Source organism: Stenotrophomonas sp. 3(2025) (assembly GCF_052665395.1).
Genome location: NZ_JBQOIF010000012.1, coordinates 1 through 55,032 on the forward strand (window position 1 = coordinate 1; position 55,032 = coordinate 55,032).

Genomic DNA, 55,032 nt, shown 5'->3' on the forward strand with positions numbered 1-55,032 from the left:
GGTGTGGGTTGGCAGGACCGTTGGCGCCATGGAGGGCGCCATCGAGCCCCATGGAGGGGTTTCCGGCGTGTCCCGCCCGCCCATCCCGCCTCACCCAACACGCAACAACACAGAGCCGACCAACCCGCTGTTTCTGTTGCTGTTGATTTCGAAGCAGTCGCGGCCGCAGGCCGCGCGGAGAACCTACAGATGCCGCAATTCCTGCTTCAGCGTCGCCACGCACCGCCGGCTCACTTCCAGCGGCTGCTTGCCATGCCGCAGCACCGCCTGCACCTGGCCACCACTGCCACGCCGCAGCTCCACCAGCTCATGGCGCGCCACCAGGCAGTTGCGATGGATGCGCACGAAGCGGCTGGCGAACTCTTCCTCCAGCGACTTCAACGACTCCTCGATCAGGTCCTCGCCACGGGCGTGATGCACCACCACGTACTTTTCTTCGGCCTGCAGATAGTGGATATCGTCCAGCGGAATCAATCGCAGGCTGCCGCGCAGGCGGGCACACAGCATGCTGCGGGCCTGGCCGCCGGTGTGCTGGGGTTGCCCGTCACGGCCGGCCAGGAAGGTGCGGGCACGCGCGATCGCCGCTGCCAGCCGCTCGGCGCGCACCGGCTTCATCAGGTAATCGATGGCCGCTGCCTCGAACGCCGACAGCGCGTGCGCATCGTAGGCGGTGCAGAACACCACCGCCGGCCTGGGCTCGAAACTGGCCAGGTGGCGGGCCGCTTCCAGCCCGTCCAGGCCGGGCATGGCGATATCCAGCAGCACCAGGTCCGGCTGCAGTTCGGCGCACGCGTGCAGGGCCTGCTCGCCGTTGCCGGCCTCGGCCACTACGTCCACCCCTTCCTGCGCGGCCAACAGGCTGCGCAGGCGCTCGCGCGCCAGCGGTTCGTCATCGGCGATGACTACCCTCACGATCGTCCCCTCACTGGATCGGCACTGTCACCTGGCAGGCATAGTAGCCCTCGCTCCAGCCAGCCGTCATCCGCGCGGCGCGGCCGAAGCGCCAGCTCAGGCGATGGCCGATGCTGTGCTGGGCGTGGCCCGCTCCCTGGGCCAGGGCCAGCCCGGGCACCTGCGGATCCGGTGCAGGATTGCGTACGCGGATCTGCAGCTCGCTGCCCACACAGGCCAGATGCAGCTCGATGGTGCCGCCTTCGGGCAGGCGCGAGATGCCGTGCAGCACCGCGTTTTCCACCAGCGGCTGCAGCACCAGCCGCGGCATCGGCAGGTCCCAGGGCAGCGGTTCATCGCGCTGCCAGTGCACCCGCAGGCGGTCGCCCAGGCGCAGTGATTCAATCGACAGATAGCGTTCGGCCAGTTCGCACTCATCGCGCAGGGTCGAATCGCCCTCGCCTGCCCCCAGTGCGGCGCGGAACAGATCGGACAGGTCGAGCACCGCACGCTCGGCCACCGCTGGGTCGCGATGCAGCAGGCTGGCGATCAGGTTCATGCTGTTGAACAGGAAGTGCGGGCGGATGCGCGCCTGCAGAGCATCAGCCTGCGCACGCGCATTGGCCTGCACCTGCGCCGCCCAGCGGTCGCTGACATAGAAGTAGCGCAGCGCCAACGCGGTGATCAGCGCCGTGGTGGCCGCGCTGCCCAGGGTGAAGCGCCAGAAGCCGATGCCGCGCGCGAAGTTGTCGCCCAGCACGGCATACAGGGCGTGGATGATGCCCGCGCACAGGATGGCGATCAGCGCGGCCAGGCCGACGGCGGCGACGGCACCAAGCGTTTCCGGCAGCTTCGACAGCGCCTGCCGCAGCAGGCACAGGCTGGCGGTGACCGCCAGCGCCAGCCACAGCGCGAAACCGCTGGCCGAGGCCAGTTCCCCCATTGTCCAGTGGCGGCTGCCATCGGGCGCCAGCGCCAGCACCACCACCACCAGTTCGGCCAGGCCGAGCATCGCTGCCAACCGCGGCAAGCGACACAGTTCCGGCATCCACGGGGGGGCAGCGCTCGCGGCCATGGGTCAGGCGACGCCCAGGCGTGCCTGCAGCCAGTCGCCCAGCGCGTCGATTTCCTCGGCGCAGACCTGGTGGGCCATCGGGTAGCTGTGCCACTGCACGTCCAGCCCAAGCGTGCGCAGCGTCTCGGCGCTGTGTGCGGCCACCGCCTGCGGGATCACCGGATCGCTGCTGCCGTGGGCCATGAACACCGGCACATCCACCGCACCATCAACGCGCGACGCGCTTTCGGCCTCCGGCAGGTAGGTCGACAGCGCGATCAGGCCGGCCAAGGGTGCAGTGCGTGCCAGCGCGGCGCTGAGGATCACCGCCCCGCCCTGCGAGAAGCCGGCCAGAAAGATGTGATCAGCGGCGACACCGCGTTCGATCTCGCGGGCGATCAGCGCATCCAGCTGCGCCACCGACTCCTGCACGCCGGCCATGTCGGCGCGCGAGCGGAAGTCCATGCCGACGATGTCGTACCAGCCGCGCATCGGCACGCCGTTGTTGATCGTGATCGGCCGCACCGGTGCGTGCGGGAACACGAAGCGCAGTGCCGGCCAGTGCGGACGCACCAGTTCGGGCACGATCGGCGCGAAATCATGGCCGTCGGCACCGAGGCCGTGCAGCCAGATCACCGACCACTGCGGCGAGGCGCCGGTTTCCTGTTCCACCGTTTGCAGCATGTTGCGGCTCCTGTACGTTCGAGCCGCATTATGCCGCTGGCACGGTGCGATCAGTACAGCGGCGGTTGCTCGGCCGCTTCCCGGCGCAGCTGCGCGGCGCGCACCAGCACCGGCGGCGGGAGGTTCTCTTCGGGAATGTCGAGTAGGCCCAGGCGATGCAGGAAGGCGCCTGGCCCGCGCAGCGAGGTCAGTGCCACCACCGGCACCGCCAGCACCATGCCGATCACCACCGGCGCCATCCAGGCCGCCAGCGACGGCGACACCGCCCACGCCAGCACGCCCATGAAGGCGCCAAACACGCCCATGCCGCCGTAGCCGCGCACCAGCGAAATCCACGAGATGCCACCGTCATCGCGCTGCTGTGCATCCCAGCCCGAGTCGCGGCCGGACAGCACTTCGGCCACCCCGCGCGACTGCACGTACATCACCACCGGCGCCATCAGCGCGGCCAGCACGGTTTCCACCAGCATCGACAGGAACGCCCGGATCGCGCCACCACAGCCACGGCGTTCGACCGGGTCGAGCAGCATCGCAAAGTAACCCAGCACCTTGGGCATCAGCAGCACCGCCATGGTGGCGGCGAACAGGCGCACCACCTGTTCTTCATCCTGCGCACGCCAGTACACGCTGGGCGACAGGTGCAGCAGGGCGTTGAAATCGATGCCTTCCTGGAACAGCGGGATGGCGATGCCGATCAGCATCAGCATCGCCCACATCGGTGCGGTGAAGTAATGGCCGATGCCGATCAGCATGTGCACGCGGCTGATCCAGTGCAGGCCACGGCTGCCCACCACCTTGCCGTGCTGCAGGTTGCCCTGGCACCAGCGGCGGTCGCGCACCAGCAGGTCGGTCAGCGTCGGCGGGCCTTCCTCGTAGCTGCCGCCCAGGTAAGGCACCATGTGCGCGGCCCAGCCACCACGGCGCATCAGCGCCGCTTCCACGAAATCATGGCTGAGCACGTGGCCGCCGAACGGCTTGCGCCCCGGCAGCTCCGGCAGGCCGGCGTGGTCGGCGAAGGCACGGGTGCGGATGATCGCGTTGTGCCCCCAGTAATTGCTTTCGGCACCGTGCCACCAGGCCACGCCACGGGCGATCACCGGCCCGTACACGCGCCCGCCGAACTGCTGCATGCGCGAGAACAGGGTGCGGCCGCCGATCACCGACGGCAGGGTCTGGATCAGGCCGACGTCGGCGTTGTGCTCCATGCCGGCGACCAGGCGCACGATGCTGTCACCGGTCATCAGGCTGTCGGCATCCAGGATCAGCATCTGCGGGTAGGCGCCGCCGAAACGGCGTACCCAGTCGGCGATGTTGCCGGCCTTGCGCGCGCTGTTGTCGCCACGGCGGCGATAGAACAGTCGCGCCTGCCCATCGGGCACCAGCTCGCGCAGCTCGGCGAACACCTGCTCTTCGGCCCGCGCGATGTCCTCGCGACGGGTATCGCTTAGCACGAAGAAATCAAACCGCTGCAGCTGGCCGGTGGCCGCCACCGATTCGTAGATCGCACGCAGGCCGGCCAGCAGCCGGCGCGGGTCTTCGTTGTAGGTGGGCATCAGCAGCGCGGTGCGGCTGTGCACGGTGGGCAGCGGCTTGTCCGGATCGATGCCCAGGCGGTAGCCCCGGTCGAACACGGCCGTCAGGAAGCCGGCCACCGCACTGGCAAAGGACAGCGCGATCCAGGCGAACAGGCCGACGAACAGCACCAGCAGGCAGGCCTCCAGCACGCTGATGCCGTTGCCGGACAGCACCCGCCACATCATCCGGGTGGCCACGGCGGTCATTGCCGCGGTGCCGCCCAGGATGTACAGGCGGCGCAGGCCGATCATGCGCGGCGAGGTGCGATGGCGGCGGACCTTCAGCGAGCCATGCCGCAGCGTCTGTTCGGGCATCACCAGCGGTGCTTCGGCCGGCAGCAGGGCCCAGCCCGCGTCGGGACCGGCCGTGACCGGTTCCGTATCGATGGTTTCACTCCCCATGGCCGCCTACTCCCTGCAGGCCGCAGGACCAGCCGTCCCGGCCGGGCTGCATGCACCAAGGTTCCTGGCCCGCATTCCCGGCGTCCGCACTTGTCCTGTCTGCCACGGCGTCATGCCGCGCAGTCGCTGTCTGTCACTACCAGAACCCACACGATCTCCAACGGGGCGGAATCGAAAAATGCGGCCCAGTCTATGGCCCCGAATGTAAGCCGGGTGCGAAGGTCTACGCCGGAAAATCTCCCCATTCAGCAATCAGCAGGCGAACCACGCCATGCGCCCCGCAGGTGTCGATCCATCCCGGAAAGTACTGGATCGTAACAAACGAGAACGGTTATCATTACGTTAACCAGGCAGGTCGTCGTGCTCCGCGCACCGGACCCACCCAGCTGCGCCGGACCCTCCGCGCGCCCGACGACCCAGGGAAGGGGTTGGCTGCCTGCTGTCTGCGTGCGCCTGCTGCTTCCACCGGGTCTCTCCTCTCCCTTGGAAGCCGTCATGTCCCCTCTCCGTTCCGCGCGCCTGCCGCGTACCCGCTTGGCCAGCGCCCTGGCCGCCGCCTGCCTGCTGGCCCTGCCCGCCCTCGCCGCCGCTGAAGCCAGCGCCGACGCTTCGACCAAGGACCTGGATACCGTTGTGGTCACCGCCTCGGGCAACCAGCAGTGGATCAAGGATGCCCCGGCCAGCATCAGCGTGATCAGCCGCGAAGACATCGAACGCCAGCCGGTGCACGACCTGGCCACCCTGCTCAGCCGTATCCCGGGCGTAACCGGCGGGCTCAGCGCTGTTGGCGAGCAGTCCAAGATCAAGCTGCGCGGCATGCCGTCCAACTACACGCTGGTGCTGGTGGACGGCAAGCGCATGGGCAGCTCGGCCTCGACCAACTATCGCCCCGACCTGGGCCGCCAGGACCTGAACTGGATTTCCCCCGACCAGATCGAACGCATCGAAGTGGTGCGTGGCCCGATGTCCTCTCTGTATGGCTCGGACGCGATGGGCGGGGTGATCAACATCATCACCAAGCGCATCGGTGACAGCTGGAACGGCAGCGCGACCCACAGCTACACCCGGCCGCAGGATGGCGACCGTGGCGACACCCAGCAGATCGGCGCGACCTTCTCCGGCCCGCTGGGCGAGCGCTTCGGCCTGCGCATCGGTGCCAACAGCATGCGCCGCGACTCGGACCGCTCCAACGGCGGCGTGTATGGCAACGCCTACGCCGGCGAGAAGGACCGCAATGTCGACGCGCTGCTGCAGTGGAAGCTGAGCGAGGCACAGGAAGTGTCACTGGAAGCTGGCCACGGTGTGCAGCAGGCCTTCATCGCCCAGGCGCTGGAAAAGCAGGACGAAGGCGCCTGGGGTGCCAGTGAGCTCAAGCGCAGTTCGCTGGCGCTGAACCACGACGGCAAGTGGGATTTCGGTACTTCCAAGCTCAGCGCGTACTGGACCGAGTACAAGAACGACATCGGCGCCACCGGTCGCTCCGAGGCAACCGATACGATCATCGAAGGCAGCCTGAGCACCCCCTTCACCCTGGGTGTGGACCACCAGTTCGCGGTGGGCGGCCAGTGGAAGCGCCAGGAGTTGACCAACACCGACACCATCGGCCAAGCGCCGGTGGACTATGCCGGCAACCCGGTGGTCGGCTCCAGCCTGGAAGTGGACACCTGGGCGCTGTTCGTCGAAGACGAGCTGAAACTGCACCGTACCCTCGCACTGACTCTGGGCGCGCGCCTGGACCACCATGAACAGTTCGGCAGCCACGTCAGTCCGCGTGCTTACCTGGTCTGGCACCCGAGCGAGCAGTGGACGATCCGTGGGGGCGTGTCCAAGGGCTTCCGCGCGCCGAGCCTGACCGAGAATTCGCCCAGCGCGGCGACCCAGTCCGGCGGCCGGGGCTGCACCTCGCTGTACCCGCTGGGCTACGTGCGTGGCGGTTGCTACATGGCCGGTAATCCGGACCTGGACCCGGAAACCAGCACCAACCGCGAGATCGGCGTCAGCTTCGACAACGATCTGGTCGACGCCGGCCTGACCTACTTCCATACCGACTTCAGGAACAAGATCGAGTATGAAGCGCTGGGCTTCTTCAACGGCTACTGGTGGACGCGCATGAGCAACGTGCAGCGCGCGCGCACCAGCGGCATGGAAGGCAACCTCAACTTCCGCTTCGGCGATCATTGGCGCTGGCGCACGTCGGCGACCTGGATGAAGGAAGCCAGGAACCTGACCACCGGCCGCAACCTGATCGACACCCCGGAGTTCTCAGGCTATTCGTCGCTGGACTGGAGCCCGAACACCACGTTCTCCAGCAGCCTGTCGGCTCAGTACACCGGCAAGCAGACCGGCGTGGTCAATACCTTCCTGAAGGCCTACACGCTGTATGACCTGACCGCTGCCTGGAACGTCAACGAGGTGCTGACCCTGCGTGGCGGCGTCAGCAACCTTGCCGACAAGAAGCTGTACGCCGACGGCGCTACCGACTACTTCGTCGCCGGCCGCAGCTACTTCCTCAGCATGACGGCGCGCTTCTGATGCGCACTGCGATCGCGCTGGCAGCAGGCCAGCGCGATCGCGGCTGGTTTCCCAGGCTCAGTCGTTTTCCAGCACGGCCGGCGCAGCGTCGCGGCTGGCCGCGATGCGTGCACGGTCAATCGCCACCGCCAGTTGCTGGCGGGCGAGCAGTTGTTGTGCCTGCACCACTTCGGGTGTCGGCAGGAGCACCGGTCCGGGTGCGTTTTCCGGTGTAGCAGGTGTGGTCATGCAACCTCCATGGACATACCGCTGCTACCCGTGAACAACCGGGGTGGCAGAGGAACTGCGCACCCTATCCTAAAAACAAGGCGGATGGGTGACGGTGCGGCACCGGGACGCAAGCCCTTTGCCGTAGGAACGTCACATTTTTGACGCTCCAAGCTGGTTTGCTGAATGTGACTGACTTATCATGAAAACGTTTTCCTAACAGGGAAGTCCCTATACATGAACACCGTTGACCTGACCCGCTTCAGCCCGAAGTGGCAGTTCCGCTTCAACTTCTTCCAGCAGCACGGCGCTCCCAAGGAGCCCGGCTTCAAGCAGGCCTGGAAGGCGCTGTCCTTCGGCGACCGCCTGAAGATCAACCTGAACTTCTTCGCCTTCTTCTTCGGCGCGATCTATCTGTTCATCCTGGGCATGTGGCGCAAGGCGCTGGTGGTGATCGGCATCAACATCGTGCTGATCGCGGTCAGCCTGGTGCTGCCGGACATCGTGGCCCGCGCACTGTTCATCGCAATGAACTTCCTGGTCGCCTCGAGCACCAACTACAGCTACTACCTGGAACAGGTGAAGGGCAACACCAGCTGGAACCCCTTCGAAGGCATGTTCTAAGCCCAGCGCACCACTCGCGCAGCGGCACATCGACGCCCGGCCTTGGCCGGGCGTCGTCGTTCATGCCCCGGCTCAGGCGGCGCGCAACGCGGCAGCCGGTCGGGTGTCGGCCTGCAGGCGGAAGCGTGACACCGCCACCGCCAGCTGCTCGGCCTGTTCTTCCATCGCCCGCGCCGCAGCGGTGGCTTCTTCCACCAGCGCAGCATTCTGCTGGGTGGTCTCGTCCATCTGCACCACGGTCTGGTTGACCTGCTCGATACCGGCCGACTGCTCGCGCGAGGCGGCCGAAATTTCGGCCATGATCTCGTTGACCCGGCCGACCTGGCCGACGATCTCCTGCATCGTGCGGCCCGCACCGTGCACCAGCTGCGCGCCGGCGCCGACATGGCCGACCGAAGCGTCGATCAGCTCCTTGATCTCCTTGGCCGCGCCCGCCGAGCGCTGTGCCAGCGCGCGCACTTCGCTGGCGACCACCGCAAAGCCACGGCCCTGTTCACCGGCGCGCGCCGCTTCCACGGCCGCGTTCAATGCCAGGATGTTGGTCTGGAAAGCGATGCCATCGATCACCGAGATGATCTCGGCGATGCGCTGCGAAGAGGTCTCGATCTGCTCCATGGTCTGCACCACCTGGCTGACCACCTGCCCGCCTTCGCTGGCAACGCCTGCGGCCGAGGCCGCCAGCTTGTTGGCCTGCAGGGCATGATCGGCGTTCTGGCGCACGGTGGAGGTCAGCTCCTCCATCGACGCGGCGGTCTCTTCCAGGTTGGCCGCCTGCTGCTCGGTACGGCGTGACAGGTCGCTGTTGCCCGACGCGATCTCGCCTGCGGCCAGGCGGATGCTGGCCGCGGACTGCTGGATCTGGCCGACGATCTGGGTCAACTGCTGCACGGTGCTGTTGGCATCGTCGCGCATCACCGCGAACACGCCGTGGAAGTCACCCTCCATCCGTGTACTCAGGTCACCGGCGGCGATGGCGCGCAGCAGCGTCGACAGCGCAGCCAGGTTCTGGTCGCTGACCTGCATCATGGTGTTGAGCGTTTCCACCATGCGGCGGAAGTCATGCTCGAAGCGCTGGGCATCGCCACGCACGGCGAAATCGCCTGCCGCCGCCGCAGCAGCCAGCTGCTGGATCTGTTCGTTGATCGCCGCCAGGTTGGTCTTGGTGGTTGCCATGGCAGCGGTGAATACCGCCTTCTCGCCCGGCAGTGCCTCCATGTCCACGCTCAGGTCGCCCACCGCGTAGCGCTGCATCACCTCGACCAGGCGTTGGGTGACCGCATTGCTGTCGGCCACCAGCTGGTTGCTGTCGGCCACCATGCGGCCATATTCGCCCGGGAACACCGAGGCATCCATGCGGTAGCTGATTTCACCGGCATCATGGCGGCGCGCCATCTCCGCCTGTGCGGCCATCACTGCCTGCAGCTGGCCACGCATGCCCTGCATGGCGTCCAGCAGGCGGCCCACTTCGTCGTTGCCCAGCGCCGGCATGGCGGTATCCAGCTTGCCCGCAGCCACGTCGCCGGCGATGCGCACGGCCTGCGCCAGCGGTCGCACCGCCAAGCGCTGCAGCAGCAGGTAGACACCACCACTGAGCACCAGCGCAGCCACCACACCCACCAGCAGGATGATCCACAGCAGCTCGCGGGCCTGCGCGATGATCACCGCATGCGGCACCACCACGCCCAGCGCGAAACGCTGCGGCGCGTCACCGACCTGCAGCGGCACGTACAGGCGGACATTGCCGGCAGCGTCGGGCTCGAACGCTTCGTAGGTCTTGTCGGCGGCGATCTGCGCCAGCATGCCGAGGGTGGCGGCATCGGTACGCGGCTTGCCGATCTCGGCAGCATCGGCCGAGGCCAGCACCACGCCCTTGGGCGACAGCAGTTCGACGCGGCCGGCGCCCATCGGCGTCAGCGTGGCCAGGTGCTTCTGCAGCGCGTCCAGCGAGAAGTCGACGGTGAAGACACCGAGGAAGGTGCCGTTCTCGACGATCGGCGTGCTCAGCGTGCTCATCAGCACCTGCTTGCCGCCGATGTCGTAGGCATACGGTTCGCTGACCAGCGGCAGCTTGTCGCGGCTGGGCACCATGTACCAGTTGCCCGAGCCGCTGGGCGTCTCGGTGTAGTCGGTCATCGTCGACTGCTGCGGCTTGCCGTCCTGCCAGGCCCAGTAGCTCATGTAGCGGCCGGTGGCGTCGTGCGCCTCGCTGTTGACGAAGTCGGCGTCCTTGCCGTCGAAGGCATTGGCCTCCCACATGGTGCTCTTGCCCAGCCATTCCGGGTGCGCGTGCAGCTGCTCGCCGATGACATTGGCCAGGCTGGCGCGATCAGGGGCATCACCGCGCGCACGCTGGGCCAGCACGGTTTCCACCATCGCATCGTTGCTGGCAAAGGCCGTGCCCAGGTCGGCGGCCACCTGCCGCGCCTCGGCACGGGCTTCGCTGGCCATGGTCTGCCGCGAGGACGACACCAGCGCCGAACTGGCCTGGTGATAGATCAGGAACGCGGTCGCGCCGAAGCACAGCAACGCGATCACCGCGGTGCCCAGCATCAGCTTGTGGGCAATGCTGCCGGGGCGACGGGCAGCGACGGAACGGGAAGAAGACATGGGAGGATCCGCAGGCAGTTCAGGTCGACCGGTGCCACCAGGGCACCGCGCAGATGCGCGATCCGTCGCGCGGGCCGCCTGCCCGCCGGATCGGAATCCGGCGCGGGAAGGCGCGCACCGGGTTAGCGGCCATGGCCGGGCGAGGTTGAGGCTCGCCGCACGCACAAAACCTGAACCCGCTCAGCTGCGGCCGTCGACCCAGGCCTGTGCTGCTCGCCTGTGCTATTCGGCGACGCGGTCGCGGATCCACTCCGCACGGGGCAGGACCTCGATGCTGCCCGCGGCGTACTGCTGAAGCACGTCCTCCGGACCGAAACGGGGCTGCCAGCCCAGCGCTGCGCGCATCCGGCTGCTGTCATAGACCCGATCGATGCTGAGCGGCAGTGGCCAGCCACGGCGCTCGAACTCGGCCAGCAGCTGCGGTGCGCGGCGCGCCAGCACCTGGCGCGGATCGGCGGCCAGCTGCAGGCAGTCCTCGCGCCGGAAGGGCGTCGGTGCACAGGCGAGGTAACGCTGGAAGGCCGCGCCCTCATCGTGCAGCAGCGCGGCATGCGCGCTGGCCACGTCGCGCGCGTCGATACCACGGTGCAGGCGGAACATCGCCATGCGGTCAGGCGGTTCGGGGAAGCAACGTGCCATCCGCAGCACGCGCACGGTGAATGTTGCATTGGCCGCCGCTTCGGCAGCCGCCTCGGCCTGCAGCTTGGTGCGGTGGTAGATCGTGCGCGGCAGCGGCTCGGTGTCCTCGTCGATCCAACGGCAGCCGCCGGACACCACGGCATGGCCGTACAACGCCGTGGTACTGGTCAGCACGAAGCGCTGCACGCCGGCTTCGCGCGCCAGGTGCAGCAGGTTCGTGGTGGCCTCCACGTTGATCTGCTGGAACACCGCGTCAGGTACCAGGCCCACGTGCGGGGCGTGCAGGGCCGCGGTGTGGATCACCGCGTCGACCCCCTGCACGGCGCGTTCCAGCGCCCGGCGATCGGTGACATCGGCAATGACGCGCGTGGTGGCGAACGGACTGCGATCCAGCCCCACCACCTCATTGGCAGCGGCCAGCGCACCGAAGATCGCCCGTCCTATCCGCCCGGAACTTCCGGTCAACAGAATCTTCATTGAATCCATTCACTCGACAGCGCCCGGGACCTACCGGGATGGCTTGATTCTAGGCATGCACGATGGCGTCGGCGATAGCAGACGATGACATTCTGCATGCCATCCACATCCGGCCGACGGCTCGGGCTCTTCCCTGCTGGGACTGCCGTGACGACCGGTTGCAGATCCCGGCACATCCTGCACGGTAACCGGTCGTCAAACGCGTGCGCAGGCCATGTGAGCCTTGTACAGCCCACTTCGACCTGTCTTTAGCCTGCACTGTGCAACATGGGACCGTCACTGATGGCAGCGCCCCATGTTCACACCGGAGATCGGTAATGACCCACTCACGCAATGGCAACAGCAATCGGGGCTTTGCCTCGATGGACGCAGACAAACAGCGCGCGATCGCGGCCAAAGGGGGACGTGCTGCCCACGCATCCGGCAATGCACACCAGTTCAGCCCGGCCGAGGCCCGGGTGGCGGGCCGGAAAGGCGGTGAAGCGATCAGCCAGGACCGCCAACACATGGCCGCGATCGGCCGTGAAGGCGGCCATGCGCGGCACGCCAGCAGCCGCCAGCAACAACAACAACAACAACAACAGGACATGCCCGACAAACCTGACAGCGGTCAACAACGTTGACGTGTTGCGGTCACTGCGCCGCGTACCGGCGGTGCCGCCGAGGTCGATCAGCACTCAGCACTGTCAGCACAGTGGAAGGCGCCGCTGAGCTGGCGCGCGCTGGCTAGGTGTGGGCGAGGATGTTCAACAGGCGCCCGAACGGGTCGCGCACGTAGAAGCGACGTACACCCCATGGCTCTTCGGCCGGGCCATATTCAAGCGCAATGTCCGCGTGTCGCAGGCGTTCAAGCACGTCGTCCAGATCATCCACCTCGATCGAAAGATCCGGCACCGGCGTACCCGATCCCCCTTCGCTGGCAACGCTGAGCTGTGCCAGCGCAGCGCCCTGCCCACCGTAGGTGACGATCCAGCCGTGGTCCATCACGATGTCCATGCCGAGGATGTCGCCGTAGAACGCGGCCGCCTGCGCAGGATCGGCACTGGCGATGTTGGCGACGACACGTTTGACGGCCATGTTGCGGCTCCAGACGATCAGGACCGCGGACGTCGTGCCTGCGGCCAAGTGAAAAGGGGCCCCTGGAACGGGCCCCCATTGCGAACGGTAGGCAGGCCTCAGACGGCGCCGCACCTGTCCATGACACAGCGATCGTATTCGAACTGGCACTCCATGGCATCACCGCCGCCGGAAACGCAGGCCTGGTAGGCCTTCCAGCACGGGAAGTCGCACGGCTGGACCGGACCGGCCACCGCCACCGAACCGGTACACGCAAGTGCAAACACTGCAGCAACGATCACTTTCCTGATGGCTCGCATCGATATCACTCCCTGATAGGCCTGGTGACTCCAGGCCGCATCACCCTACCCGCGTGTGCGGGAGAGGAAGTGAAAGCGTGGGCGTAGTTACCGCCTCAGCATCACCAGGCCACCCAGGCTCAACGACGGCAGCAGCAGCCCAAAGGCCACCAGCGGCCAGACCGTATCGCCCGGCAGCAGCAGCGTCGCCAGCGTGCCAAGCGTTGCCACGATCACGCTCTGCACGGCGTAGTACAGCGCCACTGCCGTGCCGGAGGCATCGGCAAAATCGCGCAGCGCACCGTTGGCTGCCACCGCGGCCACCATCACGATGCCGATGGCCACCAGCCACATCGGCAACACAACACTGGCAAATGACGGCGGCAGCATCGTCATCATCGCCATGACCAGCGCGCCGCCAATCATCACCATCAGCCCACGCTGGAAACTGCCGCCAATGCCCCATCGCCCGATGAACCGGGAAGCGAAGCGCGAGGTGACGATCATCACCAGCGCCACCGTCGCGAAGGCCAGGCTGAAGCCCATCGCCGAATAGCCGGTCCTCCCCATCAGCACCCGCGGCGCGATCGAGAAAAACACGAAGAACGTACCCATCGCCGCACTGAACCCCAATGCATGGACCCAGAAGCCGGCATTGCCCAGGATGCGCGCGAAGGCTGGCGATCCGTGGACATGCTGCGGTGGCCGTGTCTCCTGCCAGCCGCGGCATGCGCGTGCACCCGCCAGCAATCCCAGTACACCCAGCGCGATGAAAATGGCCCGCCAGCCCAGCGTATAGGCGATCAATGCGCCGAGGATCGGACCGAACGCCGGCACGAACGCCAACATCGAGGCGAACAGGCCATAGAGCGCGGCGCCCTCGGCCGTATCGGCATACACGTCGCGCACCGTGGCGAAGGTCGCCACCAGTGCGGCCGACGCCCCAACCGCCTGCACGCCGCGCCACGCAAGGAATGCCGCACCACCACTACACGCGGCCAGCGCGAACGACGCCAGCGTGAACAACAGCGCGCCCGTCAGGAGCACCGGCCGTCGCCCGATCCGGTCCGACAGCGGGCCGAAGATCAGCTGGCCCAGCCCCAGCACGAGCATGTACAGGCTCAGCGTCAACTGGATGAGGGCGGGCGACGTGCCCAGTGCCTGCGGCATGGCCGATACGACCGGCAGGTAGATATCCATGGCCAGCGAAGCCAGGAGGTCGAAGGGAGCCATCAATGCGATGGCGCCCGGCAGGGAATGGGCCCAGCGAAGGGCTTTTCGATCAGACATGGGGAAACATCCGCTCAGGAGGGAATCCGGCGGTGATCAACCCAGTGCGTGGAGATCGCAGGACAAGATCACCGCAACAACGTGCGTACCGTTGTTGCGGCTCAGCGGACTGTCTGCGGACCGTTCCCGTTGTTCATCTGATGATCCGGTGGAAGATCGAGTGCGGCCAGTGTAGCAAGGCCATTGCGGGGCAGTCCGGCAACGTCGTCCACCAAGGCCTCAGGACAAGGGCAGCATGTCGATGCGCCGGGAGGGGGTACGCCGCACCTGCTCGATGAGCCGGCGGACCGCTGGCGATGTTTCCTGTTCACGGTACAGCGCAGCGATGGTCGAGGCGATGACCGGCCCGGCGATCGGCAGATACACCACGCCTGGCAGCAGCAGCGTCCGCTGCAGCACCGACGGTACGATCGCCACGGCGCCATCGCCCACCGAGACCTGCGCGAGCACCGCGGCAAGATGACCGGGACGGGAGCGGATGTCCGGCACGAATCCGCCACGGCGGGCGACTTCCAGCGTACCGGCGGGTTGCTCCGGCATGATGAACGCCTCCTTCGCCAGCAGCGCCGGCTGCACCGGCACCCCCGCGTGGGCCAGCGCATGCGATGCCGGCAACGCCACGCAGAACTGATCTTCGATCAGGATGTGCGAACCGAGCGCATCGGGCACCTCCATCGGAAGCCGGCAGAACACCACATCGATGCGACCGTCCAGCAGCAGGTCCGGCAGGTCGGCCATCGGCCATTCGCCGACCTTCAGCTCCACATCGGGCGAGCCGCTGCGGAACCGCTGCAACTGCTCCTGCAGCGCGCCGGCATGGACCGCCGAACCTACGTAGCCGATCTCGATCCTGCCGATTTCCCCGCGACCAGCGCGGCGGCCCACGGCCTCTGCCTGCTCGAACTGGCGCAGCACGTTGCGTGCTTCGGCCAGGAATATCGCACCAGCAGAGGTCAGCGTGACCTCGCGCCTGCTGCGATCGAACAAGGGGGTGCCCAGGCGACGCTCGATCTGCTGGATCTGAACGCTCAGCGTCGGCGTGGCGATGCCCAGGCGCAGCGCGGCGCGCCCGAAATGCAGTTCCTCGGCCAGTGCGACGTAGTACTGCAGATGTCGACGGTCCATGCGTGCCGGCTCGTTAGCTTTGGCCTAACGTACTTGAAGAATACCGGCAATGAAACAAACAGTCGAAGTTGCTTGAATGGGCCTTCCCCCTTCCCCCGCCCGAGTACCCGGTGCACCTCTTCCCTCGCCGCAGACCGCCCAACTGGATCCTGATCATCGCCTCGCTCGGCTGCACGATGACGGTGCTGGAAACCAACGCCGTGGCCGTCGCGCTGCCGACCATCGCGCGGAATCTGCAGGCTGACTTCGCCGACATCGAATGGGTGATCAGCTGCTACATCCTGACCTTCACCTCGCTGCTTCTGCCCGCCGGTGCCATCGCCGATCGTCATGGCCGCAGGCGGGTGCTGCTGATCGGCATCGCACTGTTCGCCCTCTCATCGCTGACCTGCGCGCTGGCCCCCACGGCCAGTGCGCTGTATGTGGCCCGAGCGTTGCAGGGCGTGGGTGCCGCTTTCCTGCTGGCCCCATCACTGTCGGTGATCGGCCACCAATTCCACGAGGGCAAGCAACGCGACGATGCCTGGGCCTTCTGGGGCACGGCAATGGGCATGATGATGGTGCTCTCGCCGCTTATCGGTGGGCTGTTGTCCTCGCTGTGGGGATGGCGCTCGGTGTTCATCGCGATCCTGCCCTTCCTCGCCTTCCTGGCCCATGGTGCTATCCGCTGGGTTCCCGACACTGCCGACACGGTGGTACGCCCGCTCGATCCGCCCGGCATCATCACCTTCAGCATGGCGATCTTCGGCATCGTGTTCTTCCTCGTGGAAGGACTCGCGCAGGGATGGACATCGGCGGTGGCCTTGGCCGGCCTGGGCCTGGGCATCGCGATGGCCGCGCTGTTCACCTGCATCGAGCTCACGCGTCGGCATCCGATGGTCGACCTGCGGCTACTTGCCAGCCCGCGCTTTGTCGGTGCCCTGATCGCCATGATCGGCTACGCAGTCAGCGCGCAGGTGATGGCCTCGATGCTGCCGCAGTACCTGCAGAACGGCGTCGGCCTGAGTGCACTGGCCACGGGCGCCGGCATGCTGCCGTTCGCTGCGGCGATGCTGCTGTTCCCCAGCGTGGGCAGGCGCCTGGGCAGACGATTGTCGAGCGGGATGGTGCTGGCCATCGGCCTGTCCATCACTGCCGCCGGCAATGCGCTGGCCGGTATCGGTGCATGGCACAACCAGCCGGCGGTGGCGCTGCTGGCGATGGTCATCATCGGCGCAGGCGGTGGCATCCTCAACGGCGAAACATCCAAGGCGATCATCGGTTCGGCGCCCCGCGACCGCGCAGGCATGGCCTCGGGCATCAGTGCGACGACGCGCTTCGTCGGCATCCTGCTCGGCTTCACGGTCCTCTCCAGCGCCCTGACCGTCGGCATCCGCGCCGGACTCTCAGCCCGCGTTCCTGCAGATGAAGTCATGCGTCTGGCCGACACCATCGCCACCGGTGCACTGACCCGAGGAGCCCAGGTTGATCTGGCGCGGGCGATCTACAGCCAAGGCTTTGCCGCGTCCCTGTGGACTGCGGCCGCAGCAGCGACGCTGGCCAGCCTGGCCGTTGCCCTGCTCAGGCCACGCGCCTGATCGTAGATGGCAGACGCAGAAACGACCAGGGCAGCACTGGGCTGCCCTGGTCGCGGCGATGTGGGGGACGATCGCCGGATGCGATCAGGCAGCCTTCATCGAATGCTTGCGGTCGCGCATCACCGAGTGGCATTCCTGCACTTCCGGCAGCCACTGGGTCACTTCCTGGCGCACCGCCGGCGGCAGGTCGTTGTCCTTCAGGACGTCCTTGAACGCGCCCAGCAGGCGATCCTCGGACTCTTCAAGTTCGGCCACGTAACCGTAGTTGGTGTCACCGAAGGCCGCACGCACCTTGCCGTAGAACTGCTGCATGGAACCGACCATGGTGCCGTGCTCGGCCGGCTTGCCGCCGGTAGCGGCCACCGAGCTGCTCAGCGAGGACACGATGCGGCCCTTCACGCCGGCGATGCGGACGAACAATGCCGACAGCTCGGCATCCTTCACCTTGGTTGCGGCTTCCTCGTAGAAGGACTTGCCATCACGTGCGATCTCGATCAGGTCGTTGAGGCGATGCTCGATGGTGGACTGGGTGCTCATGTGTAGTCTCCTCGTTGGGGAAAGGACAACAGTGGTATCCGTTGCCTGCCACGCCAGACTGGACGACCGTGCGTGGTTCGCAGGTGAGCACCGATTGATGCGGTGATCATGCTGCCCAACGGCACCCGACCGTCTCACACCGAAGAGGCGGCGTCTTCACTGCACCTGAACCCACTGCTCAGCCGCCTTTGCCCATCAGCCAGCGGATGGCCTGTGGGAAGGAGGTCTTCCAGTCGTCCGGATAAAAATGACCGCCCTCATGGGTACGCGACCGGAGCTCGTTGCCATCGCTGAAAAGGGCGCGGAAATCCGCGCTCATCTTCTGGTTCGCCGGCCCTTCCTGCTCGCCGTTGATGACGAACACCCGCTTGCCGTGCGCGCTGCTCTGCGTGGGCACCGGCTGGCGCCAGCCACCCGGAGACACCAGCAATGCACCGGCATAGTCATCCGGATGCTGCGCCAGCAGCGCGCCGGCATGCTGCGAGCCCTGCGAGAAGCCCATCAGGTAGACCTGCTTGCGGTCGATGCACTGGCGCGCGGCCAGTTGCTCCAGCCCCGCCTGCACCACCTTGTGCGTACCCTCATACGGGCCGGTCCAGCTGAAGCTGTCAAACGACTCGCGCATCTCCGTACCGTTGATGCCCAGCAACACCACACCAGCATCGGCCAGCGGCTGCTCGCTGCTGTCCAGGTGGCCGTTGATGCCGTAGCCGTGCAGCCACACCAGCACCGGCGCACAGGCCGGCATCGCAACACCCTTCGAAGGGGGCAGCACCGAGATGGCGCCCACCTTGCCCACCGATACCTTCGCGTAGCGTGCCTGCGAATTGGCCAGCACCTGCTTGAAGAACGGCGTTCCGCGCAGGTGCTCGAAGTCATCGTTGTCGGCCAGCGCGGGCGCGAACCACATGCCACGCTCATCGGCTTGGCGCAGATAGCGCTCGGCCAGCGCATCGTCACCCCGGCGTGCGAACAATGCCGCTGCGTGGTACGGCGCCTGCGCCAACGTGGGGTCTTCGCGGGTTGCGGCCAGATAGAGCGCCAGCGACTGCAGCAGCGTGGCGTCGTCTTCCTCGGCCCGCTCCATCAGGTCCTGCGCATCGTCGGCATTGATCAGGGCATTCAGCACCGGGCTGATCGACTTGAACGCGATGGTCGAGGCGCTGTCCTGTTCCTCGGCGTGTGCGGTTGGCGCGCAGACAGCGAGCGCCAGGACAACAGCAAGAGCAGACAGCTTCGGCATGGGGAATCTTCCGTGATTGCGGCAGCGCGCGGGGCGCGCAGTCTAGCAACCTCCGGGCCGATCAGATCACCCTGCGCTCAACCGTAGGCAGGATGGCTGCCGGTAAGCACGCCCATCGAAAACGCGTAGCCCGCTTCTTCCAGCAACAGCCGCATGCGCAGTTCCGCCCGGCGCGGAACACACAGCCCACTCGGTGCGTACAGCGCATAGACGAAGCCCGCGCCCTCCACGTGCTCGCGGCGGACCGAACAGTCGTTGGTTTCTGCGGCATCGGACCACACGGCGCGCAGCTTTTCCGGGCCGATGGATTGACCGTTGCGCAGGCGGAACGTCAGCCAGCGCACGCCCAGCGGCGGATGGTAGGTCAGGTTAGCCATTGCGCACCTTCAATACGGCGGCGGAGATGGTTCAGGACGTCCGGTTGCAGATCAGGATGCTCGTTGCGCGTGGACGTAGGCAGATCGATGCGGACAGCGCCATTGACCAGCGCGGGGGGATCGGTGTGCAGGTCGATCCACCATCCATCGGGAAGGCGAAGCCCGCGTCCGTCCCTGTCATAGAGGTTGATCTGAAAAGACATGACGCTCGCTCCCGTTGGAGTTCGAGCATACGCCTGCGCAATGTCACTCCAGACTGCGACCCGCCGACGCGGTGTCCTCGACCCGCTTGGCACACACGAAAACGAACGCCTCGTCCTGTTGAACCTTCAGGAACGAATCCAGCCAGCGTGCCGCAGCACCGCGGTTGCCGATCACGCCCCCGAGTTCTTCGGTAAGGCAACGCGCGCACTCCATCCCACCCGGACTGGGGGCCTGGCAGGCGCGGCAGCGCGCCATCGTCGTCGTTCTTGCCGGACGGCACTGGTACATGATCTTCGTCATCAGGCTTACCGCACGGGCATGGGACGACATCAGCAGGCTCCCCGAACGTTTCCATGCTGGGCTGCCGGCCCGGTTCCGGCCGAGGCCTTGGTGCGATCGGTCCGGCCTTGCGGCGGATTGTTGTTCATGGCCGCGCTCCACCGCAGCGATCTGCTGCAGCGTCAGTGTGCGCCGCGTCCGGTTACGCAACTGCATGAAAGCCGAAGATTAATGAACGAGCGCCATGGGCAACGCTGCGCGCACACAGGGTACTGACATGCACAGGTGTACGTTGGCGTTCCAACAGGAGAAGTCTCATGGAACGCATCACGAACAAGGACTTTGTTGACGTCGAACGCGAGCTGCAGCATTGGCAGGCTGCGTTTCAGACGGGCGATCTGCCCGCCACCAACTTCCGCCATGAAGTCGCGCCGGTCATCCGCCTGGCGTGCGACATCTATGTCCGCAACCCACACGGCACGCGCACGGCGTGGCTCACCGACCTGCAGTCACGCCTCGCACTGCGCGCCAGCCTGCGTGGCCATCCGGGATCGGCGGAAATGGCGATGGGCTGCTGGGCCCGCCTGTCCGGGCCGGCATTGGCCCCGCAAGCGGCCTGACACCAGCTGCAGGCACATCACTCCTCGCCAGCGAGCTGGTTGCCTTCCTGCATCAGCTGATCATTCAACCGGTTCACCAGCGCGATGACCGCGTCGGCCAAGGCACGCGCATCGGCGATGGAGCCATGGAAGGCAATGCGGGTGCCCTCCACCCTCACCTCCGCCAATGACAGCTGCGACGCCAGCGTCGCGCAGTGCTGCAGGAAGCGGCCGGTCCACCGCTCATCCGGTGCCTGATCAAGCAGCGCGGTGATGGCTTCATCAGCAGACGCATCGACCTGCTGGTGAAGCCGTGGCACGTCGAACCCAACGATGCGCGGCAGCTTGGACGTGCTCACGTACTTTCCCCGGACTGTGCTGGACGTCAGTATCGCGTCACCGACCCTCCTGGGCGAATCGTCCGACGTGAACCGTTCATCCGGGGCGGCGATGCCGGGCCCCTCGCTTGGCGAAGGGGTGTCGATTCCCGACCCGTCCGCGCGTCGAGAGAGGAAAGGCCAGCCAACCTGGCAGCCAACGCCGATGGACATCCTGATGACACCGATCCTGACCGCATTCAAGCATTCCCCGGACCGCGGCCAGGGGCTGGCCCGCGACATGCGCGTGCGCTGGGCGCTGGAGGAGCTGGGCCTCGTTTACGACGTCCACCTGCTCTCTTTCGAGGAGATGAAGCAGCCTGCGCACCTGGCGCGGCATCCGTTCGGTCAGATCCCCACCTACGAGGACGGCAACGGGGTGCTGTTTGAATCAGGCGCGATCCTGCTGCACCTGGCCGAACAGCACCCCGGGTTGCTGCCCGCCGACGCGGGTGCGCGCATGCGCGCGATCGCCTGGATGTTCGCCGCGCTGAATACCGTGGAGCCGCCGATCGTCGAACGCTCCATGGCGTGGGTGCTGGAACGCGAACAGCCCTGGTACGCGCAACGGCTGGTGATGCTGGACGAGCGCGTGCGCAGGCGGCTGAGCCAGCTGTCCGCCCGGCTGGGCGATGCACCCTGGCTGGACGGAGACTTCAGCGCCGGCGATCTGCTGATGGTGTCGGTGCTGCTGCGGCTGCAGAGCAGCGGCATCGTTGGCGAGTATCCAGACCTTGCTGCCTACGTTGACCGCGCGACCGCGCGGCCAGCCTACCAGCGCGCCTTCGCCGCACAGCTGGCGGTGTTCCAGACCCCGTAGCTCCACCCCGCTCCCAGTAGCTCCACGCCATGCGTGGAGTTCGCCATCCATTGGTACTGCTACGCGTCAATCGGCAACTATCGGCGTGCCACCCGATCTCCGGAAGCAACCGCCACTGGATCAGTGGATATCCAGCGCGACGATGCCACCCTCTTCCAGGGTGAACGCGTGTGTCAGCACCACCGGGCTGCCCGGGAACGTGCCGCCGACCTGTGCAGACACGATGTGGCGACCGTCCTGCACGTGCAGCTGCAGGGGGACCACGTGTTGCTGGTAGGCCGCACGCGTCTGCGCCACCCAGGCGGCAATCGCCGTGTGTCCCTGGTGCTGCTGGCGCTCATCGCGCACCGTCGCGTCTGCGGCAAAGCACTGCTCTACGTGCGCTCCTGGCTCGCCATTGGCCAGCAGGAAATAGCGGGACAACGGCGCGGGAAGATCAATCGACATCGCAGGCACTCCAGGCGGGACTGGCGCTATTCTCGAACCGCACCGTGGCCGCCACAAGAACGCACCCGAAGATAAGTGACCCACCCCATGAGAAAGGCCTATACCCCTGAGACCGCCGCCGCGGACGTGACCCGTGCACTCGCACTGCTGGAAGGCCGCTGGAAGTTGTTGATCCTCTTCCACCTGTTCGACGGCAAGGTACAGCGCTACTCCGACCTGGAGCGGCTCATCCCCGGCATCTCGCAGAAGATGCTGGCGCAGCAGCTGCGTGCACTGGAAGCCGACGGCATCGTGCTGCGCACGGTGTATCCGCAGGTGCCACCGAAAGTGGAGTATCGACTGAGTGCGTGGGGGCAGGCACTGTGCCCGGCACTGGACGCGCTGCTGCTGTGGCAGGAGCAGAAACCAGCGGCAGGCGAGCCATCGGCGTGACCATCTTGCGCGCAGCCACCATGCTGCTGCGAATGGTGAACACCCCGTAAAACGGCCATCGCGCGTGCCGCCACGCGCACTGCACCATCACCTACGCTCAGGTTCCATCCCCCGCCCGGAACCGGATCATGCCTTTGATTGCCATCGCGCTTGCCTCATCACTGTCCGCCCTGCCCGACATCGGCTGGGAGCGCGAGCGAGCCGAAGATGCCCACCAGCTCATGCTGTGCCAGATCCACCGCGACCAACTGGAAGATCGCGGGGAGAAGTCGCAGACCTACCAGCAGGCCAAGGCCGTCTGTGATCTGCTCGCCCGCGAGTACAAGCAGAACTGGGATTTCGACGCCCACGATGCGCTGGCGGCGGAGGCAGTGGATTTCTTCGACCTCGTGCAACGCGGTGAGGCCACGGCAGTGCCACCGCGCAAGTCCGATCACGCTCTCGAGTGATCGCCGCCCTGTTGAAGATCAGAGGATGACGGCAGCAAACAGGCCGACAACCCCGATCGTCGTCAGCAGGAACGAGACCACTACCGCGCCGAACGCACGCAGCGCTGATCCTCCATTCAAGGCCACGAAGGCCCGCATGCGGGCCCACAGGTACCACGCCACCGCCAGCACGCTGATGCAGGTCGCGGTGAACGGGCCAGCCTGTGCCGGGGACGCGGCTGCCACCTGTGACAGCGCGAGTGCCACCACGAAGGGGCATGCGATGAACGCCTGGATGGAGAAAGGCTCGCGCAGCGTCTCGCGGTTCACGGGCAACCGCTGGCGCCGAAGCGTGCCCAGTGCCGCGCCGAGCGCGTACACGCAGAACACCGCAGAGCGGGTGAGCAGCAGCCCCTGCTCGCTGCTGAAAAGCAGCTGCCCTACCGGCGTACTGAGTCGAGGCGAGGACATGCGCATCGCCATCTCCAGCGCATGGGCGGCGGCCACCGACAGGATCAGCATCAGCACCGGGCTGATCGCATCGGAGAACCTTTGGTCGGGATCCTTGCCGAGCTCGCGGCGGGTGTAGAGCGCGACCTCGCCGGGATGAATCAGTACCCGCCAGAACATCCGCGGATAGAACACCAGCCAGCCGACCAGCTCGTAGAGGAATTCTTCCAGCGATCGCAGCAGTCGTATGAGGTCCATGACCGCTGTGGATAGCGTGCGGGGCGTGAAGCCGGGATCACGGGCGGGGGCGCGGCACCTTCGATGCCAGCTGTCCCCCTGACTTCTGGCAGTCACCGCCGGCCGATGCTTCTCGTAGCGTGCGGGCTGCCCACCTTCTGGGCCTGTGCGGGTACCGGACATGGCAACGGAACGTGCAATCAGCCGCAGCGCGGGTGCGGTGTACCTGCTGGTGGTGGTCACCGGCATCTTCAGTCTGGGCTATGTGCCGGGGCAGCTGCGCGTCGCGGGTGAGCCACAGGCAATGCTGGGCAACCTGGTGGCCCACCAGCAGCTGTTCCAGTGGGGCATTGCCGCCTTCCTTGTCGAGCAGGTCGCCTTCCTGCTGCTGCCCTTGGTCCTGTTCCGTCTGCTGCAGCACGTGCATCGCGCCGCAGCGGTGGCGATGGTTGCGTTTGCCGTCACGGCGGTGCCTATCGCGCTTGTTGCTGCAAGCCATCGGCTGGATGCACTGGCGGTGCTGACCGATACCCGCTTCAGCGCACTGGTTGCCCCTGAGGTGCGCAATGCGATGGCCCTGCAGTCACTGCAGTCCTGGAGCAACGGCGTCCACATCGCTTCATTGTTCTGGGGACTGTGGCTGCTGCCGTTCGGCTGGCTGGTCTTCAAATCCGGCGTGCTGCCGAAGGTCTTTGGCGTGCTGTTGATGCTGGGCTGCCTGGGGTATGCGGCCAACGTGTTCGGCGAACTGCTGATACCCGGCTATGCCGAAATGGCCTTCTCCAACTACGCGACCGCGCCCGCATCGCTGGGCGAGATCGGCATCTGCCTGTGGCTGCTGGTGGTCGGTGTGCGTGCACGCGCGCGCACGACAATCTGACGCTCCCATCCGAGGATTTCCCGATGGCATCCGGCGCACTGCACGACATCCGTATCCATGTCCGTTTCAAGCTGTCCGCGCTGTGGGCGGCACTGATGTTCTGCTACATCTACGGCGACTACTTCGGCCTTTACGTGCCAGGCAAATTGCAGGGCATGATCAACGGCGCGGGCCCGGTCGGTCCGGTCAGTGAGGGCACGCTGGTCGCCACGGCATTGCTGCTGGCCATCCCCGGCCTGATGGTGGCGGTATCCCTGCTTGCGCCGGCCCGACTGACTCGATGGCTGAACATCCTGTCGGGGCTGTTCTACACCGCGATCATGGCGCTGACGATGCCCGGCGCCTGGTGGTTCTACATCACCCTGGGAGTGATCGAGATCGTGCTTTCGATGGCGATCTGCGTACTGGCCTGGCGCTGGCCTAGGGTGTGATGCAACGGAGAGTCATCGCGCGATCAACGTGGTGGGCCCACCAGGATTCGAACCTGGAACCAAGGGATTATGAGTCCCCTGCTCTAACCGTTGAGCTATAGGCCCTGCGCAGCGTCACAGTGTAGTGGAGCACGGCCGGAGTCGGCTACTCGGTCGGCAGCAGAAAGCGCCTCGCCAACACGCAGCAACCGTCGCTCTGCCATCCCCGCCAACCGCTCCATCTCCTGCAGATGCGCCTGGAACAGCGCCACCGCCTTCATTGCGCTCTCCAGCCCCGTGCGATTGCCACCGGCAAACCCCGCAACCAACTGTTCTCCCGATTGCGTCAGCAGCGCCAGCGTGGCCCGTCGGGCGAAGCCCAGCCGATCCTCCAGTTCGTCCTGCATGACGTCCTGCCACGTCATCATTGGCGGGAAATCCAGGGCAGCAACAACAGGCGCATCATGTTCAACAGCCTTCATGGCCAAGCTCCAATGCTCAACAGGGGTGATGCCGCAGATACACGCGTTGCACGTGTCCCCGCAGCGCGTCCGCCTCGGTGCCGGTGATCCGGCCCGCCCACGAGGTGTGTTGAGCACCTGAATCACCAGCGTGCGTCTGTCATCTCCGCACGTCAAAGGGCGGATGCGTCATCACCAGCCGCGGCCGAGCATGGCCACGACTCCACACCGGATCCCCCAAAGAAAAACCCCGCCAAGGCGGGGTTTTTCTCGACAGAAGCCGTTGCCGAGCATGGCTCGGCACGACCTGGATATCAATCGATATCCAGGAAGCTGCGCAGCTGCTCCGAACGGCTCGGGTGACGCAGCTTGCGCAGGGCCTTCGCTTCGATCTGGCGGATGCGCTCGCGGGTCACGTCGAACTGCTTGCCGACTTCCTCGAGGGTGTGGTCGGTGTTCATGTCGATGCCGAAGCGCATGCGCAGCACCTTGGCTTCCCTCGGGGTGAGGCCGGCCAGCACGTCGCGCACGGTTTCAGACAGGTTGATGTTGGTGGTGTTCTCGATCGGGGACTCCACGTTGGTGTCCTCGATGAAGTCGCCCAGATGGGAATCCTCGTCGTCGCCGATCGGGGTTTCCATCGAGATCGGCTCCTTGGCGATCTTCATCACCTTGCGGATCTTGTCTTCCGGCATGTCCATTTCCTTGGCCAGCTCCTCCGGCGTAGCCTCGCGGCCGTACTGCTGGAGCATCTGGCGGGAAATGCGGTTCAACTTGTTGATCGTTTCGATCATGTGCACCGGAATACGAATGGTGCGCGCCTGGTCGGCGATCGAACGGGTGATGGCCTGGCGGATCCACCAGGTCGCATACGTGGAGAACTTGTAGCCGCGGCGGTACTCGAACTTGTCCACGGCCTTCATCAGGCCGATGTTGCCTTCCTGGATCAGGTCGAGGAACTGCAGGCCGCGGTTGGTGTACTTCTTGGCGATGGAGATCACCAGGCGCAGGTTGGCCTCGACCATTTCCTTCTTGGCCTTGCGCGCCTTGGCTTCGCCGTAGGCCATGGCACGGCTGAGTTCCTTCAGCTCGTCCAGGTCCAGCAGGGTGACCTTCTCGATGTCGATGGTAGCCTGCTGCTCGGACACGATCTGGTCCTTCACTTCACGCAGCGCCGAAGACCACTTCTGCTTGCGCTTCAGTGCGTCTTCCACCCACTCCAGGTTGGTCTGGTTACCTTCCCAGGAACGGATGAAGTCCTTGCGCGGCATGCGGGCAGTGACGGTGGCCAGGTTCAGCACGCGGCGCTCGTGGGCCTTGATGCTGCCCATGGTGTCGCGCAGCTGCTTGGTCAGCACGTCGGTCAGCGGCAACGGCAGCTTCAGGGTGACGAACACCGCCGACATCTCCTCGCGGAGCTTGGGCAGGTTCTTCTTGTCGCCCTTGGCGGCAGCCTTCTTGAAGGCGTTGAGGGCATCGCCCAGCGCCTGCATGCGCGCAGCCACTTCCTCCGGATCCGGACCGGTCGGTGCGGCTTCTTCATCGCCGCCGTCGACGTCGTCTTCTTCCTCGTCGGCGTCGGCATCGGCGTCGTCCGCGTCATCGGCCACCACAGCGGCCGGGGCCGGCACGTCGTCGGTCAGGTCGTTGAAGCCGACGATCACTTCGGCAAGGCGCTTGCGGCCTTCCTTGTGCGCTTCGTAATCGGTCAGCAGCGATTCGACCGACACCGGGAACTGGCCGAGTGCGGCCTGGACCTGGGACAGGCCTTCTTCGATGCGCTTGGCAATGGCGATTTCGCCTTCGCGGGTCAGCAGCTCGACGGTACCCATTTCGCGCATGTACATGCGCACCGGGTCGGTGGTACGGCCACCTTCGGTGTCGAGCGCGCTCAGCGCGGCGGCAGCTTCTTCGGCTGCGGTGTCGTCGACCTCACGGTTGCCCGTGTTGCCGTCGTTGAGAAGCAGGGTTTCCACATCCGGAGCAACTTCATGGACATCAATGCCCATGCCGTTGATCATGCCGATGATGTCTTCGATCTGTTCCGGATCGACCATGTCGTCGGGCAGATGGTCATTGACTTCGGCATAGGTCAGGTAGCCCTGTTCCAGGCCCTTGCTGATCAGTTGCTTGATTTCGGATTGGGCAGGACGTTCGTTGGCCATGTAGTGCTCGCGCCACCGGCTGGGGGGAAATAGGGAACGTAGCATTATACCAGCCCGGGGCCCGGCCTGCCGGGCGGTGGTCCCGGCGGCCTAAGGCCTGAGGAGGAAGGTCACGGGACCGTCGTTGACCAGGCTGACGACCATATGGGCACCGAAGCGGCCCGTTTCCACCCCCGGCGCGTGATTTTCACGACAGATGTCGACAAATCGATTGAACCCGCGTTCAGCCTCCTGCGGCGGTGCCGCGCGGGTGAAGCTCGGCCGCATGCCGGAACGGGTATCCGCGGCCAGGGTGAACTGGCTGACCAGCAGCAGGCCGCCGCCGGTATCACGCAGCGAGCGGTTCATTTTTCCGGCCTCATCTGCAAACACACGGTAGCCGAGCAAGCGTTCGGCCATCCGCTGCAACTGGGCCTCGGTATCGCCCGGCTCCATGCCGACCAGGGCCAGCAGGCCGGGGCCGATCTGCCCCACCGCCTCACCTTCCACATGCACGGCAGCCTGGCTGACACGTTGAATCAGGACGAGCATCGGCGGGCTTCCAGGCAAGGGGCCGGCCACGATAGCAGCGCCCTTGGCTAAACTGGGGCCGATGAATCCACACCGCAAAGCCCGGCTGGTCTACCGCGCCACCACCCTGTTCGCCCGCCTGCCCTGGCCGTTGCTGCGCGGGTTCGCGCGCGCCCTGGCCTGGACGTGGGTGCGCCTCGATGCCCGCGAGAGCCGCGTCACCCGCCGCAACCTGGAGCTGGCCTACCCCGAGCTGGACGCGCGGGCGCGCGACCGCCTGCAGCGCGAACTGCTGCGCTCCACCGCACTGCAGGCCATCGAGACCCTGCGCCTGTGGAGCCGGAAGCCCGCCGACAACCTGCGCCTGCACTTGAAGGAGCGCCACGGCCAGGCCCTGTACGACGCGGCCCTGGCCAGCGGCAAGGGCGTGATCGTGGCGGCCCCGCACTACGGCAACTGGGAGCTGCTGAACCAGTGGCTGGCCTCGCGCGGGCAGATCGCCATCGTCTACAAGCCGCCGGAGGACGAGGCCAGCGATGCCTTCCTGCAGATCGTGCGCGGCGGCGACAACGTGCAGCAGGTGCGGGCCGAAGGCCCGGCCGTGCGCCAGCTGTTCAAGGTGCTCAAGGACGGCGGTGCCACCGGCATCCTGCCCGACCAGCAGCCCAAGGCCGGCGACGGGGTGTTCGTGCCGTTCTTCGGCGTGCAGGCACTGACCATGACCCTGGTCAACCGCCTGGCCGAGCGCACCGGCGCGACCGTGCTGTATGGCTGGTGCGAGCGCATCGGCCCGGACATGGAATTTGCCCTGCACATCGAGCCGACCGACCCGGCCGTGGCCGATCCGGATCCGCACGTGGCGGCCACCGCGCTCAACGCTGGCATCGAACGCATCGCCCGCCGCGACCCGGCGCAGTACCAGTGGACCTACAAGCGCTATACGCTGCGGCCACCGGGCAGCGGCGAGGAAGACCCGTACGCGACCGACGAACATCCGCACTGAGAGCCGCTGCACCGGCCTGCGACACACCGCCGCAGCACGTTGAATACGACGCTGGCGCCCCCATAGAGACACCGATGTCCGCCTCCCCCGGTCCTGCCATGTCTGCTCCCTCCCTGTTCGGTGATCCGGCAGCGATCCGCTGCGAGCGCGCCGTCGCCGAACTGCGCGCCGGTCGCCCGGTCCTGCTCCACGATGGCCAGGGCCAGCGCCTGGCGGTGATCGCCCTGGACAGCGCCACTGCCAGCAGCTTCGCCGCCTTCGCCAGTGCCGCGCGCGAGCGCCATTACCTGTACCTGACCGCCACCCGCGCCCGCGTGCTCGGCGTGGAGGCACCCGAGGGCGCACGCCTGCCGCTGGCCGGCGTTGCCTTCGATGCCCTGCCCTCGCTGGGCTACCTGCGCGAACCCGGACCGATGCCCGCGGCCTGGAGCGCAGGCGATGCGTTCGATGCCGGCGCGGTGGAGCTGGCCCGGCTGGGCCTGCTGTTGCCAGCGATGGTGGCCGTGCGCCTGGATGCAGACGACACCACGTTCGATGGCGCGGCCGAGGTCGGCCTGTGCGATCTGGCCGAAGGCGCCGTGCACGCCGCACATGATTACGAACTGGTGGCGCGTTCTCCGGTGCCGCTGCGCGACGTCGGCATGACCACCTTCGCGGTGTTCCGCGGTGGCGTCGCCCAGCGCGACCAGGTTGCGATCATCGTCGGCGAACCGGACCTGTCCGCCGTGGTGCCGGTGCGCGTGCATTCGTCCTGCCTCACCGGCGACCTGTTCGGTTCGCTCAAGTGCGATTGCGGCGACCAGCTGCGGCGTGGCCTGCGCAAACTGAAGGAACTGGGCGGCGGCGTGCTGCTGTACCTGGACCAGGAAGGCCGCGGTACCGGCATCGCCGCGAAAATGCGCGCCTACGGCTACCAGCATGACGGCCTGGATACCATCGACGCCGATGCGCAGCTGGGCTTCGGCGCCGACGAGCGCCGCTATGGCAGCGCGGTGGCGATGCTGCGCGGGCTGGGTGTATCCCGCGTTGCCCTGCTCAGCAACAACCCGACCAAGGCACAGCGCCTGCGCAATGCCGGCATCGAAGTGCTGGACTGCATTCCGGTCACCGGCGAGATCACCGCCGAGAACGAGCACTACCTGCGCACCAAGGCCGACCGCGCCGGCCATCTGCTGGATGTCGACGCGCTGATCCAGGCCGCCCAGTAACGCGGGCGACCTGCTAACGTCTGCGCGGTGCGGCCATCACCGCGCCTGCCCGCCCTGCTGCCCGACGGACGCCCGCGTGACCGAACTGCCACTGCCCTTGCCTGTTGCTGCTGCCGACATGCTCCTCGACCACTGGCAACCCCTGCCGCGGCGCGCTGCCCGGTTGGCGGCGCTGGAGGGCGCCTTCGGCGGACTGTTCATCCCCGGCGCACCGCTGGCGGCCCTCTGGTGGTTCTTCGATCTTCCCGGTGGCCCGTGGGCAGCGATGCTGGGCCTGCTGGTCGGCCTCGTCTTCGGCGCCTGGATCGGCCATCGGCGCCTGACACGCACCCGCTGGCGGCTGGACGCACAGGGCCTGGGCCTGCGCCGCGACCTGATGTGGCAGCTGGAGACCCGCATCCCCATTTCGCGCGTGCAGCATCTGGACCTGCGTCGCGGGCCCCTGGAGCGGCGTGCAGGCCTGGCCACGCTGATCGTGCACACCGCCGGCACCCGCCTGAGTGCGGTCACTGTCAGCGGCCTGGACGAAGCCGATGCCGAGCGCCTGCGTGACACCCTGGCCCATCAGCTCGACCAGGACGCCGACGCCCTGTGAGCCTGCCCCCACCCCTGCCGCCCTCGCTGCCCAGCGGTGGCGACGAGCATCGCCTGCATCCGTGGTCGTGGCTGTTCGCGCTGCTGATGCAGCTGCGCCACTATTTCCTGCCGCTGGTCGCGTTGCTGGTGTTCGGCCAACGCGGCGACCGCGATCCGATGTGGGCACAGTTGATCCCGTTGACCGCCATCGCCGCGCTGGTGCTGGTGTCGGTGCTGCAGTACCTCAGCTACCGCTATCGCATCGGCAACGATGCGATCACCGTGCGCAGCGGCCTGCTGGCGCGCAACCGGCGCGAGATTCCCTTCGCCCGCATCCACAACGTGGAAGTGCGGCAGAACCCGTTGCACCGGTTGTTCGGGGTTGCCGAACTGCGCCTGGAATCGGCCGGCGGGGTGCGCCCGGAAGCGGAGATGCGCGTGCTGCGGCTGGACCAGGCGTTGGCGCTGGAACAGCTGGTGCGCCAGCGTGGACAGGCGCCCCAGCCGACGCCGGGCGACGCGCCGGTTGCCGATGTCGTGCCATCCGACGACGAGCAGGTACTGCTGCGCCTGTCGAGCTGGGACGTGCTGCGCATGGGCCTGCTGTCCAACCGTGGCTGGGCGCTGGCGATCGCCGCCTTCGGTGTCCTGTTCCAGACCGTACCGCGCCCGGTGATGGACGATGCCATCCAGCGTGGCGGGCGCGAGGCCTTTGGCTACGCCAGCCACCTGCATGCCGGGGTGACCGGCGGGCTGGTACTGTTGGCGGCCGCCTTGCTGCTGGGCTGGCTGTTGCTGCGGGTGTTGTCGGTGGTGTTGACGCTGCTGCGCTACCACGGCTTCACCCTCAGCGAGCGCGAGCGGCGCCTGACCGTCTCCACCGGCCTGCTCAGCCGCACCCGCAGCAGCGTCGCGCGCCGCCGCATCCAGGCATGGACGCTGGGCGAGAGCACCCTGCAACGCTGGTTCGGGCTGCGCCAGCTGCGTATCGACAGCGCTGCCGGTGGCCCCTCGCGCGACGACGACCGCGCGCTGCGCGAACTGGCACCGCTGGCTGGCGCAAGCGCCTGCGATGGACTGGTGCGCCACCTGCTGCCGCAGCTGCAATGGCCGCCGCAGCAGTGGCAACCGATACCGCAACGCGGATGGTGGCGATTGTCGCTGTCCACCTTGCTGGTGGTGCCGTTGCTGACCGCCGCGCTGTACTGGCGCTGGGGCCTGCCGGCCCTGGCACTGCTGGCCTGGCTGCCGGTCAGCCTGTTGATCGCGCACCGGCAGATGGCGCGGATGGGCTGGCACCTGGATGGCCAGTTCGTGGCGGTGCGCGGCGGCTGGTGGAAGCGCTGGTGGCGCTGGGCCGAGCTGGACAAGGTGCAGGGCCTGCGCCTGCAGCGCTCGCCGCTGGACAAGCTGCTGGGTACGGCCAGCCTGCAGCTGGACACCGCCGGTGCGCATGGCGATGTGGCACTGGCACTGCGCTACCTGCCGCAGGCGCGTGCACAGGCGTTGATGGAAGAACTGGCGACGGCGCTGGCAAGGCGCAAGCTGCGCTGGTAGCGCGGCCGATCGTTGAACCGCCATCCACGCATGGCGTGGATCTACTTCACCACCCACGCATGGCGTGGATCTACTTCACCACCCACGCATGGCGTGGATCTACTGCACCTTCCACGCATGACGTGGATCTACTGCACCTTCCACGCATGGCGTGGATCTACTGCACCACCCACGCATGGCGTGGGTGAACGGTAGTGCCGGCCGCTGGCCGGCAAACGCAGGGCATTCCGGTGGTTGCCGGCCAGCGGCCGGCGCTAGCCACATCACCGCTGCGACGGCCCCCAGTAGCCCAGGTCTTTGCGGATCTGCAGGTCGCGTACCCAGCTGCCAAACGGCTTGCGACGCAGCACGCCCATCTCGCCGGACAGGAAATCCTCAGTGGCGGCGATCACCCGCTCGCTGGACAGACCATCGCGATAGGGGTGGATGGCATCGGCGTAACGCACGATCTCCGCCTGCAGCGCCGCGTCGGGTTGCAGCGCGCGCGCCAGCATGGCCGGCAACTGCTGCGGATCATCGAAATCGATCATGTGCGGCTTCGGCACGCGGTTGCGGAAGGTCACCACCGGCTTGTGCTGGACGATGAACTCGGAAACGATCGATGAGGTGTCCGACAGCAGGACGTCGGCGGCGCGCTGGGCAGCCATCACCTGCTCCGGTTCGATGAACCGTGCATTGGCGCCGGCCAGCGCGCGGTAACGTTCGAACAGTTCCGGCGGGCACTTCGGGTGCAGGGTCAGCAGCCAGTAGTGCTGCCCGGCGGCGATGTCGGCGGCGATCTGCGCATGCAGGTGCGGGGCGGCACTCAAGCGCTCGGTGAAGGTTGAACCGAACAGGATCACCGGGCGGCCGCCGGCTGCACTGCGCAGCGCGGCACTGTCGCCACCGTCGTCGCGGAACAGCGGGTCCAGCTTCGGCCAGCCGGTTTCCGCCACGGCGAAATGGCCCTGCACTGCCGCGATCTCGCGGAACGGCGCGGTGGTGGCAGGGCCCTGCGTGCAGTACAGGTCGAACATGCCGCGCACCCGGAAGTGGCCACGCGCACTGTCGCGCTTTTCCACGTTGAAGCCATGGAACAGCTGCACCTTGGCCCCCGACAGGAAGGTCGGCACCCAGTTGGCCGCGCTGAACACCGCCCGCGGCCGCATCGCCAGGGCCTGCTTGAGGCCGATGCTGGGCACGCCGGGCAGCTGGCTGCCGGCCGCGCCATCTTCGAACCAGGCCGCCACTTCCTGGCCGGAAGCGTGCAAGGCCTGCACCAACGGGGCGAGAATAGGCAGCGCATAGCGCTCCGTCGCAAACAACAGGTACCCGGCCATCATGTCCTCCACGACCGCTCCCATCGAACGGCCTCGCATCTCGGCCTGCATTATCGCGTTCAACGAGGCCGGGCGCATCGGCGACTGCCTGGCCTCGCTGGCCTTCTGCGATGAGATCGTGGTGGTGGACTCGCAGTCCACCGACGCCACGGTGGCCATCGCCGAGGCGGCCGGCGCCCGCGTACTGCAGCGTCCGTTCGATGGCTTCCGCAGCCAGAAGGCATTCTGCGTCGAGCAGGCCACCCACCCCTGGGTACTGTGCCTGGACGCCGACGAGCGCATCAGCCCGGAACTGCGCACGGCCATCGAGCAGGCCCGCGACGGCGGCTTTGCCGGTCATGCGGGTTACCGCTTCGCCCGCCTGTCGGAGTACTTCGGCAGGTTCCTGCGCCACGGCAATGCCTATCCGGACCGGGTGCTGCGCCTGTTCGACCGCCGCCACGGCGGCTGGCGCGGCAAGCGCGAGATCCATGAGGCGGCCAGTGTCGATGGCACGGTCGGCACCCTGCGCGGGGACCTCATCCACTTCCCCTACCGCTCGCTGCAGCAGCAGCTGGCCAAGACCGAGAAGTACGCACGGATGATGGCCGAACACGAGTTCGCGCGTGGCAAGCGGGCCACCCTCGGCAAGCTGGTGCTGGCCCCGGCCTGGCGGTTCTGGCGCGGCTTCCTGTTCCGTGGCGGCTTCCGCGACGGTTGGCATGGCCTGGTATATGCCTATGTGCGCGCCAACTACGTGCGCCAGAAGACCATCATGCTGTGGATGCTGGGCAACGGTCAGGCCGTGTCCGATCCGCCCAACCCCTGAGTGGAGGGTTGAACCTGGCCGGATGCTATCGGGCGATCCCTGCCCGGTGCCGCGCCCCTTCGACGATCGACAGGCCGGTCAGCAGGCCAACGATGGTGACGTAGAAGCTGGCGGTCATCTGGTGCGCGAACATCGACTGGGTCAGGCCGCACAGGATGTAGGACACCACCACCATCACACCGGCGGCGGCAGGGCCGCGGAAGGTGGCATGCCCGCTGCGCCGGTGCAGGCGCACGAACACCCACAGGGGCACGCCATATACGGCCAGCAGCAGCAACACGCCCGGCAGGCCCTGGGTAGCCCCCCACTCGGCCAGATCGTTGTGCGCATGGCGCAGGTGGCAGCGGACTTCCTGCGGGTTCTCGCGGCAGGCCGGCACCCGCTTCATGGCCGTGTCGAAGTGGCCGATGCCTACTCCGGTCAGCGGATGATCAAGGAAGGTCTCCCACGCCACCTGCAGGCGCTCGACGCGCGCCCCGGCCGAAGAGTCGCTGTCACCCTGCTCCATGCGCTGCACATCGCTGTGCAGTTCGGACAACCGCACCTGGTGGCGCAGTTCGGGCACCGACAGCAGCAGGGTCGCGCCGATGGCCAGCATGCCGGCAAGCACTGAAAGACGCGCCGCGCCGGTGCGCCAGCGCAGGCTCAGTGCCAGCACCACCAGCAACGCCAGCAGGGCCGCGAACACGCCCCGGCTTCCGGTCAGGATGATGGTCCCGCAACCCGCAGCCATGCCGACGATCACCAGCGACCAGCGCCGCGACGGCCGGCAGAACACCAGCAGCACCATCAGCATCATCACGATGTCGGCGAGCACGATCGCGTTGGTGAACAGCTCGGCACGCGGTGCGCCCTGGAACACCTGCAACGCCGCAAGCACGAAAGTGCCCACCAGCCCGGCCAATGCACCGCGCCACAGCCAGCGCATGTCCGGGCGCAGCGCACACACCCACAGTGCGATCCACGGGATGACCAGGAAGCGGGATCGATTGTCGACGTCGCGCAGGCCCTGTTCGAACAGCACGACCGACACGATGGCCATCACCAGCACCGCCAGCATCAGCCAGCTGAGGACCTTGATCGGCTGCATGTCCATACGCCGGGCCTGCCACAGCAGGCCGGGCACCATCGCCGTGCTGACCAGCAGCAGCAGCGCGTAGGGCAACAGGTTGATCGGGATCGTCAGCACCAGTGCCGGCATGCAGAACAGGCCGATCTGCGCCAGCCAGTGCGCCGCGCGCGGGCGCCTGCCTGCGGGGACGCCCAACGGATCGCCGATCGTGGATTCCAGGTTGTGCTGTGAAGCTGCCACGTCGAAAAAGTTCGCTGCGATCCGGCGGAATGAACGGGATCACCGGCACGGCCGATCCCACGCTGACGTTTTACTGCCTTTGCTGTCGCTTGGGCAGTCTGGACAACTTTGGGCCAGGATGGTTACTCCTCACGCTGCATTCGCCGTTCACGTTCGCGTTCCTCCGCGCTGGCCACGCACCGGCCCTGCACCGCAGCGGCCGGCACCAGCCACCAGCGGCGGCGGTTGGCGATGCCGGCCAGCTCGGCACGGTCGCGGTCGATGCACGGCAGCAGCGCGTCTTCGTGGACCAGCAACCAGCGGCGCCGGGGCGCCAGCTGTTGCCATTCCACCGCCGCAGTCAGCTGTGCATCCCAGGGCTCGTTGAAACCGAAGGTGGCTGCGGGGCGGTCGGCCATCAGCAGATTCTGCTCTTTCCAGGCCACCAGTCCCAGCTCCGCCTCGGCGCCGATACGCTGGCCGGTGTGCCGCATCAGGCCGCGGGCGGAACTTGAATCATTCAGCAGCGGATAGCCGATCAGGCTGTACAGCACCCACACCGCAGCGAGGGTCGAGACCAGCGCCAGCTGACGGCGGCCGCGCCCGAACAGCAGCAGGCTGGCCACACCCCAGCCGCCCATCGCCATGGCTGCCCAGGCCAGAGCGTTCATCTCGCCATTGCCGATGCCCCGCGTCTGCATCAGCCGTACTTCAAAGCCGGGCTTGCCCAGCAGGGCAGACAGACCGGCGGCCAACGTCCCCAGCGACAGCAGCAGGGTGAACGCACCCAGCAGCCATTGCGCATCGCGCCGGCGCAGCAGCCCCGGCAGCAACGGTGCCAGTGCCAGGCAGAACATCGGCAGCGCCGGCAGGATGTAGACGTCGCGCTTGCCATTGGGGATCGAGAAGAACAGCACGATCAGCGCCCACCAGCCCAGCAGCAACAGATAGCGTGCGTCCCGGCGCTGCAGCCGGCGCCGCCAGGCGGGGATCGCCCACGGCACCGCCAGGAAGGCGGGAATCCACATCGACGGCATGGTGCCCAGGAAGTACCACCAGGGCTGGTGGTGATCCCACGATTGCGCATAGCGCTTGGCAGTCTGCCGGAACAGGATGTCGTCCATGTAGGCCAGGTATTCGCCGGAGCGGGTGGCCAGCGCGGTCATCACCATCGGCACCAGCCACAGCGCGATGGCCAGCACGAACGCCAGCGGTGCCAGCCAGAAGCGCAGGTCACGCGCATGCAGCCGCACCCGCGGCCAGTGCAGCACCGAGCCGATCACCGCTGGCACGATCATCAGCAGCGCGATCACGCCCACGCCCTTGGTGATCACCCCGATGCCGGCAAAGAACCAGCCCAGCCACCACCAGCGCCAGGCAGGCCCCAGCAGCAGGTGGCGCAGCAGACCATAGTTGGCCAGGGTGATGAACAACACCACCAGCGGGTCGATCTGCGCCTTCTTCGACTGGAAGGTGAACTGCAGCGCGAACAGCAGCGCCCAGCCAGCGTACAGGCCGACCTGGCGGGTCCACAGGCGCCGGCCGAGGTCGACCACGCACCACAGCGTGCCGAGTGCAGCGATCAGCGAAGGCAGCAGGAACGCCACGCGCCAGTTGCCGATCACGCTGTACAGCGTGGCCTGCCACCACATCAGCATCGGCGGCTTGTCCGAGTAAAGCTCCAGCCCGCGGTGCGGGAACAGCCAGTCGCCGCTGTCCACCATCTGCTTGGCGACCAGGGCGAAGCGCGGTTCGTCCGAAGGCCAGGGGTCACGCAGTCCCAGCCCGGCACCCAACACCAGCAGGGCCATCACAACGAACAGCCATGTCTGGCGTGACGCACGGGTTTTCAGCATGGGGGCTCGGACGGCGGTTGGGTCAGGCCTTTTTTAGCAGACGCGCGTAGAAAAATCCGTCAGCATCGTTTTCACCGGGCAGGCGCTGGCGAGCAATACCGTCACAATCCAGACCAAATGCGTCACCCAGCGCAACCGCTTCCGCATCCGCGTGCCATTTCAGGAAGCCCTTTACCTGATCGACGTTTTCCGCGCGCAGGATCGAGCAGGTGGCATACAGCAGCACACCACCGGGGCGCAGCATCGACCAGCAGGCTTCCAGCAGGCGGGCCTGGATGCCGACCAGCGCATCGATGTCTTCCGCACGGCGATGGAACATCACGTCCGGTTGCCGACGGATGACGCCAGTGGCCGAGCACGGTGCGTCCAGCAGGATCGCGTCGAAGGGAATGCCGTCCCACCATGCCCCCGGATCGCTGGCATCGGCCACCTGCACCTGCGCGCCTTCGCCCACACCGGTGCGGGCGAACGTATCCCTTGCGCGCGCCAGACGACGGGCATCGATATCCAGCGCCAGCAATCGCAGGCCGGGGTCACGCTCGAGCAGGTGCGCCGACTTGCCACCCGGGGCGGCACACGCGTCGAGCACGCGGCTGCCTGCCGGCGGCGCCAGCGCGTCAGCAGCACACTGCGCCGACAGATCCTGCACCGACAGCAGGCCTTCGCCGAAGCCGGGCAGCTGGTTCACCGGGACCGGCACGGCCAGCCGAAGCGCATCGGCGCTCAGTGGGCTGGCTTCGGCGGCAATGCCCGCCTCGGCCAGGGCCGCCATCATCTTCTCGCGCCCGCCCTGCTGGCGGTTGGCACGCAGCCACAGCGGCGCCGGCTGCAGGCTGGCGGCGTAGATCGCTTCGGCCTGTGCCGGCCAGTCGCGCTCGACGGCCTCGGCCAGCCAGACCGGAAATGCGTCGCGTGCAGGTTGTTCGGGGAAACCCTCGCGCTGGGCGCGGCGCAGGATCGCATTGACCAGGCCAGCCTGGCGTTCACGGCCGAGTGCGCGCGCAGCATCGACCGTGGCCGACAGCGCCGCATGGGCCGGCAGGGCCAGCACATCCAACTGGGCAAAGCCCACCATCAGCAGCGTGCGCAGGTCGGCGTCGCGCGCGGACAGCGGCTTCTGCATCCACGCCTGCAGGGCAGCGTCATAGGTGCTGCGACGGCGCAGCACCGCAAAGCACAACGCTTCAAGCAACGCGCGGTCGCGGGTGTCGGCCAGCTTGGGCAACGCCCAGGCCAGCTCGGCCTTGAGCGAACGACCGCGGGTGAACACCTGCGCCAGCACGCGCGCGGCCAGCATGCGGGTGGCCGCACCCGGCGCCGCCTTGGCGATGGAGAAATCGTCTGCCTTGCTCACCCGTCAGACCCCCACGCGCAGGTCACGGCGGGCATTGAGGTAGTCGGCCGCAGTGATGGCCTTGCCGCCTTCCCGCTGCAGTACACGCAGGCGCAGCGCGCCCTGGCCGCAGGCGATGTCGATGCCCTCGCGGCCAGCGGCCAACACCGTACCCGGCGCCTGGCCATGCGCCACATCCAGCGCCACCGCGCCATGGATGCGCACGCGCTCACCGGCCAGCAGTGCCTCGGCAATCGGCCACGGGTTGAACGCACGCACCGTGCGCGCCAGCGCTTCGGCGTCCTGCGCCCAATCCAGCTTCGCCTCGGCCTTGTCCAGCTTGTGCGCGTATGTCACGCCCTGCTCAGGCTGCGGCCGTGCGATCGGCTTGATGCCGGCGCGCAGCAGGCCCAGCCCATCGGACAGCACCTGCGCGCCGAGCTCGGCCAGCTTGTCGTGCAGCTGGCCACCAGTATCGGTAGCGGCGATCGGCAGCTCCTGGTGCAGCAGCACCGGGCCCGTATCCAGGCCGGCTTCCATCTGCATAAGGCAGATGCCGGTCCTGCTGTCACCGGCCTGGATGGCGCGCTGGATTGGTGCGGCGCCGCGCCAGCGCGGCAGCAGCGAACCATGCACGTTCCAGCAACCGTGGGTCGGAATGGCCAGTACCGCCTTGGGCAGGATCAGGCCATAGGCCACCACCACCATCAGGTCCGGCTGCAGGTCACGCAGCTGCTGCTGGGCCGCTTCGTCCTTCAGCGTTTCCGGCTGGTACACGGGGATGCCACGGGCGACCGCTTCCAGCTTGACCGGCGAAGGCGCCAGACCACGGCCGCGACCGGCAGGGCGATCGGGCTGGGTATAGACAGCCACCACCTCGTGATGACGCGCGGCCGCGCGCAGCGATGACACCGCGAATTCCGGCGTACCGGCAAAGACAATCCTCATGGCAACCCCACTTGCAGGATGAAATCGTGCAGGAAAAAAAACGGCGCCGTCGGCCGGCGCCATGCGGCCCGCGCGTCACGCGCAGGCGCGGGCCACCCCGAAGGGCGGCCCGGAGCAGCGATCACGCCACGTGCTTGCGCTGCTTGGCCAGCTTCTTGCGGACCATCTCGCGCTTGAGCGGCGACAGATAATCGATGAACAGCTTGCCGTCCAGGTGGTCCATCTCGTGCTGCACGCAGACCGCCAGCAGACCGTCGGTGGTCAACTCCTGCGGCTGCCCCTGGCGGTCGAGGAACTTGACGGTGATGGTGTCGGCACGGGTCACGTCGGCGAAGATGCCAGGCACCGACAGGCAGCCTTCCTGGTACACCTGGCCCCCGTCCTTGGCGACGATTTCCGGGTTGATGAAGACGCGCGGCTCGTTCTTTTCTTCGCTCACGTCGATGACCATGAAGCGCTGGTGCACGTCCACCTGGCTGGCAGCCAGGCCGATGCCCGGGGCGTCGTACATGGTCTCGAACATGTTGTCGAGCAGCTCCTGGAACGCCGGCGTGGTCACTTCGGCGGCATCGATCAACGCAGCCTTGGTACGCAGGCGCGGATCGGGGAACTCAAGGATGGGGAGTAAAGCCATGGCAGTTTCCGGGGTTGGGGCCGGGGTACGCCGGCATACGTCGCAGATTCTAGCTCCAACGCTTGCCTTGCGCCCCGGTTTCTGGACTATAGTGCGCGAACCTGTTGGGGAATCAGGGCTTCACACCTATGTTGCTTCGTTTTCGTACGGTCGTCGCCGCGGCGATGCTGACCGTGGCTGCCTATGCTACCGCCGTGGAAGTGAATGGCGGGCACCCGGACACCTATGTGGTCCGCAAAGGGGACACCCTGTGGGACATTGCAGGACGATTCCTGCAGAAACCATGGCTGTGGCCGGAGATCTGGCAGGCCAATCCACAGGTTGCCAATCCGCATCTGATCTATCCCGGTGACGTCCTCAGCCTGGCCTACCTGGACCGGGTGACGGCCCAGCCCGGCCCGCGCCAGGAAGCTCCGGTGACCGGCGTGCCGCTGGCCCAGGTCGAGCCGTTCCTGAAGCAGCTCAGCGTGGTCGACAGCATCGAGCAGCTGCCCTATGTGGTCGGCCTGGAAGACAACCGCCTGCGCGCCACCGGTGGGCAGACCGCCTATGTGCGCCTGGCGGACGCCCAGGCCGGACAGCGCTGGGCCGTGGTCCGCCCGACCGTGCGCTATGCCCAGCCCAAGCCCACCGAGGACCTGACCGCCAACGGCGATGTCACCCCCGGCAGCGGCAATCTCTGGAAGGCCTTCAGCGCGCCCAACCACCGCCGCGGCATCCTGGGTTACGAGCTGGCGCAGGTCAGCACCGGCACCATCACCAAGGTGGCGGGCGGCAGGACCGAAGCCTCCACTCTGGTCCTGGACAACGCCAGCGGCGGCCGTGAAGTGCGTGCCGGCGATCGTCTGGTGCCGGTGGAAGCCACGCCGTACGACCTGCAGTTCTTCCCGCATGTGCCCGCCGCCGGCGTGGAAGGCCTGGATGTGCGCGTACTGGCGGTCACCGACATGTTCAGCACCGGCGGTCCGCGCGATGTGATCGCGATTTCCGCTGGCCGCGCCCAGGGCGTGGACAACGGCACCGTGTTCTCGCTGTGGCGCCAGGGCAGCCACGTGGCGCACCGGATGAAGTTCCCGGGGTCCTCGCGCATGGACGACTCGGTCAGCACGGGCGCCGGCCGGGTCACCCTGCCGGATGAGTACGCCGCGCATGCCATGGTCTTCCGCACCTTCGACAACGTCAGCTATGCGTTGGTGATGCAGGGTGTGAAGCCGGTGCGTGTGGGCTACAGCGCGCTGCATCCGGACGCGAAATGAACCAGCGCCGGGCCCCGCCCGGCCCCGGCGGGGAGTGCCGGCCGCATCGGCCGGCAACCTCCGGGATACCCTGACAGCAATACGCGAAGGCGCCCTAGGGCGCCTTTGTTGCATGAGGCCGATAGTCGGGGGATGACTGAGCATGGACATGAGGCGCTGCTGCGCCTGTTGATCGCCGGTGGTTCCCTGGCTCCCAGGCGCACCCTGCTGCACAGCACAGGCAATGCGGATGCAGCGTTGGCGCTGGGCGTTGCCGGCTGGCGGGCCCACGGCTGCACGCCGGAACAATGCGCTGCGCTGGAGCGTCCCGATACCCGCACCCTCGCGCTTGCGCAACGCTGGCTGCAGCAGCCTGATCATCATCTGCTGGCCTGCAACGATCCAGCCTTCCCGCCCCTCCTGCTCGACGCACCCAACCCGCCCTTGGCGCTGTTCGTTGCCGGCGATCCGGCCATCGCCTGGCGCCCTGCGGTGGCCCTGGTCGGCAGCCGTTCACCCACCCCCGCCGGCCGTGCCCTCGCCGCCCGGTTCGCCACCTGCTTCGTCGAGGCCGGGCTGGCGGTGACCAGTGGATTGGCGGCAGGCATCGATGCAGCCGCCCACCAGGCGGCGCTGGACGCGGGCGGCTGCACCCTCGCGGTGATAGGCACTGGCCCGGACCGCGCCTATCCCATCAGCCATGCCCGCCTGCAGGCAAGAATCGCCACCGACGGCGCGGTGCTCAGCGAGTACCTGCCAGGCACGCCCGCACGGCCGGGGCACTTCCCCGCGCGCAACCGGCTGGTGGCCGGGTTGGCCCTGGCCACGGTAGTGGTCGAGGCCGCACAACGCTCGGGCGCCCTGATCACCGCCCGGCTGGCAGCCGACGCCGGCCGCGAGGTCTGCGCGATACCCGGTTCGGTGCTCAATCCGCGCGCCGCCGGCTGCCACCGACTCATCCGTGAAGGGGTTGCCCTGGTCGAACGCCCCGAAGAAGTGCTGGAACTGCTGGCCCCGGCCCTGCGCCACCAGCTTCCGGGCTTGCAAACCCGGCTTGCCACCCCCACTGAACAGGCAGCGCCGGCAGACCTGCCGGCATGCTGGGCGAACGACGCTGACTACCAGAGCTTGTGGCGGGCGCTGGGGCACGACCCAATCAGTATGGATTCACTGATCACGCAGTGTGGATTGACGGCGTCGGAGGTGTCCTCCATGCTGCTGGCCATGGAACTTGCGGGGATCGTGGTGTGCGTACACGGCCGCTACTGTCGACGTCCCTAGTTTCTTCACCTCCACAGCGTCGCGCGACGCAGGCCGAGGGGCAATGAAAGAGAGCATCCTGGATGTACTGTTGTACCTGTTTGAACACTATTTCAGCGAAGATGCGGACCTGATCCGTGATCGCGACTCACTGCAGAATGGCCTGATCCAGGCCGGTTTCAGCCCCACTGAGATCAACAAGGCGTTCGAATGGCTCGATGCCCTGGCAGCGCAGCGCCCAAGCGCGGCCCAAGCCCGGGTCGATGGCCCGGTGCGCATCTATCATGGCCCGGAGCTGGACAAGCTTGACGTGGAGTGCCGTGGCTTCCTGCTGTACCTGGAACAGCACGGCATCCTTGATGCCGGCCAGCGCGAACTGGTGCTGGACCGGGCGATGGCTCTGGACCAGGACGAACTGGACCTGGACGACCTGAAATGGGTCGTGCTGATGGTGCTGTTCAACCAGCCCGGTGCCGAGGCGGCCTATGCCTGGATGGAAACGCAGATGTTCGTGGACGAGCCAGAACCCCTGCACTGACCGTACACTTGGGGGCCGTGCGCATTCAGGAGCGTCCCCGTGAGTGAGTGGTTCCACGCCGAAGGCAACCGCCAGCAAGGCCCGTTGCCCTCGGAACAGTTGATCGAGCTGTTCCGCAGCAACCAGATCACCCTGGACACCCTGGTATGGCGCGACGGCTTGCCGCAATGGCAGCCGTTGCGCAACGTGGTCGACGAACTGGGCCTGATCGTGCCCGCCGTTGATGCAGCCGCCGCGGCGCCACCGCCGCCGCCTGCAGCCCCTCTGCCGCCAACGCTTCCCCCTGTCTCTCCGTACGCGACCACGCCGATGGACGCTGCGCCGGTCGCGAAGAAGGGCCTGTCCGGCTGCGCGTTGACCGCCATCATCGGCGGCGTTGCACTGCTGGTGGTGGTGCCGATCCTGGCCATCCTGGCCGCGATCGCCCTGCCGGCCTACAACGACTACACCATCAAGGCCAAGGTCGCCGGCGCGATCACCGTGCTGCAGCCGCTGAAGGACAAGGTCCAGCACTTCGCCGATGACCAGGGCCGCTGCCCGGGCGCCAACGATGCCGGCTTCCCGGCGGCGGACGAATTCGCAGGCCAGGGCCTGTCGGCCGTGCATATCGGCCGCTTCAACAATGGCCACTGCGGTATCGAAGCGACGCTGGCGGTTCCCGGCAAGAGCCAGGATGGCGACCTGCTCTGGCTCGAATACGACCGCGACAGCGGGCGCTGGGAATGCAGTGGCGAAAGCGACGACAAGTATCTGCCGACGCAATGCCGCGGCTGAGCCGCGCATCGGGCAACCCACCAAGGACGACCCAACAGGGGACATGCAATGACTGAGTGGTACTACGCCGAAGGCCAGCAACGCCAGGGACCGCTGGAGATCACCGAGATCCGCCAGCGTTTCCAGCGCGGCCAGTTGAACCTGGACACCCTGGTCTGGCGCGAAGGCATGGGGCAGTGGGCGCCGCTGCGGCAGGTGGTGGAAGAGCTGGGCCTGCAGACCCTGGCCGATGCCAGCACGTCCACCGCCACCGGTGGCTTCGACCTGCGCAACGACTACGCCGCGATCGACAACGGCACCGCGCCCCTGCCAGGCACCGGCGCCCTCAGCAGCTCGCCCTACGCCGCGCCCGGCGCGGGCGGCAGTGACCATTCGCAGCCGGTACAGGGCGGCGAAGTGGTCTACGCCGGCTTCTGGAAGCGCTTTGCCGCCTACCTGATCGACTACTTCGTGCTGCTGATTCCCAGCGGCGTGGTCGGTGGCGTGCTGGGCTTCGTGCTCGGCGCGGGCATGGGCGCTGCCGGCAGCGGCGAAACAGCGGTGGAAGTGATCACCCAGCTGATCAGTGGCCTGGCTGGCCTGTTCATCGCCGTCGCCTACTACGGCTGGTTCCATGCCTCCCGTGGCGGTGCCACCCTCGGCAAGATGGCCATCGGCATCAAGGTCGTGCGCGGCAATGGCGATCGCCTGACCCTGGGCCGCAGCATCGGCCGCTATTTCGCCACCATCCTCAGTGGCCTGACCCTCTGCATCGGCTATCTGATGGCCGCCTTCACCGAGCGCAAGCAGGGCCTGCATGACCTGATCTGCGACACCGTGGTGGTCGACCGCTGGGCCTACACCGACCAGCCGCAGCTGCAGCGCCGCGAAATGGGCACGGTGACCATCGTGATCCTGGTGCTGGGCGGCCTGCTGATGCTGGCCGGCTTCGCCGCGATCATCTTCGCCGTCGGCGTCATCGCCAGCATGGCGTCGTGATCGCGGATCGAGGGCCAATGCGCCGTCGCGGACGGCCATCCTCACGCCCCCCTGCTTGACAATGGCAGGCCAGGCGTGATTCCTCTAATAAGGTGAAACCTGAACGCCCGGCACAGTCCCGGGCGTTCAGTTTATTGATTTGCCCGTGGCCGCTTCACTAATGCGGCCGTTTGCTCCACCCTAGCGGCCCTTCCCCGCGGCTTACCCACAGACCCTGCTGCCATGCCCAAGCACCTGCTCATCGTTGAATCGCCGGCCAAAGCCAAGACGATCAACAAATACCTCGGCAAGGACTACACGGTCCTGGCCTCGTATGGGCACGTGCGTGACCTGATCCCGAAGGAAGGCGCGGTTGACCCGGACAACGGGTTCGCCATGCATTACGACGTGATCGAGAAGAACGAGAAGCATGTCGATGCGATCGCCAAGGCCGCAAAGGGCGCCGACGACATCCTGCTGGCGACCGACCCGGATCGCGAGGGTGAAGCGATCAGCTGGCATATCGCCGAGATCCTGAAGGAGCGTGGGCTGGTCAAGGACAAGCCGATGCAGCGCGTGGTCTTCACCGAGATCACCCCGCGCGCGATCAAGGAAGCGATCAGCCAGCCGCGCGAGATCGCCAGCGACCTGGTCGATGCCCAGCAGGCGCGCCGCGCGCTGGACTACCTGGTCGGTTTCAACCTGTCGCCGGTGTTGTGGCGCAAGGTCCAGCGAGGCCTGTCGGCAGGCCGCGTGCAGAGCCCGGCGCTGCGCATGATCGTCGAGCGCGAGGAAGAGATCGAAGCCTTCATCGCCCGCGAGTACTGGTCGATCGCCGCCGAGTGCGCGCATCCCTCGCAGCACTTCAACGCCAAGCTGGTCAAGCTCGACGGGCAGAAGTTCGAGCAGTTCACCGTTACCGACGGCGACACCGCCGAGGCCGCCCGCCTGCGCATCCAGCAGGCCGCACAGGGCGCCCTGCATGTCACCGACGTGGCCAGCAAGGAGCGCAAGCGCCGCCCCGCGCCGCCGTTCACCACCTCCACGCTGCAGCAGGAAGCCTCGCGCAAGCTCGGTTTCACCACGCGCAAGACCATGCAGGTCGCGCAGAAGCTGTACGAAGGCGTGGACATCGGCGGCGACGAAGGCACGGTCGGCCTGATCTCGTACATGCGTACCGACTCGGTGAACCTGTCGCAGGATGCGCTGGCCGAAATCCGCGACGTGATTGCCCGCGATTACGGCATCGCCTCGCTGCCCGACCAGCCCAACACCTACCAGACCAAGTCCAAGAACGCCCAGGAAGCGCACGAAGCGGTGCGCCCGACCTCGGCACTGCGCACCCCGGCCCAGGTTGCGCGGTTCCTGACCGACGACGAGCGCAAGCTGTACGAGCTGATCTGGAAGCGTGCGGTGGCCTGCCAGATGATCCCGGCCACGCTCAACACCGTCAGCGTGGATCTGTCGGCCGGCAGCGAACACGTGTTCCGCGCCAGCGGCACCACGGTGGTGGTGCCCGGCTTCCTGGCCGTGTACGAGGAAGGCAAGGACAGCAAGAGCGCCGAGGATGACGACGAAGGCCGCAAGCTGCCGGCGATGAAGCCGGGCGACCGCGTGCCGCTGGAGCGCATCGTGGCCGACCAGCACTTCACCCAGCCGCCGCCGCGCTTCACCGAAGCGGCGCTGGTGAAGGCACTGGAAGAGTACGGCATCGGTCGTCCTTCGACCTACGCCTCGATCATCCAGACCCTGCTGTTCCGCAAGTACGTGGAAATGGAAGGCCGCAGCTTCCGCCCGTCCGATGTCGGCCGTGCGGTGTCCAAGTTCCTGTCCAGCCACTTCACCCAGTACGTCGACTACGACTTCACCGCCAAGCTGGAGGACGAGCTCGATGCCGTCTCGCGTGGCGAGGAAGAGTGGATTCCGCTGATGTCGCGCTTCTGGGGACCGTTCAAGGAACTGGTCGAAGACAAGAAGGAATCGGTCGACCGTGCCGAGGCCAGTGGTGCGCGCGAACTGGGTACCGACCCGAAGACCGGCAAGCCGGTCAGCGTGCGCTTGGGCCGGTTCGGGCCGTACGCGGCCATCGGCAGCACCGCCGAGGATGCCGAGGACAAGCCCAAGTTCGCTTCGCTGCGGCCGGGCCAGTCGATGCACACCATTTCCCTGGAAGACGCGCTGGAGCTGTTCCTGATGCCGCGCGCGCTGGGTGAGGACAAGGGCGAGGACGTCAGCGTCGGCATCGGCCGCTTCGGCCCGTTCGCCAAGCGCGGCAGCACCTACGCTTCGCTGAAGAAGGAAGACGATCCGTACACCATCGACCTGGCCCGCGCCGTGTTCCTGATCGAAGAGAAGGAAGAAATCGCGCGCAACCGGATCATCAAGGAGTTCGACGGCAGCGACATCCAGGTGCTGAACGGTCGTTTCGGCCCGTACATCAGCGACGGCAAGATGAACGGCAAGATCCCCAAGGATCGTGAACCGGCATCGCTGACCCTGGCCGAAGTGCAGCAGTTGATGGAAGAAACCGGCAAGCCGGTGCGCAAGGGCTTCGGCGCCAAGAAGGCTGCCGCCAAGAAGGCCCCGGCAAAGAAGGCGGCAGTGAAGAAGGAAGCCGCGCCGAAGAAGGCGGCTGCCAAGAAGGCGCCGGCCAAGAAGGCGGCTGCGAAGAAGGCCGTGGCCAAGAAGGCACCGGCAAAGAAGGCCGTCAAGAAGGCGGTCAAGAAGGCTGTCAAGTAGATCCACGCCATGCGTGGATGATCTGCCAAGGTGAGCGGACCCACGGTCCGCGCCCACCGTTCCACCCGTTCTGCACGCAGCGGGGGGATAATGAAGGCCCACGCCGGGCCCGGTCGCCGCCATGAAAGAACTCACACTGGACACCGCAGTCGCCACGCTCCGCAGTGGCGGGGTGATTGCCTACCCGACCGAAGCGGTCTGGGGCCTGGGTTGCGACCCTGCGCACGAGGCAGCGGTGCACACGCTGCTGCGGCTGAAGCAGCGCCCGATCGAGAAAGGCATGATCCTGGTGGCCGCTGACCTGTCGCAGCTGCAGGGTTGGGTGCGCCTGCAGGCACTGCCCGATGCACGCCAGCGCGCAGTGCTGGCCAGTTGGCCCGGCGCCAACACCTGGATCCTGCCCGCCGGCACCCGCGCGCCAGCCTGGATCACCGGCGAACACAGCGGCATCGCGGTACGCATCAGCGCCCACCCGCTGGTCGCGGCGCTGTGCCAGGCCTGGGGTGGCCCCCTGGTCTCCACCAGCGCCAACCTTGCCGGCGAGCCCCCCGCGCGCAGCCGCGAAGAACTGGACCCACGCCTGCTGCGCCTGCTCGACGGCATCCTCGATGGGCAGACCGGCGGCCTGGCCCAACCCACGCCGATCCGCGACGCGCTCAGTGGCAACGTACTGCGCTCCTGACAGGTCGATTGCGTCGGCGTTGCCGATCGCGCACGCTGCGCCCATGACGCTGCTGCGCCCTGTCCTGTCTCTGGCCCTGCTGCTGTCGTTGCCGGCCCTTGCCGCCGACGACGTGCGGGTCTATCGCTGCGTCGGCAGCAATGGTGCCGTCGCGCTGCAGGACAAGCCCTGCACGGCCGGCCGCCAGCAGGTGCGCGACCTGCAACGGCCGCGCGACCCGCCGCCACGGGTGGTCAGCACCGACACCGCGCCGCCCGCACCGGTGCAGACGCCAGCGATGCGCGAGCGCGAGGTACGCCATGTCTACATCCAGCCGCCACAGCCGATGTACGAATGCGTGAGTGAAGACGGCGACCGCTACACCAGCGACAACAACGAAGGGAATCCGCGCTGGGTGCCGCTGTGGACCACGGTCTGGTACCCGCACGGTCATGCTGGCGGTGCGTACCCCGGACCGCATCCGGGGCCGCGTCCGGCCGGTAGCGGCAGCACCATCGGTACCCCCATCGGCGGCAGGCCTCCGGTGTATCGCCCGCCGTCAGTGGGCGTTGGTGTCAACGTGCCTGCCGGCAACATCCTGGTGCGCGATACCTGCCATGCCCTGCCCCCGCAGGAAGTGTGCGCACGCCTGCGTGATCGTCGCTGGGAACTGGACCGCCGTTACAACAGCGCGCTGCAGAGCGAGCGCACCGCGATCAGCAAGGAGCAGCGTGGCATCGACGCACGGCTGGCGCAGGACTGCGGCGGCTGAGCCCTGTGCTGGGGACGGTCCCCCCTCTTTGGTAGATGCCCACCTTGGTGGGCACTGGCAGACAGCGGTGCCAACCAAGGTTGGCAACTACCACGGCATGGGACCTACGTGTGCCAACCCAGGTGGGGCGCCTACCCGGGCATGGGCCGCCGCTGTAGGCTGCTCGCATGAGAAGACTGATCTGGCTGGCCATGGCCCTGTTGCCCGGCAACGCGTTGGCCGATGACATGGTGATCTACCGCTGCACCTCGGCCAGCGACGTGCAGACCATCCAGCGCGTACCCTGTCCCGAGGGCAGCACGCAGCGCGTGCAGCGTGTGGCCGATCCGGCACGGGCGGTGCCCGTTGCTGCCATGCCGGAAGCGCCTCCGCCCGGCCCGCAGGCCTGGCCCGCGTCATCCCCCACCGCCACACCGGGCATGCCGGCCGCCACGTCGGCCAGTCCACGCGCCGGCGAAGAGCGACCGGTCATGGAAGCCCGGATGGTCGACAGCGCGGAAGGAGACACCATTCTCGACAGCGCGATGCTGCACGATCGCGGTGAAGGCGCTGCCACGGACAAGGACGCACCACCGAAGCCTCCGCTGCCGGCGATCTTCCAGTGCATCGACACGCAGGGGGGTTCCTACCTGCATGAGTACGAGGCTGCACCAGGCCGCTGCGAACTGTTGAACGTACAGGGCCTGGGCGGGGCGACACCGGTGAATGCCGCCAGCTGCGAGGTGGTCAGGGACCGCTGCACTGAAGTGGCCGAAGCGCAGCGCTGCGGCAGCTGGCAGCAGCGCTTCCGCGATGCACGCGGTCGCGAGCGCTTTGCCGCGCCCGAAAACCAACCGGCAGCGCGCGGCGAACGTGAACGCCTGCAGGCCGTGCTGGAAGCCAGCGACTGCCCCGTGCCGAAGTGAAGCATCCACGCCCGCCGTGGATGCCTCCATCCGCAACGGGTGGTCCCGTCAGAACCCGTATCGCAGGAAGCCACCATCCACCGCGATGCATTCGCCGGTGACATAGCTCGATGCCGGCAGGCACAGGAAGCCCACGGCCGAGGCCACCTCCTCCGGCTCACCGATGCGCCGCATCGGCGTGCGGCCGATCACTTCCTCGTAGTAGTCGGTATCGGACAGCGGGCCGGACGTGCGACGGGTCCGGATGTACCACGGCGCCACTGCATTGACCCGGATGCCATCCTCGGCCCACTCCACCGCGAGGTTGCGGGTCATCTGGTGCATCGCCGCCTTGGTCATGCCATAGACCACGCCGCTGCGCACATGGGTCAGGCCGGACACGCTGCCGACGTTGACGATGGCCGATGACGCGTGGCGCGCGAGCAACGGATGCGCATAGCGCGACAGCTCGAACGCCGAGAACAGATTGGTCTCGAAAATGCCGCGCCATTCGTCTTCGGAATACTCCGTGGCGGGCTTGGTGATGTTGCCACCGGCATTGTTGACCAGGATGTGCAGGCCATCGGCGTGGTCCTCAACCCAGTCCAGGATCTGCCGGCGGTCTTCATCGTCGGACACATCGGCAGCCAAGGCGTGCACCTGGTGCTGCGGATACACATCCAGCAGTTCGTCGCGGGCACTCTCCAGCATGTCCAGGTCGCGGCCGACGATCATCAGGTCGGCGCCGAGACCGGCCAGTTCATGCGCGATCGCCAGGCCGATGCCGGCGCTGGCACCGGTGATCAGGGCCGTCTGCCCATCCAGGCGCCACCGTTGCTGGGTCATATGTCCTCCGGGGCCGCGCCCGCTGTGTTTCGATGCGGCAAGGATACGCGCTCACGACCGTCCGTCGCCCGGGATGCGACACTGGCTGCACGTCCCTCGTGGAGAGCTGCCATGCGCGTCCTGATTCCCGTCCTGCTGTCGGCCGTCGTGCTGGCCGGGTGCCAGCGCCCTGCACCACCCGATCCCGAACGACCACCGCAACCGCAGGCGATGGCCAAGGCGATCAATCAACCGGTGGACCGCGCAAAGGCCGTGCAGAAGACCCTGGACGAGGCCGCCGAACGGGAGCGCAAGGCAGAGGCCGACGCGCAGTAGATGCCCGCATACAACAACGCCCGGCCAGAGCCGGGCGTTGCGCGTTCAGCAGGTCCACGCCATGCGTGGATACTTCTGGTCGATCCACGCCATGCGTGGATACTTCTGGTCGATCCACGCCATGCGTGAACATCCCCAGTAGATCCACGCCATGCGTGGATGGGCCATCAGAACCCGCAGAAGCAGTACGCCAGCGACTTCACCGGTGCACCATTGCCCTTCTCGCGCGCTGCATTTTCAACGAAGCGCAGCTGCGTATCGATTTCCGGCATGGTGCGCGCCAGCATCATCCGGCCCACGCCGGAATCGGCCAGCATCCAGGCGCCGGCGCGGCTGCCAGCAAAGCCGCTGACGAACTGCGCGAACGGCGTGGCCGCCTTCTCGATGTAACGCACACGGTACTTGTCGGTCGCGCCCAGCTTGGCACGGCCAGCGGCGTCGGCCACGGCATCCTTCAGGCCACCGAAGGCATCGACCAGACCGCGCTCCTTGGCCTGCGCGCCGCTCCAGACACGCCCACGGGCCACTTCGTCAATCGCCTCGACCGGCTTCTTGCGGGCCTCGGCGACACGGCCGGTGAAATCGGCATAGCCCTTGTTGATCACCGACTGGATGACCTGGCCCACCGCCGGGTCCATCGGCCGGGTGACATCGAAGGCACCGGCGAAACGGGTGGTGCCGACGCCGTCGGTGTGCACGCCGAACTTGTCCAGCGCACGGCTGAAGTTGGGGATCATGCCGAAGATGCCGATCGAACCGGTGATGGTCGACGGGTCGGCATAGATGCGATCGGCGTTCATGCTGATCCAGTAGCCGCCGGACGCAGCGAGGTCGCCCATGGACACCACCACCGGCTTGCCCGCAGCCTGCAGGGCCACCACTTCGCGACGGATCTGCTCGGAGGCGTAGACCTCGCCACCCGGCGAATCCACGCGCAGCACCACAGCCTTGACGTCGTCATCGTCGCGCGCCGCACGCAGCAGCGCCGAAGTCGATTCACCGCCGATACGGCCGGCCGGCAGATCGCCGCCGCTGATTTCACCGGAGGCCACCACCACGGCGACCTGCGGACGCGAATCAACCGGGTTGCGACGCGCATCGAGCTGGGCCATGTAGGTGCCGAAATCGATGTTGCGGAAGCCGCCGTCGGCGTCTTCGTCAGCAACGCCGCGTTCGATCATCAGGTCCTCGAATTCCTCGCGGGTCTTCAGCGCGGTCACCAGCTTCTGCTGCAGGGCGAACTTGGCCAGGTCGCCGCCGGCGGCAGCGACGCCTTCAGGCAGGGTGTCGATGCCGGCCGCCAGCTGTGCCGGATCCAGGCGACGGGCCTTGGCGATATCGCCGAGGTAGCGCTGCCACACATCGTTCATCCAGAACAGATCGGCTTCCTTGGATGCCGGCGATGCCGCGTCGAGCACGTACGGCTCGGCGGCCGACTTGTACTCGCCCACCTTGAACAGATGCACGTCCACGCCCAGCTTGTCCTGCAGGCCGGTGCGGAAATACTGGCGGTAGCGACCCAGGCCTTCCAGCACCACCGAACCCATCGGGTCCAGGTAGACCTCGTCGGCCTGTGCGGCGAGCAGATACTGCGACTGCCCCATGCTCTCGCTGAAGGCCACCAGCTGCTTGCCCGAGGCACGCAGGTCCTGCAGCGCGGCGGACACTTCGCGCAGCGAGGCGAAACCGGACGGCTGCAGCTTGTCCAGTTCCAGCACTACCCGCTCGATCTTCTTGTCATCGCGCGCGCTCTCGATCACCCGGATCAGATCGCGCAGCTGCACTTCCTCGGCACCGTTGTCACCGACGGCCTTGGCCAGCGCGCGGCTGACCGGATCGGCACTGTACTGCTCGACCAGGCGGCCTTCCGGCGCGATCACCAGCGTGGTGCGGTCCTGCAGCGCCTTGCTGGCACCAGCGCCCATGCCCGCAGCGACGATGAACATCACCAGCACCAGCAGCAACAGGCCGAAGAACACCAGGTTGAGGATCAACCGGCGGGTGAAATTCATCACGTCCCACAGCCCGATGAAGAAGCTGGCGACAGGATTGCGGTTCGCCGGGGGCAGCGGCGGCACGGGTTGGTTCATGGAGCACTCCGGATGGCTTCTTGCCGTGGTAACAGCATAGCCGGTGCCGCGTGAGGCAGCATCGGACACAAGTCAGGGGATCGCCAGTCACGGTTGCCCGGGACCGGCGCGATGTCAGGCCAGCGTGGACTGGCCAATGCGTTTGCTGCTGCGGCCCAGGCGCCAGCCCATCAGGATGGCGGCGGCGGTCAGGCCGACGATCAGGCCGATCCACATGCCCTGCGGCCCCATGCCCAGGCCCAGGCCGAGCCCGGCGCCCAGCGGCATGCCCAGGCCCCAGTAGGCGAACATGGCGATGAACATCGGCACGCGGGTGTCCTTCAGGCCGCGCAGTGCGCCGGCCGACAGCACCTGGATGCCATCGGGGAACTGGAAGGTGGCCGCATACAGCAGCAGGGTCGAGGCCAGCCCGGCCACGGCCAGGTCGTTGGTGTAGACGCCGACGATGGCGTCGTGGCCGAACAGCAGCACCGCCGCCGACAGCGTCTGCGTGCCCATGATGATCGCGTAGCCGGCCCACGCCGCACGGCGCACGCCGAAGCCATCGCCACGGCCGACCGCATGGCCGACCCGCACGGTGGTCGCCTCGGCCACGCCCATCGGGATCATGAAGCACAGCTGCGCCACGTTGATCGCGATCTGGTGCGCGGCCGCTTCATTGGCACCCAGGCGACCGATCAGCAATGCGGTGACGATGAACAGGCCACCTTCCATCAGCACGGTGATGCCGATCGGCAGGCCGGTGCGCAGCAGGTCCCAGATCGCTTTCCAGCGCGGACCCTCGAAGTGCGAGAACAGCTGCAGGTGGGCAAAGCGCTTGGTGAACCACAGGTAGGTACCGAAGGCGATCGCCTGCAGCCACATCATCACCGCCGAGGCGATGCCCAGGCCTTCAGCGCCCATTTCCGGGAAGCCCAGCTTGCCGTTGGCCAGCACGTACCCCATCGGCGCGAGCACCAGCAGGCCACCAAAACCGAGCAGCATGGTCGGCAGCGTCCAATGCATGCCTTCACTGAGATAGCGCATGCAGAAGTACAGCGTCAGCGCCGGGCCACCCCAGCGCACCGCATGCAGGAAGGCCGTTGCGCCGGGCACGATGTCCGGGGCGATGCCGAAGGCCGGCAGCAGCGGCGGCACCACGGTGAGGAAGGTGAACATGATCAGGCCCAGGCCCAGCGCCAGCCACAGCGCCTGCCGGAACAGCGGGCCGATCTCGCGCTCACGGCCGGCGCCATGCAGCTGCGACACCGAGGCGGTGAGCGAGATCAGCGTGCCGATCGGAATCAGCATCGGCAGCCACAGCAGCGCCGTGCCGATGGTCACTGCGGCCAGGGTGGAGGTCGCATGGTGGCCGGCAATCACGTTGTCGACGAAGGAGATCAGACCGGTGGAGACGTGCCCGAGCACAAGCGGCAGGGCAAGCAGACCGGTAGCGCCGACTTCCTTGCTGAAGCGCGGCGTGGAGGTTGCAGTAGACATAAGGTGCTTGACGCGAACTACGGTTGCGCGCGAAGGGCACAGGCACCGGGTTGCG

Annotated in this window: 56 protein-coding genes and 1 tRNA gene; 25 read left to right on the forward strand and 32 right to left on the reverse strand. The window is 67.0% G+C overall.

What is annotated here, in order from left to right:
* Positions 1–183: 183 nt before the first annotated feature.
* The 4 genes from ACUXVE_RS10795 to mdoH are packed head-to-tail and all read right to left on the reverse strand — an operon-like array spanning position 184 to position 4,605.
* Positions 184–912, reverse strand: a complete 729-nt coding sequence (locus tag ACUXVE_RS10795) for a LytR/AlgR family response regulator transcription factor (RefSeq protein WP_025879008.1) — start codon at positions 910–912, stop codon at positions 184–186.
* A 10-nt stretch (positions 913–922) separates the two neighbouring features.
* Positions 923–1,966, reverse strand: a complete 1,044-nt coding sequence (locus tag ACUXVE_RS10800; protein ID WP_445514380.1) for a sensor histidine kinase — start codon at positions 1,964–1,966, stop codon at positions 923–925.
* 3 nt (positions 1,967–1,969) lie between these two features.
* The gene (locus tag ACUXVE_RS10805; RefSeq protein WP_222388321.1) at positions 1,970–2,629 is read right to left on the reverse strand and encodes an alpha/beta hydrolase; all 660 of its coding nucleotides are present in this window, start codon (positions 2,627–2,629) and stop codon (positions 1,970–1,972) included.
* Between the two features lie 50 nt (positions 2,630–2,679).
* On the reverse strand, positions 2,680–4,605 hold the full coding sequence (gene mdoH, locus ACUXVE_RS10810; protein ID WP_445514381.1) for a glucans biosynthesis glucosyltransferase MdoH: 1,926 nt from the start codon (positions 4,603–4,605) through the stop codon (positions 2,680–2,682).
* A gap of 495 nt (positions 4,606–5,100) precedes the next feature.
* Here mdoH and ACUXVE_RS10815 point away from each other — a divergent pair, with 495 nt between their 5' ends.
* Positions 5,101–7,137 (forward strand): TonB-dependent receptor domain-containing protein, encoded by a 2,037-nt coding sequence (locus tag ACUXVE_RS10815; RefSeq protein WP_093818078.1) that lies wholly within the window; start codon positions 5,101–5,103, stop codon positions 7,135–7,137.
* A 57-nt stretch (positions 7,138–7,194) separates the two neighbouring features.
* Here the strand turns inward: ACUXVE_RS10815 and ACUXVE_RS10820 are convergent, their stop codons facing one another.
* Positions 7,195–7,365: a hypothetical protein gene (locus ACUXVE_RS10820; RefSeq protein WP_177176993.1), complete on the reverse strand. Its 171-nt coding sequence runs from the start codon at positions 7,363–7,365 to the stop codon at positions 7,195–7,197.
* Positions 7,366–7,581: 216 nt separating this feature from the next.
* On the opposite strand from ACUXVE_RS10820, the gene ACUXVE_RS10825 reads away from it, so the two are divergent.
* A complete protein-coding gene (locus ACUXVE_RS10825) occupies positions 7,582–7,968 on the forward strand; it encodes a DUF2628 domain-containing protein (RefSeq protein WP_025879013.1) in 387 nt (128 codons plus the stop codon).
* A 72-nt stretch (positions 7,969–8,040) separates the two neighbouring features.
* Here the strand turns inward: ACUXVE_RS10825 and ACUXVE_RS10830 are convergent, their stop codons facing one another.
* On the reverse strand, positions 8,041–10,575 hold the full coding sequence (locus tag ACUXVE_RS10830) for a methyl-accepting chemotaxis protein (protein ID WP_093818079.1): 2,535 nt from the start codon (positions 10,573–10,575) through the stop codon (positions 8,041–8,043).
* A gap of 222 nt (positions 10,576–10,797) precedes the next feature.
* Positions 10,798–11,691, reverse strand: coding sequence for an NAD-dependent epimerase/dehydratase family protein (locus ACUXVE_RS10835; RefSeq protein ID WP_445514382.1), 894 nt, complete (start codon positions 11,689–11,691; stop codon positions 10,798–10,800).
* 317 nt (positions 11,692–12,008) lie between these two features.
* Here ACUXVE_RS10835 and ACUXVE_RS10840 point away from each other — a divergent pair, with 317 nt between their 5' ends.
* Positions 12,009–12,314, forward strand: coding sequence for a KGG domain-containing protein (locus ACUXVE_RS10840; protein ID WP_445514383.1), 306 nt, complete (start codon positions 12,009–12,011; stop codon positions 12,312–12,314).
* Positions 12,315–12,417: 103 nt separating this feature from the next.
* Here ACUXVE_RS10840 and ACUXVE_RS10845 read toward each other — a convergent pair whose 3' ends face one another.
* From ACUXVE_RS10845 to ACUXVE_RS10860, 4 genes are all read right to left on the reverse strand, one after another.
* Positions 12,418–12,768 carry a VOC family protein gene (locus tag ACUXVE_RS10845; protein ID WP_445514384.1) on the reverse strand — a complete coding sequence of 117 codons (351 nt, stop codon included), beginning with the start codon at positions 12,766–12,768 and terminating at the stop codon, positions 12,418–12,420.
* Between the two features lie 98 nt (positions 12,769–12,866).
* On the reverse strand, positions 12,867–13,067 hold the full coding sequence (locus ACUXVE_RS10850; RefSeq protein WP_033832284.1) for a hypothetical protein: 201 nt from the start codon (positions 13,065–13,067) through the stop codon (positions 12,867–12,869).
* Between the two features lie 87 nt (positions 13,068–13,154).
* Positions 13,155–14,336, reverse strand: a complete 1,182-nt coding sequence (cml, locus tag ACUXVE_RS10855) for a CmlA/FloR family chloramphenicol efflux MFS transporter (RefSeq protein ID WP_445514385.1) — start codon at positions 14,334–14,336, stop codon at positions 13,155–13,157.
* A 219-nt stretch (positions 14,337–14,555) separates the two neighbouring features.
* Positions 14,556–15,461 carry a LysR substrate-binding domain-containing protein gene (locus tag ACUXVE_RS10860; protein ID WP_093818085.1) on the reverse strand — a complete coding sequence of 302 codons (906 nt, stop codon included), beginning with the start codon at positions 15,459–15,461 and terminating at the stop codon, positions 14,556–14,558.
* A 110-nt stretch (positions 15,462–15,571) separates the two neighbouring features.
* On the opposite strand from ACUXVE_RS10860, the gene ACUXVE_RS10865 reads away from it, so the two are divergent.
* Positions 15,572–17,038, forward strand: coding sequence for an MFS transporter (locus ACUXVE_RS10865; protein WP_445514386.1), 1,467 nt, complete (start codon positions 15,572–15,574; stop codon positions 17,036–17,038).
* Between the two features lie 84 nt (positions 17,039–17,122).
* On the opposite strand, the gene ACUXVE_RS10870 is transcribed toward ACUXVE_RS10865, so the two are convergent.
* The 5 genes from ACUXVE_RS10870 to ACUXVE_RS10890 form a co-directional block, all read right to left on the reverse strand.
* On the reverse strand, positions 17,123–17,575 hold the full coding sequence (locus ACUXVE_RS10870; protein WP_445514387.1) for a PA2169 family four-helix-bundle protein: 453 nt from the start codon (positions 17,573–17,575) through the stop codon (positions 17,123–17,125).
* Between the two features lie 178 nt (positions 17,576–17,753).
* A complete protein-coding gene (locus ACUXVE_RS10875; protein ID WP_445514388.1) occupies positions 17,754–18,818 on the reverse strand; it encodes an alpha/beta hydrolase in 1,065 nt (354 codons plus the stop codon).
* A 77-nt stretch (positions 18,819–18,895) separates the two neighbouring features.
* Positions 18,896–19,195 carry a hypothetical protein gene (locus tag ACUXVE_RS10880; protein ID WP_093818087.1) on the reverse strand — a complete coding sequence of 100 codons (300 nt, stop codon included), beginning with the start codon at positions 19,193–19,195 and terminating at the stop codon, positions 18,896–18,898.
* Positions 19,183–19,398, reverse strand: a complete 216-nt coding sequence (locus ACUXVE_RS10885) for a hypothetical protein (RefSeq protein ID WP_093818088.1) — start codon at positions 19,396–19,398, stop codon at positions 19,183–19,185. Before ACUXVE_RS10885 ends, ACUXVE_RS10880 begins: the two co-directional genes overlap by 13 nt.
* Positions 19,399–19,441: 43 nt before the next feature.
* The gene (locus ACUXVE_RS10890; protein ID WP_445514389.1) at positions 19,442–19,894 is read right to left on the reverse strand and encodes a hypothetical protein; all 453 of its coding nucleotides are present in this window, start codon (positions 19,892–19,894) and stop codon (positions 19,442–19,444) included.
* Positions 19,895–19,995: 101 nt separating this feature from the next.
* Between ACUXVE_RS10890 and ACUXVE_RS10895 the strand changes: the two genes are divergently transcribed.
* The gene (locus ACUXVE_RS10895) at positions 19,996–20,298 is read left to right on the forward strand and encodes a hypothetical protein (protein WP_093818090.1); all 303 of its coding nucleotides are present in this window, start codon (positions 19,996–19,998) and stop codon (positions 20,296–20,298) included.
* A gap of 17 nt (positions 20,299–20,315) precedes the next feature.
* On the opposite strand, the gene ACUXVE_RS10900 is transcribed toward ACUXVE_RS10895, so the two are convergent.
* The gene (locus ACUXVE_RS10900; protein ID WP_222391095.1) at positions 20,316–20,636 is read right to left on the reverse strand and encodes a hypothetical protein; all 321 of its coding nucleotides are present in this window, start codon (positions 20,634–20,636) and stop codon (positions 20,316–20,318) included.
* A 196-nt stretch (positions 20,637–20,832) separates the two neighbouring features.
* Here ACUXVE_RS10900 and ACUXVE_RS10905 point away from each other — a divergent pair, with 196 nt between their 5' ends.
* Positions 20,833–21,474, forward strand: a complete 642-nt coding sequence (locus tag ACUXVE_RS10905; RefSeq protein WP_222388311.1) for a glutathione S-transferase family protein — start codon at positions 20,833–20,835, stop codon at positions 21,472–21,474.
* A gap of 120 nt (positions 21,475–21,594) precedes the next feature.
* Here the strand turns inward: ACUXVE_RS10905 and ACUXVE_RS10910 are convergent, their stop codons facing one another.
* The gene (locus tag ACUXVE_RS10910; protein WP_445514390.1) at positions 21,595–21,921 is read right to left on the reverse strand and encodes a nuclear transport factor 2 family protein; all 327 of its coding nucleotides are present in this window, start codon (positions 21,919–21,921) and stop codon (positions 21,595–21,597) included.
* Between the two features lie 87 nt (positions 21,922–22,008).
* Between ACUXVE_RS10910 and ACUXVE_RS10915 the strand changes: the two genes are divergently transcribed.
* Positions 22,009–22,353, forward strand: coding sequence for a winged helix-turn-helix transcriptional regulator (locus ACUXVE_RS10915; RefSeq protein ID WP_154881112.1), 345 nt, complete (start codon positions 22,009–22,011; stop codon positions 22,351–22,353).
* Between the two features lie 128 nt (positions 22,354–22,481).
* Positions 22,482–22,802: a hypothetical protein gene (locus ACUXVE_RS10920; RefSeq protein ID WP_222388309.1), complete on the forward strand. Its 321-nt coding sequence runs from the start codon at positions 22,482–22,484 to the stop codon at positions 22,800–22,802.
* Positions 22,803–22,820: 18 nt separating this feature from the next.
* Here the strand turns inward: ACUXVE_RS10920 and ACUXVE_RS10925 are convergent, their stop codons facing one another.
* Positions 22,821–23,651: a YIP1 family protein gene (locus tag ACUXVE_RS10925; protein ID WP_445514391.1), complete on the reverse strand. Its 831-nt coding sequence runs from the start codon at positions 23,649–23,651 to the stop codon at positions 22,821–22,823.
* On the opposite strand from ACUXVE_RS10925, the gene ACUXVE_RS10930 reads away from it, so the two are divergent.
* Both ACUXVE_RS10930 and ACUXVE_RS10935 read left to right on the forward strand, forming a co-directional pair.
* Positions 23,650–24,348 (forward strand): DUF4386 domain-containing protein, encoded by a 699-nt coding sequence (locus ACUXVE_RS10930; RefSeq protein WP_445514392.1) that lies wholly within the window; start codon positions 23,650–23,652, stop codon positions 24,346–24,348. The two genes, ACUXVE_RS10925 and ACUXVE_RS10930, sit on opposite strands and share 2 nt — an antisense overlap.
* A gap of 23 nt (positions 24,349–24,371) precedes the next feature.
* On the forward strand, positions 24,372–24,779 hold the full coding sequence (locus ACUXVE_RS10935) for a DUF6326 family protein (RefSeq protein ID WP_445514393.1): 408 nt from the start codon (positions 24,372–24,374) through the stop codon (positions 24,777–24,779).
* A 29-nt stretch (positions 24,780–24,808) separates the two neighbouring features.
* On the opposite strand, the gene ACUXVE_RS10940 is transcribed toward ACUXVE_RS10935, so the two are convergent.
* The 4 genes from ACUXVE_RS10940 to dtd form a co-directional block, all read right to left on the reverse strand.
* A tRNA-Ile gene (locus tag ACUXVE_RS10940) sits at positions 24,809–24,884 on the reverse strand.
* Positions 24,875–25,240: a hypothetical protein gene (locus tag ACUXVE_RS10945; protein ID WP_445514394.1), complete on the reverse strand. Its 366-nt coding sequence runs from the start codon at positions 25,238–25,240 to the stop codon at positions 24,875–24,877. The genes ACUXVE_RS10940 and ACUXVE_RS10945 overlap by 10 nt, the downstream gene beginning before the upstream one ends.
* Positions 25,241–25,533: 293 nt before the next feature.
* The gene (gene rpoD, locus ACUXVE_RS10950; protein ID WP_093818099.1) at positions 25,534–27,384 is read right to left on the reverse strand and encodes an RNA polymerase sigma factor RpoD; all 1,851 of its coding nucleotides are present in this window, start codon (positions 27,382–27,384) and stop codon (positions 25,534–25,536) included.
* 90 nt (positions 27,385–27,474) lie between these two features.
* Positions 27,475–27,915, reverse strand: a complete 441-nt coding sequence (gene dtd, locus ACUXVE_RS10955) for a D-aminoacyl-tRNA deacylase (RefSeq protein ID WP_445514395.1) — start codon at positions 27,913–27,915, stop codon at positions 27,475–27,477.
* A gap of 61 nt (positions 27,916–27,976) precedes the next feature.
* On the opposite strand from dtd, the gene ACUXVE_RS10960 reads away from it, so the two are divergent.
* The 4 genes from ACUXVE_RS10960 (at position 27,977) to ACUXVE_RS10975 (ending at position 32,238) form a co-directional block, all read left to right on the forward strand.
* Positions 27,977–28,897 carry a lauroyl acyltransferase gene (locus ACUXVE_RS10960; RefSeq protein WP_445514396.1) on the forward strand — a complete coding sequence of 307 codons (921 nt, stop codon included), beginning with the start codon at positions 27,977–27,979 and terminating at the stop codon, positions 28,895–28,897.
* Between the two features lie 74 nt (positions 28,898–28,971).
* On the forward strand, positions 28,972–30,105 hold the full coding sequence (gene ribA / locus ACUXVE_RS10965; protein WP_445514397.1) for a GTP cyclohydrolase II RibA: 1,134 nt from the start codon (positions 28,972–28,974) through the stop codon (positions 30,103–30,105).
* A 76-nt stretch (positions 30,106–30,181) separates the two neighbouring features.
* Positions 30,182–30,700 (forward strand): PH domain-containing protein, encoded by a 519-nt coding sequence (locus tag ACUXVE_RS10970; protein WP_445514398.1) that lies wholly within the window; start codon positions 30,182–30,184, stop codon positions 30,698–30,700.
* Positions 30,697–32,238: a PH domain-containing protein gene (locus ACUXVE_RS10975; protein WP_445514399.1), complete on the forward strand. Its 1,542-nt coding sequence runs from the start codon at positions 30,697–30,699 to the stop codon at positions 32,236–32,238. The genes ACUXVE_RS10970 and ACUXVE_RS10975 overlap by 4 nt, the downstream gene beginning before the upstream one ends.
* A 263-nt stretch (positions 32,239–32,501) precedes the next feature.
* Here ACUXVE_RS10975 and ACUXVE_RS10980 read toward each other — a convergent pair whose 3' ends face one another.
* Complete coding sequence (locus ACUXVE_RS10980; RefSeq protein ID WP_445514432.1) at positions 32,502–33,560, reverse strand: CDP-glycerol glycerophosphotransferase family protein; 1,059 nt, start codon at positions 33,558–33,560, stop codon at positions 32,502–32,504.
* Here ACUXVE_RS10980 and ACUXVE_RS10985 point away from each other — a divergent pair.
* A complete protein-coding gene (locus ACUXVE_RS10985) occupies positions 33,559–34,365 on the forward strand; it encodes a glycosyltransferase family 2 protein (RefSeq protein WP_445514400.1) in 807 nt (268 codons plus the stop codon). The two genes, ACUXVE_RS10980 and ACUXVE_RS10985, sit on opposite strands and share 2 nt — an antisense overlap.
* A gap of 25 nt (positions 34,366–34,390) precedes the next feature.
* On the opposite strand, the gene ACUXVE_RS10990 is transcribed toward ACUXVE_RS10985, so the two are convergent.
* From ACUXVE_RS10990 to def, 5 genes are all read right to left on the reverse strand, one after another.
* A complete protein-coding gene (locus ACUXVE_RS10990) occupies positions 34,391–35,566 on the reverse strand; it encodes an O-antigen ligase family protein (protein WP_445514433.1) in 1,176 nt (391 codons plus the stop codon).
* A 233-nt stretch (positions 35,567–35,799) separates the two neighbouring features.
* Complete coding sequence (locus ACUXVE_RS10995; RefSeq protein ID WP_445514401.1) at positions 35,800–37,512, reverse strand: glycosyltransferase family 39 protein; 1,713 nt, start codon at positions 37,510–37,512, stop codon at positions 35,800–35,802.
* Positions 37,513–37,534: 22 nt separating this feature from the next.
* Positions 37,535–38,866, reverse strand: a complete 1,332-nt coding sequence (gene rsmB, locus ACUXVE_RS11000; protein WP_222388301.1) for a 16S rRNA (cytosine(967)-C(5))-methyltransferase RsmB — start codon at positions 38,864–38,866, stop codon at positions 37,535–37,537.
* 3 nt (positions 38,867–38,869) lie between these two features.
* On the reverse strand, positions 38,870–39,793 hold the full coding sequence (gene fmt / locus ACUXVE_RS11005) for a methionyl-tRNA formyltransferase (RefSeq protein ID WP_093818106.1): 924 nt from the start codon (positions 39,791–39,793) through the stop codon (positions 38,870–38,872).
* 121 nt (positions 39,794–39,914) lie between these two features.
* Positions 39,915–40,427 (reverse strand): peptide deformylase, encoded by a 513-nt coding sequence (gene def, locus ACUXVE_RS11010; RefSeq protein ID WP_025879059.1) that lies wholly within the window; start codon positions 40,425–40,427, stop codon positions 39,915–39,917.
* Positions 40,428–40,555: 128 nt separating this feature from the next.
* On the opposite strand from def, the gene ACUXVE_RS11015 reads away from it, so the two are divergent.
* The 9 genes from ACUXVE_RS11015 (at position 40,556) to ACUXVE_RS11055 (ending at position 50,268) form a co-directional block, all read left to right on the forward strand.
* Positions 40,556–41,683 (forward strand): LysM peptidoglycan-binding domain-containing protein, encoded by a 1,128-nt coding sequence (locus tag ACUXVE_RS11015; RefSeq protein WP_445514402.1) that lies wholly within the window; start codon positions 40,556–40,558, stop codon positions 41,681–41,683.
* A 132-nt stretch (positions 41,684–41,815) separates the two neighbouring features.
* Positions 41,816–42,943: a DNA-processing protein DprA gene (gene dprA, locus ACUXVE_RS11020; RefSeq protein ID WP_093818108.1), complete on the forward strand. Its 1,128-nt coding sequence runs from the start codon at positions 41,816–41,818 to the stop codon at positions 42,941–42,943.
* A 43-nt stretch (positions 42,944–42,986) separates the two neighbouring features.
* Complete coding sequence (locus ACUXVE_RS11025; protein ID WP_025879062.1) at positions 42,987–43,460, forward strand: DUF494 family protein; 474 nt, start codon at positions 42,987–42,989, stop codon at positions 43,458–43,460.
* Positions 43,461–43,499: 39 nt separating this feature from the next.
* The gene (locus ACUXVE_RS11030) at positions 43,500–44,234 is read left to right on the forward strand and encodes a GYF domain-containing protein (RefSeq protein WP_093818109.1); all 735 of its coding nucleotides are present in this window, start codon (positions 43,500–43,502) and stop codon (positions 44,232–44,234) included.
* 48 nt (positions 44,235–44,282) lie between these two features.
* Entirely contained in the window at positions 44,283–45,212 is a 930-nt protein-coding gene (locus ACUXVE_RS11035) for an RDD family protein (protein WP_093818110.1), read from the forward strand.
* A gap of 222 nt (positions 45,213–45,434) precedes the next feature.
* Positions 45,435–47,930, forward strand: a complete 2,496-nt coding sequence (locus tag ACUXVE_RS11040) for a DNA topoisomerase I (RefSeq protein WP_445514403.1) — start codon at positions 45,435–45,437, stop codon at positions 47,928–47,930.
* A 121-nt stretch (positions 47,931–48,051) separates the two neighbouring features.
* Positions 48,052–48,612: a Sua5/YciO/YrdC/YwlC family protein gene (locus tag ACUXVE_RS11045; protein ID WP_093818112.1), complete on the forward strand. Its 561-nt coding sequence runs from the start codon at positions 48,052–48,054 to the stop codon at positions 48,610–48,612.
* A gap of 43 nt (positions 48,613–48,655) precedes the next feature.
* Entirely contained in the window at positions 48,656–49,363 is a 708-nt protein-coding gene (locus tag ACUXVE_RS11050) for a DUF4124 domain-containing protein (RefSeq protein WP_222388298.1), read from the forward strand.
* 167 nt (positions 49,364–49,530) lie between these two features.
* Positions 49,531–50,268, forward strand: coding sequence for a hypothetical protein (locus ACUXVE_RS11055; RefSeq protein ID WP_093818114.1), 738 nt, complete (start codon positions 49,531–49,533; stop codon positions 50,266–50,268).
* 48 nt (positions 50,269–50,316) lie between these two features.
* Here ACUXVE_RS11055 and ACUXVE_RS11060 read toward each other — a convergent pair whose 3' ends face one another.
* Entirely contained in the window at positions 50,317–51,093 is a 777-nt protein-coding gene (locus ACUXVE_RS11060) for an SDR family oxidoreductase (RefSeq protein WP_025879399.1), read from the reverse strand.
* 111 nt (positions 51,094–51,204) lie between these two features.
* Between ACUXVE_RS11060 and ACUXVE_RS11065 the strand changes: the two genes are divergently transcribed.
* Positions 51,205–51,408, forward strand: coding sequence for a hypothetical protein (locus ACUXVE_RS11065; RefSeq protein ID WP_093818115.1), 204 nt, complete (start codon positions 51,205–51,207; stop codon positions 51,406–51,408).
* 167 nt (positions 51,409–51,575) lie between these two features.
* Here ACUXVE_RS11065 and sppA read toward each other — a convergent pair whose 3' ends face one another.
* Both sppA and ACUXVE_RS11075 read right to left on the reverse strand, forming a co-directional pair.
* Entirely contained in the window at positions 51,576–53,498 is a 1,923-nt protein-coding gene (sppA, locus tag ACUXVE_RS11070) for a signal peptide peptidase SppA (protein WP_117311519.1), read from the reverse strand.
* Between the two features lie 114 nt (positions 53,499–53,612).
* The gene (locus ACUXVE_RS11075; protein ID WP_093818117.1) at positions 53,613–54,977 is read right to left on the reverse strand and encodes an MATE family efflux transporter; all 1,365 of its coding nucleotides are present in this window, start codon (positions 54,975–54,977) and stop codon (positions 53,613–53,615) included.
* Between the last annotated feature and the right edge of the window lie 55 nt (positions 54,978–55,032).

Bases quoted from the DNA above. Each gene is read 5' to 3' on its own strand.
- ACUXVE_RS10800 (WP_445514380.1), bottom strand. From the start codon at position 1,966: ATGGCCGCGAGCGCTGCCCCCCCGTGGATGCCGGAACTGTGTCGCTTG.
- ACUXVE_RS10805 (WP_222388321.1), bottom strand. From the start codon at position 2,629: ATGCTGCAAACGGTGGAACAGGAAACCGGCGCCTCGCCGCAGTGGTCG.
- mdoH (WP_445514381.1), bottom strand. From the start codon at position 4,605: ATGGGGAGTGAAACCATCGATACGGAACCGGTCACGGCCGGTCCCGAC.
- ACUXVE_RS10815 (WP_093818078.1), top strand. From the start codon at position 5,101: ATGTCCCCTCTCCGTTCCGCGCGCCTGCCGCGTACCCGCTTGGCCAGC.
- ACUXVE_RS10820 (WP_177176993.1), bottom strand. From the start codon at position 7,365: ATGACCACACCTGCTACACCGGAAAACGCACCCGGACCGGTGCTCCTG.
- ACUXVE_RS10825 (WP_025879013.1), top strand. From the start codon at position 7,582: ATGAACACCGTTGACCTGACCCGCTTCAGCCCGAAGTGGCAGTTCCGC.
- ACUXVE_RS10830 (WP_093818079.1), bottom strand. From the start codon at position 10,575: ATGTCTTCTTCCCGTTCCGTCGCTGCCCGTCGCCCCGGCAGCATTGCC.
- ACUXVE_RS10835 (WP_445514382.1), bottom strand. From the start codon at position 11,691: ATGAAGATTCTGTTGACCGGAAGTTCCGGGCGGATAGGACGGGCGATC.
- ACUXVE_RS10840 (WP_445514383.1), top strand. From the start codon at position 12,009: ATGACCCACTCACGCAATGGCAACAGCAATCGGGGCTTTGCCTCGATG.
- ACUXVE_RS10845 (WP_445514384.1), bottom strand. From the start codon at position 12,768: ATGGCCGTCAAACGTGTCGTCGCCAACATCGCCAGTGCCGATCCTGCG.
- ACUXVE_RS10850 (WP_033832284.1), bottom strand. From the start codon at position 13,067: ATGCGAGCCATCAGGAAAGTGATCGTTGCTGCAGTGTTTGCACTTGCG.
- cml (WP_445514385.1), bottom strand. From the start codon at position 14,336: ATGTCTGATCGAAAAGCCCTTCGCTGGGCCCATTCCCTGCCGGGCGCC.
- ACUXVE_RS10860 (WP_093818085.1), bottom strand. From the start codon at position 15,461: ATGGACCGTCGACATCTGCAGTACTACGTCGCACTGGCCGAGGAACTG.
- ACUXVE_RS10870 (WP_445514387.1), bottom strand. From the start codon at position 17,575: ATGAGCACCCAGTCCACCATCGAGCATCGCCTCAACGACCTGATCGAG.
- ACUXVE_RS10875 (WP_445514388.1), bottom strand. From the start codon at position 18,818: ATGCCGAAGCTGTCTGCTCTTGCTGTTGTCCTGGCGCTCGCTGTCTGC.
- ACUXVE_RS10880 (WP_093818087.1), bottom strand. From the start codon at position 19,195: ATGGCTAACCTGACCTACCATCCGCCGCTGGGCGTGCGCTGGCTGACG.
- ACUXVE_RS10885 (WP_093818088.1), bottom strand. From the start codon at position 19,398: ATGTCTTTTCAGATCAACCTCTATGACAGGGACGGACGCGGGCTTCGC.
- ACUXVE_RS10890 (WP_445514389.1), bottom strand. From the start codon at position 19,894: ATGCAGTTGCGTAACCGGACGCGGCGCACACTGACGCTGCAGCAGATC.
- ACUXVE_RS10895 (WP_093818090.1), top strand. From the start codon at position 19,996: ATGGAACGCATCACGAACAAGGACTTTGTTGACGTCGAACGCGAGCTG.
- ACUXVE_RS10905 (WP_222388311.1), top strand. From the start codon at position 20,833: ATGACACCGATCCTGACCGCATTCAAGCATTCCCCGGACCGCGGCCAG.
- ACUXVE_RS10910 (WP_445514390.1), bottom strand. From the start codon at position 21,921: ATGTCGATTGATCTTCCCGCGCCGTTGTCCCGCTATTTCCTGCTGGCC.
- ACUXVE_RS10915 (WP_154881112.1), top strand. From the start codon at position 22,009: ATGAGAAAGGCCTATACCCCTGAGACCGCCGCCGCGGACGTGACCCGT.
- ACUXVE_RS10920 (WP_222388309.1), top strand. From the start codon at position 22,482: ATGCCTTTGATTGCCATCGCGCTTGCCTCATCACTGTCCGCCCTGCCC.
- ACUXVE_RS10930 (WP_445514392.1), top strand. From the start codon at position 23,650: ATGGCAACGGAACGTGCAATCAGCCGCAGCGCGGGTGCGGTGTACCTG.
- ACUXVE_RS10925 (WP_445514391.1), bottom strand. From the start codon at position 23,651: ATGTCCGGTACCCGCACAGGCCCAGAAGGTGGGCAGCCCGCACGCTAC.
- ACUXVE_RS10935 (WP_445514393.1), top strand. From the start codon at position 24,372: ATGGCATCCGGCGCACTGCACGACATCCGTATCCATGTCCGTTTCAAG.
- ACUXVE_RS10945 (WP_445514394.1), bottom strand. From the start codon at position 25,240: ATGAAGGCTGTTGAACATGATGCGCCTGTTGTTGCTGCCCTGGATTTC.
- rpoD (WP_093818099.1), bottom strand. From the start codon at position 27,384: ATGGCCAACGAACGTCCTGCCCAATCCGAAATCAAGCAACTGATCAGC.
- dtd (WP_445514395.1), bottom strand. From the start codon at position 27,915: ATGCTCGTCCTGATTCAACGTGTCAGCCAGGCTGCCGTGCATGTGGAA.
- ACUXVE_RS10960 (WP_445514396.1), top strand. From the start codon at position 27,977: ATGAATCCACACCGCAAAGCCCGGCTGGTCTACCGCGCCACCACCCTG.
- ribA (WP_445514397.1), top strand. From the start codon at position 28,972: ATGTCCGCCTCCCCCGGTCCTGCCATGTCTGCTCCCTCCCTGTTCGGT.
- ACUXVE_RS10985 (WP_445514400.1), top strand. From the start codon at position 33,559: ATGTCCTCCACGACCGCTCCCATCGAACGGCCTCGCATCTCGGCCTGC.
- ACUXVE_RS10980 (WP_445514432.1), bottom strand. From the start codon at position 33,560: ATGATGGCCGGGTACCTGTTGTTTGCGACGGAGCGCTATGCGCTGCCT.
- ACUXVE_RS10990 (WP_445514433.1), bottom strand. From the start codon at position 35,566: ATGCCGGCACTGGTGCTGACGATCCCGATCAACCTGTTGCCCTACGCG.
- ACUXVE_RS10995 (WP_445514401.1), bottom strand. From the start codon at position 37,512: ATGCTGAAAACCCGTGCGTCACGCCAGACATGGCTGTTCGTTGTGATG.
- fmt (WP_093818106.1), bottom strand. From the start codon at position 39,793: ATGAGGATTGTCTTTGCCGGTACGCCGGAATTCGCGGTGTCATCGCTG.
- def (WP_025879059.1), bottom strand. From the start codon at position 40,427: ATGGCTTTACTCCCCATCCTTGAGTTCCCCGATCCGCGCCTGCGTACC.
- ACUXVE_RS11015 (WP_445514402.1), top strand. From the start codon at position 40,556: ATGTTGCTTCGTTTTCGTACGGTCGTCGCCGCGGCGATGCTGACCGTG.
- dprA (WP_093818108.1), top strand. From the start codon at position 41,816: ATGACTGAGCATGGACATGAGGCGCTGCTGCGCCTGTTGATCGCCGGT.
- ACUXVE_RS11025 (WP_025879062.1), top strand. From the start codon at position 42,987: ATGAAAGAGAGCATCCTGGATGTACTGTTGTACCTGTTTGAACACTAT.
- ACUXVE_RS11035 (WP_093818110.1), top strand. From the start codon at position 44,283: ATGACTGAGTGGTACTACGCCGAAGGCCAGCAACGCCAGGGACCGCTG.
- ACUXVE_RS11040 (WP_445514403.1), top strand. From the start codon at position 45,435: ATGCCCAAGCACCTGCTCATCGTTGAATCGCCGGCCAAAGCCAAGACG.
- ACUXVE_RS11045 (WP_093818112.1), top strand. From the start codon at position 48,052: ATGAAAGAACTCACACTGGACACCGCAGTCGCCACGCTCCGCAGTGGC.
- ACUXVE_RS11050 (WP_222388298.1), top strand. From the start codon at position 48,656: ATGACGCTGCTGCGCCCTGTCCTGTCTCTGGCCCTGCTGCTGTCGTTG.
- ACUXVE_RS11055 (WP_093818114.1), top strand. From the start codon at position 49,531: ATGAGAAGACTGATCTGGCTGGCCATGGCCCTGTTGCCCGGCAACGCG.
- ACUXVE_RS11060 (WP_025879399.1), bottom strand. From the start codon at position 51,093: ATGACCCAGCAACGGTGGCGCCTGGATGGGCAGACGGCCCTGATCACC.
- ACUXVE_RS11065 (WP_093818115.1), top strand. From the start codon at position 51,205: ATGCGCGTCCTGATTCCCGTCCTGCTGTCGGCCGTCGTGCTGGCCGGG.
- sppA (WP_117311519.1), bottom strand. From the start codon at position 53,498: ATGAACCAACCCGTGCCGCCGCTGCCCCCGGCGAACCGCAATCCTGTC.
- ACUXVE_RS11075 (WP_093818117.1), bottom strand. From the start codon at position 54,977: ATGTCTACTGCAACCTCCACGCCGCGCTTCAGCAAGGAAGTCGGCGCT.